Below are 57671 nucleotides of genomic sequence, written 5' to 3'. Positions count from 1 at the left end.
GTCAGGTGCCAGAAGATCGCAATCGGGCCGGCGCCATCCAGACGCGCCGCTTCTTTCTGCTCCTGATCCAGGGACTGCATGGCGGTCATCAGAATCAGGATCGCGAAGGGCAGCCACTGCCACGACACAATGATGATGATCGACAGCATCGGGTAATTGGCCAGCCAGTCCACCGGCTGGGCGCCGAACAGCTTCCAGACCCAGGCGAGGATGCCGGACACCGGGTGGAAAATCAGGTTCTTCCAGATCAGCGCGCTGACCGTCGGCATGATGAAGAACGGCGAAATCAGCAGCACGCGGACGATGCCGCGACCGAGGAATTCACTGGCCTCCAGCAGCGCCGAGATCAGTACGCCGAGGATCACGCTGATGGCCAGCACGCTGCCGACCAGCAACAGCGTGTTCATGGCGCCGGGCAGAAAGCCGGCGTCGGTGACGAAGAATTCGAAGTTCTCCAGCCCGACGAATTCGTTCTCGCCGGGATTGAGCAGGTTGTAGCGGATCAGCGAAAAGTAGATGGTCATGCCCAGCGGCACGATCATCCACACCAGCAGCAACAGCACCGAAGGGCTGACCAGAAACCAGCCGGGCTTGGTGACGCTGCCTTTGACGGACGACTTATCGTCGGCCGCAGCGGTGCGTGGGGTGAGGGTTGAGGTGTTCATGTCGACTCCGAACCGGGCAAACGCGTGAGCGTGAACGTGGGCGGCAGGCAATAGGCACCTGCCGCCTTAAAGCAGCGGGTGTCAGCCCTTTTTCGGGTAACCCGCGCGCTTCATTTCACGCTCGGCCACGCTTTGCGCGCTGGTCAATGCCTGATCCACGCTGGAGGTGCCCACCAATGCCGCCGAGAACTGTTGACCGACGGAGGTGCCGATCGACTGGAACTCGGGGATGGTCACCAACTGGATGCCCACGTACGGCACCGGCTTGAGGGTCGGCGCTTTCGGCGTGACGGCCTTGAGGGATTCCAGGGTGATATTGGCGAACGGCGCGGCTTGTTTGTAGGCATCGGTGTAGGTCGATGCGCGGGTGCCTGGCGGCACATTGGACACGCCGTCTTTCTCGGCGACCAGCGCGGCGTACTCTTTGGACGTGGCCCATTCGGTGAAGGCGCGCGCGTCCTTGTCGTTCTTCGCGCTGGTCGGGATCGCCAGTGCCCACGAGTACAGCCACGCCGAGCCCTTGTCGGTCACTTCGTGTGGCGCGTAGGTAAAGCCTACGCTGTCAGCCACTTTGCTCTGGGATTTGTCCGTGACGAACGAGCCGGCAACGCTGGCATCCACCCAGATTGCGCACTTGCCGCTGTTGAACAGCGCGAGGTTTTCGTTGAAACCGTTGCTGGAAGCGCCGGGCGGGCCGTCCTTCTTCATCACATTGGTGTAGAAGGTCAGCGCGTTCTTCCATTCAGGCTGGTCGAATTGCGGCTTCCATTGTTCGTCGAACCAGCGCGCGCCAAAGGAGTTGGCGATGGTGGTGATCAGCGCCATGTTCTCGCCCCAGCCGGCCTTGCCGCGCAGGCAGATGCCGTACTGTTCCTTGGACTTGTCGGTGAGCTTGTCGGCGAATTCGGAGATCTGCGTCCAGGTCGGACGCTCCGGCATGGTCAGGCCGGCGGCCTTGAACAGGTCTTTACGGTAGTAGGTGATCGAGCTTTCTGCGTAGAACGGCAGGGCGAAGAGTTTGCCATCAACCGACAAGCCATCGCGTACCGAAGGAAACACGTCGTCCAGCGCGTAGGACGCAGGCAGATCGTTCATTTCCTTGAGCCAGCCCTTGGCGCCCCAGAGTGAGGCTTCGTACATGCCGATGGTCAGCACGTCGAACTGGCCGCCCTTGGTGGCGATGTCGGTGGTCAGGCGCTGACGCAGCACGTTCTCTTCCAGCACGACCCACTTGAGCTTGATGTCCTTGTGCTGTTCTTCGAAGGTCTTCGACAGCCGCTGCATGCGGATCATGTCGCTGTTGTTGACGGTGGCGATGGTGACTTCACCGGCTGTGGCGGTGGTGCAGAGAGACAGGAGGGTCAGACAGGTACCGGCAAGGAGAACGTTTGCAGAGGTCTTCATTTATCACTCCTCTTCTGCGCCAAGGCTGACGTCAGAAGCTTGGTTATTGTTTTTGTTTCTTCCGGAGGCCAGGAAGAATGTCAGCTGATTACAGCCTTGTACGCGCTGGTTGACAAATCCTGCGGCGCACTTGAACTGATACTTTTTTGCACCGGGAATTCAGCCGGCCACGTCGTAGAACTACGCCCGCGCATGGTGCGGGGCAGTTCCAGCGTAGTTGAAGGGTGCGAAGGGGTAACGAATCAGTACAGGTTTTGTTCGGTCAGGCGTTGTACGGCGAGGCGGCGATAGTGGGAGGGGGTCATGCCTTTGAGCTTCTGGAAGCGCCGATTGAAGTTGGAGATGTTATTGAAACCCGACTCGAAGCAGACATCCGTCACCGGCCGGTCGCCGTCGGCGAGCAGTTCGCAGGACTTGCTGATGCGCAGGCGATTGACGAATTCGACAAAGCAGCGCCCGGTCGCCTGCTTGAACACCCGAGAAAAGTACGTCGGCTTCATGCCCAGGTACTCTGCCACTTCTTCCAGCGGCAACTCGCGGGCGTAGTGGGTGAAGATGTATTCCACGGCCTTGTTGGTGCGTTCCACGGCGTGATCGTCGGACAGCTGCGAGGCGGTGGTGCCCGACAACAGCTGGAAATCATCACTGGCCGCCAGCAATTCCAACAGAATGAAGAAATGCCCCAGGCGGGTCATGCCCGTGGTGTCGGCGATTTTCTGCATCAATTTGGTGGCCTGGCGGATGGTGCGCTTGCAGCGGAATTCGATGCCGTACCGGGCGCGCTCGAGCAGTGGCGCCAGGGTCTTGAGTTCGGCGAAGACCTGATTGCCGCTTTCGAGCAGCTCTTCGGTGAAATTCACCAGCATGTCGCGCTTGGGGACGACCTCGTCTTCCTCGATCTGGCTGATCCAGTTGTGCGGCAGATTGGGGCCGGTGAGGAACAGGGTCTCAGGGTAGAAATTGCCGATGTAATCACCGACGAAGACCTTGCCGGAGCTGGCAACGATCAGGTGCAGCTCGTATTCCTTGTGGAAATGCCAGCGCACCAGCGGGCAGGGGAAACCATGCTCACGGTAGATGATCGACAGGCCATTGTGGTCGTCCATCAGCTCGTAGGAAGGTTCGGTGACTCTTGTTGTTTTGGTCATGCGTGTGCCGGTCTGGAGAGTGGCGTGGGAATAATGTGCACTATTTATTGGGCGGAATACAGATGCGGGCGTTAAACGAAGACCACCTCAACCCGGCCTTCCTTCCGCGACGTCGGTGCAGGTTTGACCACGATCTGCACGTCACGGCCGAGGCGCGCCAGGCAATCAATCATTTTGGTCTCGCTGATGCCTCTGAACCTGCCGCGAAGCATCTCCGACACCTTGGGCTGCGGCATGCCGAGGATTTCCGCCGCTTGAATCTGGGTTAATTGACGGGTCTTCAGAATGCTGCCGATCTCTGAGGCCAGTTGAGCCTTGACCAGCATCTCCTCCGGGTTGGGGACGCCAATGTCTTTGTAGACATTGCCAGTGCCGCGTTCGATTTCAGTCATGTTTGTGTCCTGTCCAATGGGCTTCGGCAGCCATCAGCCTATTTTTAATGAGAGCAATGTCGGCTTGCGGCGTCTTGATATTTTTAGTGGATTTTTTCTGGAAACAATGCAGCACATACACCGCGTCGCCGAAACGCAATGTGTAAACCGCGCGATAGGTGTTGCCATGAAAATCCTCTACAACCTCAAGCACACCGGCGTGGCCAAAGCCCTTCAGCGGTTTGCAATGGGAATGCTTGCTTCCGGTCTGCGCGAGGTAAAGCGCATATCCCATGTCTTCTTGAACATCGGCAGGCATGGTCATAAGGTCCTTTCGACTGCTGGCCACCCAGAAAAGCGGCTTTTCAAATCCTTTTGTCATGGGGGAATCTATACCTATATGGGTATCAAGTCAAACCCCCATGCTGGCGACGAGGGTGCGGGCGGTCACTATCGCCAGCTACCCATCCAGGCGCCATTTGAGAACTGTAACCCCATGAAAAACCGTCGTTTCGGCGCGATTAATCCCGAACACGGCCGGCCGTGCCAGTTCACTGGCGGCGCGCAGGCCGGGCTTTAGCCGGGAAGAGGCCAGTCTGAACACCGTCAATTCTGCGGTGTGACACCCGACGCTTTCCCGGCTAAAGCCGGTCCCACTGGGTGACCGCGGTGTTCGGTAGGAGCGGCTTCAGCCGGGAAGAGGCCCTTTGAGCGCCATCAATCCTGCGGTGTGACGTCCGACGCCTTCCCGGCTAAAGCCAGTCCTACGAGGGGAGCGCGGTGTTTCAGTAGGACCGGCTTCAGCCGGGAATAGGCCAGTTTGAGCACCATCAATCCTGCGGTGTGACGTCCGATGCTTTCCCGGCTAAAAGCCTGCAGTGGGTCATTGGGAAGGTCTTCAGCCAGGGAGGGCGCGAGCAGGATCGCCTCGGGACCACGTTACATACCGTCGCTTAAAAAATTCTCCGCGAAGTGGCGCATGAAAGTTCGATGTGTACTATCCACATCAGTCAACAAAGGGATAGGCTGATGCGGAGCAGGGACATGATCAGAATGGTCGAGGACGATGGTTGGTATGTGGTCGAGGTCAAAGGCAGTCATCGCCAATACAAGCACCCGTTAAAAAAGGGACGCGTCACGGTTCCTCATCCCAAGGATGACCTGCCAAAAGGGACGGTTCACAGCATATTGAAACAGGCCGGCCTCAAATGAATGTCCCAACGCGAATGAGCTCGGAAGGATAAAGCATGAAATTACCCGTCGTTTTACACAAGGATCCCGACTCGGTGTACGGCGTCACCGTGCCTGATATCTCGGGATGTTTTTCCGCTGGCGCGACCATTGGCCAGGCGCTGGACAATGTGAAAGAAGCCCTGGCGCTGCACTTTGAAGGGCTGGTCGCTGATGGCGAGGCGCTGCCGCAGCCGATGGACATCGACGCGCATATCAATAACCCGGACTATCAAGGAGGCGTGTGGGCTGTGGTCGAATTTGACGTGACGCCGTATTTTGGCCGCTCGGTGCGGTTCAATGCGACGCTGCCGGAAGTGCTGCTGGAACGCATCGATGCCCGCGTCAGGAGCGATCAACGTTACCGATCGCGTTCGGGATTCCTGGCAACAGCGGCGTTGCGCGAGCTGCACGAATAAGTCCGCGCAATGCCGCTTAGCTGCGGCGTTGCGAGCACCTTCCGCGAACGCCTCCAGAGAACCGTCACCCCATGAAAAAAATCCTTGTGATTGGCATTGGCGCGGGCAATCCCGAGCACATCACCGTTCAGGCCATCAAGGCGCTGAATCGCACCCAGGTGTTTTTCATCCTCGACAAGGGCTACGCCAATGACGACCTGCTGGCGTTACGCCGGGACATTTGCGAGCGCTATATCGAGGGGCATGACTATCGTCTGGTGCAGGTGAGCGATCCAAAGCGCAGGGACGATTCTTCGTCTTACCGCAGCGGCATCGAGCATTGGCATGAACAGCGTGCGGTTCTGTTCGAGCAATTGATCGCCGATGAAGTAAAAGCCGGCCAGACCGGCGCGTTTCTGGTGTGGGGCGACCCGGCGCTGTACGACAGCACGATGCGGATTCTCAACCAGGTGCTCGCCCGGGGCCGCGAGTCATTTGACTATAAAGTCATCCCCGGCATCACCAGCGTGCAGGCACTGGCCGCCGGGCATCGCATCGGCCTGAACCGCATTGGCGAGCCAATTCACATTACCACCGGCCGGGAGCTAGCAGCGGAGCAGGGCGAGCAGATCAGCAACAGCGTGGTGATGCTCGACGCCCATTGCACCTTCGAGCGGTTTGTCGATGAAGACTTGCATATCTATTGGGGCGCTTACCTGGGCACCCTTGACGAGATGCTTATTTCAGGCCCGCTGCATGATGTCAGCGCGCAGATACGTCAGGCGCGTGAAACAGCGCGAGCGCAGAAGGGCTGGATCATGGACACCTACCTGCTGCGCCGCGCCGTCCGCTAGACACACTGCCTCAAGCGTTTCTGTTTTTGGCTTCGATCCACTGCGACATGTATTGCGTGCTCTTGTGCTGATGGTGGCGAAGCATGGCGCCGGTGAAGTTGGCCGTGCGATGGGCCTGGAGCGTGTCACGCAACGCGAGGATGCGTTCGATGAGCGCGGCGCAATGTCGATCATGGCCAAAGCGCGCCGGCAGCAATTGCCAGCCGTCCCGTTGCGCCTGTTGCCAGCGCGCCTGATCGGTGTAGAGGCTGACGGCCGCGTCGGCCAGCCCCCGCGCATCGCAGGCCACGGCTCCGGGAAACGCCAGCTCGCCGTGCATGGCTTCGGCACCGATGGGCGTGGTGACGGTCGGCGTGCCGCAGACCATGGCGTCGATGATCTTGCCCTTGATCCCCGCGCCGAATCGCAATGGTGCAAGGGAAATCCGCGCCGCGCCCATCACCTCCAGCGCGTCTTCGGCCCAGTTCATGATGTGAAACCCCTGGGCGCCGTTATGCAGCGCTGCGGCCTTGGGCGGCGTATACGCGCCGTACACATGAACCTGAGCTGCGGGCAGCTGCGCGCGAACCAGCGGCCAGACGGTGTTTTTCAGCCACAGCACCGCATCCCAGTTCGGCGCGTGGCGGAAGTTGCCGATGGTGATGAAATGCGCCCGCTCTTCAAAGGAGCGAGCGCCATCGGGCACCTCCCTCACAAGCAGCGGTACCCAATGCAATTGGGCGGCGGGCACTGAAAACCGCTCGGTCAGCAGGCCGATTTCGACATCCGACACCATCAGGCTCAGGTCACTGCGGTGGATGGCGGCGATCTCGCGTTGGGCCAGGTCAGTGGTTGCCATCCGGGTGAACAGCTGATCCCGTGACGACTGAAAATAGTCAGTCAGGTCAGCATCGGGCTTGCCGTCGAGCCGTTCCTTGACCGCCTGATGACGGGCATGGCGCAGGCTCTGCAGGTCGGAACTCTCCAGCAGACGGATCGCGTTCGGGCAGTGTTTTTCCACCCGCCAGCCGAATTGCTCTTCCATCAGGAACTGGTCGAACAACACCACGTCGGGCTGCAGCTCACTGATGAAGGCGTCGAAGCTGCTGTGATTGAGGGCGATGGCGACTTCGGTGATGCCCAATGCGGCGAGATCGGCCTTGTGCTCGCCTTCGGTGGCGGCGCTGGCGAAGGTGATCTGCCAGCCCTGTTCGAGAAAACAGTCGATCAGCTGCATGACATGGCCGCTGGCCGCTGACGATCGCGGCTCTGGCCAGACGTAGCCGATAATCAGCACATGGATCGAGGGGCGCTGCGTCAGATGCTCAGTTGCCAAGGATGCCCTTCACCTTGTCACGCAGCTGGTCGATGGAAAACGGCTTGCCGATATTGTGCATGCCCTCCGGCACATCAACAGAATCCGCGTAGCCACTGGCGAACAGCACCGGGATGTCGGGGCGAATCTCACGTGCCCGATTTGCGAGGTCTTTACCGTTCATGTCGGGCAGGCCCAGGTCGGTCATCATCAGATCGATGGTCTGGTCAGCGTTGTTCAGAAACGCAAGGGCCTCGGCGGCGTCGGCTGCTTCCAGCACGGTGTACTCAAGCTCCTCGAGGACGTCGACAATCAACATCCTGACGATGTTGTCATCTTCGACCACCAGAATCGTGCGGGGTGAATCGGACATGAAAAGTTCCTTAATTAGGCAGGGAGCGCATCGCACGGCATAGGGGGTATACAGCGTTTCGCTGCGGGCGCGATTGTGACAAGTTCCGCGACGCAACAACATCATTCAATTGAGTGTAGTGGCTTTTGGATTGCACTCAAATGTACAGTGCGAGCCCAATTGTTCTCCGTCTATTGTCAGAAAATTCAACCTTCTACGTCAGATGCTGGAGTTTTTGCCGCGATTTGCGGCAAACTCCGTCGTTTAGACGAATCCGCCTGAGCCCTTGCGATGATCACCCACTCTGCAGTCGATGAGCAACGTTTCCGCAAACTGTTAAGCCGCAACGTCAGTTTACCTTTGGCCGTCGGCGTACTGAGTGCGGCCTTCTTTGTCATTCTGATTTCCTACTTGTTGTCGGCGATCCAGTGGGTCGAACACACCGACCGGGTGATCAACAATATCAATCGCTCGCTCAAGCTCTCGGTGGACATGGAAACCGGGATGCGCGGCTTCCTGCTGACCGGGGATGAGCGTTTTCTTGACCCCTACGAAGTCGCCAAACCGGCCATCATGAGCGAGCTCCAAGGGCTTGAAGAGCTGGTCGCCGACAACCCGGATCAGGTCGACCGCTTCAAGCGCCTGGCCGCGCTGCAATCATCGTGGAACGAGTTTGCTCAGGAGATGATCACCCTGCGGCGCACCGGCGGCGACTACCAGACGCCGATCAAGGACCGTCGCGGCAAGCGCCTGGCGGACGAGATGCGTGAGCAATACGAACTGGCAGCCAACGTCGAGCATCAGCTGCGTCTGACACGCAACACCGACGTGACCCACACCACGGTGATGTCGGTCTCCCTGTACATCGCGTTCATTCTGATCGTCAGCGGGATCCTTGCCTGGGTCGGCCGTCGCGACATGACCACGCTGTCCAATACCTACGCCGCGAACCTCAAAGCCCAACAGCTGGACGCGGATCGCTTGTCCCACGTCGCCTGGCTGCGCAACGGTCAGAGCGAACTGGCCGAGCAGGTCATCGGCCAGCTCACGCTCAATTTGCTGGGCCGCAACGTCCTGCATTTCTTCGCCCAATACCTGGGCGCCGTGGTGGCCGCGGTGTACGTGCGCCAGGAGCACGGCGGTCTGGTGCGCGTCGCTTCCTATGGTTTCTCCCGGGAGCAGGAGCAGCACGAGCAGTCGATCTACAGCGGTGAAGGGGTGGTCGGCAAGGCGGCAGAGCAGGATCAGATCATCACCCTGGACAACGTTCCTCAGGACTACTTCAAAGTCACCTCCGGCCTGGGCGAAGGTTCGCCGCGCAGCGTCGTGGTGGTGCCGACCAGCAACGATGACCACGTCAACGGCGTGATCGAGCTGGGCTTCCTCCGTGAGCTAACGCCCCGTGACCTGGAGTTTCTCGAACTGGTCGCCGAGAACGTCGGCACATCCATCGAGGCCGCGCGCTATCGTCAGCGCTTGCAGGAAGTGCTCGCCGAAACCCAACAGCTCAACGAAGAGCTCCAGGTGCAGCAGGAAGAACTGCGCACCGCCAACGAAGAGCTGGAAGAGCAGTCGCGGATCCTCAAGGAATCCCAGGCCCACCTGGAAACCCAGCAGGCGGAGCTGGAGCAGACCAACGAGCAGTTGGCCGAGCAAGGCAAGGCACTCGCTGACCAGCGTGACGCCCTGGACCGCAATAACGAAGAATTGCACATCGCCCAGATTGAGCTGGAAGCCCGCGCCGACGAGTTGCAGCGCTCCAGCAAATACAAATCCGAATTCCTCGCCAACATGTCCCACGAGCTGCGCACGCCGCTCAACAGCTCGCTGATTCTGGCCAAGCTGCTGGCGGAAAACCCCCAGGACAACCTCTCCGAAGAGCAAGTCAAGTTCGCAGAATCGATCTACTCGGCTGGCAACGATTTACTCAACCTGATCAACGACATCTTGGATATTTCCAAGGTCGAAGCCGGCAAGCTGGACATGCGTCCGGAAAACAGCAGCGTCAGCCGTCTGGTTGACGGCCTGCGCATGACCTTCGAACCGCTGGCGGCCGAGAAGAAGCTGGAATTCTCGGTGGAGATTCAGTCGGGCACGCCGGTGTCGCTGTACACCGATCGCCAGCGCCTGGAGCAGATCCTCAAGAACCTGCTGTCCAACGCGATCAAGTTCACCGAAAGCGGCGCGGTCAGCCTGACCGTGTCGCGGCAGCCCGGCGAAGGCGTCGCCTTCACCGTTCGAGACTCCGGCATCGGTATCGCCGAGGAGCAGCAGGAAAGCATTTTCGAAGCGTTCCGTCAGGCCGATGGCACCACCAATCGCCGCTACGGCGGCACCGGCCTGGGGCTGTCCATTTCCCGGGATCTGGCGCGCCTGCTTGGCGGCTCGATCAGCGTGACCAGCGCGCCGGGGCAGGGCAGTATTTTCACCCTGGTGCTGCCGGAAGAGTACGTCGAGCAGGAGCCTTCGCAGTACGCCGAGGCGCCCGTAGTTGCCGTGCAGCCTGCGCCCGTTGTGGCGCGCGTCACCCCACCGACGCCAACTCCCGCCAGGTCTGCACCTCCCGCAGCGCCGATTCCGCGTTTTGCCGATGACCGTGAAAGAGCGCCCTTCACCAAGCGCTGCATTCTGGTGATCGAAGACGAAGTGCGCTTTGCGCAGATCCTCTATGACCTGGCCCATGAGCTGGGCTACAACTGCCTGGTGGCCCACGCCGCCGACGAAGGCTTCGATCTGGCGTCCTCTTTCGTGCCGGATGCGGTCCTGCTGGACATGCGCCTGCCGGACCATTCTGGCCTGACGGTGCTGCAACGCCTGAAGGAGCTGCCGAGCACCCGGCACATCCCGGTGCACGTGATTTCCGTCGAAGACCGTCAGGAAGCCGCGCTGCAAATGGGCGCTATTGGCTACGCCGTGAAGCCGACCACCCGCGAGGAACTCAAGGACGTCTTCGCCCGCCTCGAAGCCAAGCTGACGCAGAAGGTCAAACGCATTCTGCTGGTGGAAGACGATGCTTTGCAGCGTGACAGCATCGCGCGTCTGATCGGCGACGACGACATCGAGATCACCGCGGTCGGGTTCGCTCAGGATGCCCTCGACCTGCTGCGCGACAACGCCTACGACTGCATGATCATCGACCTGAAACTGCCGGACATGCTCGGCAATGAGCTGCTCAAGCGCATGTCCACCGACGAGATCTGCGCCTTCCCGCCGGTCATCGTCTACACCGGGCGCAACCTGACCCGGGATGAAGAAGCCGAGCTGCTGAAGTACTCGCGCACCATCATCATCAAGGGTGCGCGCTCGCCGGAGCGCCTGCTCGATGAGGTGACGCTGTTCCTGCACAAGGTCGAGTCGCAGCTGTCGAATGAGCGCCAGAAGATGCTCAAGACCGCGCGCAGTCGCGACCGCGTGTTCGAAGGGCGCAAGATTCTGGTGGTCGACGACGACGTGCGCAACATCTTCGCCCTGACCAGCGCGCTGGAGCACAAGGGCGCGATCGTCGAAGTCGGGCGCAATGGACTGGAAGCGATCGAGAAACTCAATACCGTCGATGACATCGACCTGGTGCTGATGGACGTGATGATGCCGGAAATGGACGGCTACGAAGCCACCATCGAGATCCGCAAGAACCCCCGCTGGCGCAAGCTGCCGATCATCGCCGTGACCGCCAAGGCCATGAAAGATGACCAGGATCGCTGCCTGCAGGCGGGTTCGAATGACTATCTGGCCAAGCCGATCGATCTGGACCGGCTGTTCTCGCTGATTCGCGTGTGGCTGCCGAAGATGGAACGTATCTGAATGGATCGGATCAATTGACCGCCCGTTGCCCGACCATGAGTGTTGCCGATGCCTGAACGAGACGCCGATATCGAGTTGCGCTTGCTGATTGAAGCGATCTACTTGAAGTACAGCTACGATTTCCGCGATTACTCGGGGGCGTCGGTGAAACGACGGGTCACCCACGCGTTGCGTCAGTTTGAACTGAAGACCATTTCCGCGTTGCAGGAGCGCGTGCTGCATGACCCTTCGGCGTTCATGCAGCTGCTGCAGTTCCTGACGATTCCGGTCAGCGAGATGTTCCGCGACCCGACGCACTTCCTGGCCATCCGCGAAGAAGTCGTGCCGTTGCTGAAGACCTACCCGTCGGTGAAAATCTGGATTGCCGGGTGCAGCACCGGGGAGGAGGTCTACTCGATGGCGATCCTGCTGCGCGAGGAAGGGCTGCTTGAACGCACGATCATCTACGCCACTGACATCAATCCCCATTCCCTGGAGAAGGCCAAGCAGGGCATCTTCTCCATGGAAAACATGCGCGGCTACAACGAGAACTATCTGAAGGCCGGCGGCAAGCGGCTGTTTTCCGAGTACTACACTGCGGCCTACGATTACGCGATCTTCGACAAGACCCTGCGTGAGAACGTGACCTTTGCCGACCACAGCCTGGCAACCGACAGCGTGTTCTCCGAGACCCAGTTGATTTCCTGCCGAAACGTGCTGATCTATTTCAACAAGAAGCTGCAGGACCGCGCGTTCGGGCTGTTCCATGAGTCCCTGTGCCACCGCGGCTTCCTCGTGCTGGGCAGCAAGGAGACCCTCGACTTTTCCGGGTACAAAAACCAGTTCGACCCTCTGGTCAAACACGAGCGGATCTACCGCAAATCATGAGAACGTCGTTTCCCGGCAACCCCCCGGAGCAGCCCGCGCTGCCGGCGGTGGACGCGATTGTGGTCGGCGCATCCGCCGGTGGTGTCGAAGCGCTGCTGAAGATTTTCCGTACGCTGCCCAGAGGCTTTCGCTTGCCGATCCTCGCGGTGCTCCACGTGCCGGACCAGCGTCGCAGTCAGTTGGCCGAGGTTTTTGCCGTGAACCTGGCGATCCCGGTCAAGGAAGCGGACGATAAAGAAACCATCAAGGCCGGCACGCTGTATTTCGCCGGGCCGAGTTATCACCTGTCGATCGAGAAAGATTTCAGTCTGTCCTTGAGTCAGGAGGAACGGGTGCATCATTCGCGCCCGAGCATCGACATCCTGTTCGAATCGGCTGCAGACGCCTATGGTGAACGGCTGGCAGGCGTGTTGCTGACCGGTGCAAACAGCGATGGCGCGCGCGGCACGGCACGAATCAAGGAGTACGGTGGTCTGACCGTGGTCCAGGACCCGGCCCAGGCGCTCGCGCGGGCCATGCCCGAAGCGGCGCTTGCCCTTCATACGCCGGATTTTCTATTGCCTTTGCCCGACATTGGGTCCTTGCTTGTCGAGCTGGAACGAATTGCATGCTGAGTGAAATCAAAGCCAAACTGCTGATCGTGGATGATCTGCCCGAGAACCTGCTCGCCCTCGAAGCGCTGATCAAGCGCGAGGACCGTCAGGTGTTCAAGGCGTTGTCCGCAGACGAGGCGTTGTCGTTGTTGCTCGAGCACGAGTTTGCGATGGCGATTCTCGACGTGCAGATGCCGGGGATGAACGGCTTCGAACTCGCCGAGCTGATGCGCAGCACCGAGAAGACCAAGAACATTCCCATCGTGTTCGTCAGTGCCGCCGGGCGCGAGCTGAATTACGCGTTCAAGGGCTATGAAAGCGGTGCCGTGGATTTCCTGCACAAGCCCCTCGACATTCATGCGGTGAAGAGCAAGGTCAACGTCTTCGTCGATTTGTATCGCCAGCGCAAGGCCCTGAAGCAGCAGCTCGAAGAGCTCGAACGCAGCCGCGCGGAGCAGGAAGCCCTGATGCGCGAGCTGAAATCGACGCAGAGCGAGCTGGAGCGTGCGATCCGCATGCGCGATGACTTTATGTCGATCGTCTCCCACGAGGTACGGACGCCGCTCAACGGCCTGATTCTCGAAACCCAGCTGCGCAAGTTGCACCTGGCCAAGGACAACGCGTCGGCGTTCACCATGGAGAAACTGCGGGCCATGGTGGATCGCGATGAGCGGCAGATCCAGAGTCTGATACGGCTGATCGAGGACATGCTCGATGTGTCGCGGATCCGTACGGGCAAGCTGTCGATTCGTACCAGTCCCTTTGATTTGTCGGAGTTGGTGGTCAATCTGGTGGAAAGCTATTCAGCGCAGATCGCCGCCGCCGGCAGTGTGGTGACGCTTCACGCTGACACGCCGGTGATTGGGGTCTGGGATGAGTTTCGCATCGAGCAGGTGGTGGCGAATCTGTTGACCAATGCGTTGCGCTACGGGGCGCACAAGCCGATCGAGTTGCGGGTCTACAGCGAGGCTGGCGAGGCGCGGGTGGAGGTGCGCGATCACGGGATCGGGATCAGCGCGGAAAACCAGAAGCGTATTTTTCAGCAGTTCGAGCGGGTCGCGGCCAGTCATGCGGTGGCGGGGCTTGGTCTTGGGTTGTTCATTTCCGACCAGATCGTCAGCGCTCATGGCGGGCGGATCAGTGTCGAGAGCGAGGAAGGGTCGGGGTCGATGTTTCGGGTATCGCTGCCGCTCTGATCAAGATCTTTAAGATCAAGATCACAAGCGTCTGCCTGGGGGCAGACGTTTCGCCTTCGGCGAGTTACTTGGAAAAGCACCCCAAGTAACCAAGGGTGCTTGCTCCTGGTTGGGCTCCTCCTTCGTCGGAGTACCTTCACTCCGGTCTCGCTCCGTGGGCCCGCGCCGAACGGACATCCATGTCCTGACGGCGCTCTCGCCGCATCCATGCGGCTCGGCCCACTCCGCGAAACCTGCGTTCAGCCTGCACCCAAGTCGCGATTGGTGTCGTCTGGGCTTCCTGCGTATGAAGATCAAAATCAACGGCAGCGGCAACGGCAACGGCTTCGCGGCTAAAGCCGGTCCCACTGAATGCACGCGTTGCTGTTAGCGGGACCGGCTTCAGCCGGGAAGAGGCCAGCCCAGGCGCCAACAATTTTGCTGATAGCACCCCCCTACCTGTGGGAGCGAGCTTGCTCGCGAAGCTGTTGCTGTTGCTGTTGCTGTGCTTTAGATCTTCATACACAAATATCCCAGACGACGACAATCGCGACTTGGGTGCAGGCTGAACGCAGACGACGCGGAGTGGGCCGAGCGGCATGGATGCCGCGAGAGCGCCGTCAGGACATGGATGTCCGTTCGGCGCGGGCCCACGGAGCGTCGTCGGAGTGAGGGTACTCCGACGGAGGAGGAGCCCAACCAGGAGCACAAGCCCTTGGTTACTTGGGGCTTTTCCAAGTAACTCGCCGAAGGCGAAACGGGAGGCCGTTAGGCCGACCATGTTCAACGCTAAAGCCCAACAATCAAATAACTGATCACTCTGCGCAACCTCCAGCGCGGGCCATGGTCGTAATGGCAGCTATCTATAAGATCAAAGGCGTTCAAATGAGCTCTGATGCAGAAAATGTCGTACTCATCGTCGAAGACGAGCCGCTCATTCTGATGCTGCTGTCCGACTACCTGTCGGGCGAAGGCTATCGGGTGTTGCAGGCGGAGAACGGGGAGCAGGCATTCGAAATTCTTGCCACCAAACCCCACCTCGATTTGATGATCACCGATTACCGCCTGCCCGGCGGGGTGTCTGGCGTGATGATTGCCGAGCCCGCCGTCAAGCTGCGACCGGAACTCAAGGTGATCTTCATCAGCGGCTATCCGGCAGAGATCGTCGATTGCGGCAGCCCGATCACCAAAAAGGCCCCGATCCTGGCCAAGCCGTTCACCATGGAAACCCTGCATTCGCAGATCCAGACCCTGCTCAACTGATCCTGCCGCCCCTCGGATACAAACAACAAAGCCGGCAATCGCCGGCTTTTCTGTCTGCACCTGTCTCGCGTCAGCCCTCGATCATCTCCCGCACCTTGGCCGTCAATTGGTCAAAGGCGAACGGCTTGGTGATCATCTGCATCCCTTCTTCAAGGAACCCCGAGCGGGCGCTGGCGTTCTCCGCGTAGCCGGTGATGAACAGCACTTTCAGGTCCGCGCGCAGCTGGCGGCCAATGTCGGCCAGCTGCCGGCCATTCATGCCCGGCAGGCCAACATCGCTGATCATCAGATCAATACGCTGGCCGGATTCCAGAATAGGAATCGCCCCGACCGCATCACCGGCCTCGACGTACGCATAACCCAACTCGCTCAACACCTGACTGACCAGCGCGCGCACCGCTGGATCATCTTCGACCAGCAGGATGGTCTCGCCCTCACGGGCCTGCGCCGTGTCGTTGGGGAGGGCGGGAGCATCTTGCTGCGACACCCCGTGATAACGCGGCAGGAACAGCTGAACCGTGGTGCCGTGACCAACCTGGCTCTCGATCGCTACGTGTCCGTGGGACTGCTTGCTGAAGCCGTAGATCATCGACAACCCCAGGCCGGTGCCCTGGCCGATCGGCTTGGTGGTGAAAAAGGGATCGAATGCCCGGCTGATGACGTTCTCCGGCATGCCGCAGCCCGTGTCGCGCACGCTGAGCACCACGTAGTCGCCGGGCAGCAGGTTTTCGTAGGCGTTGGTGAAGTCGCGATCGAGGCGGCGGTTGAAGGTCTCGATCATCAGCATGCCGCCATCGGGCATGGCGTCGCGGGCGTTGAGCACCAGGTTGAGCAGGGCGCTTTCGAGCTGATTCGGGTCAGCCTCGGCGGTCCACAATTCCGGGTCCAGGCACATGTCGAGGCGGATGCTCTCGTTGACGCTGCGGTTCAGCAGTTCGCCCATGGAATTGACCAGATCGTTCATCAAGACCGGCTTGGGGTCCAGCGACTGACGGCGCGAGAACGCCAGCAGGCGGTGGGTCAGGGCGGCGGCTCGATTGGCCGAGGTCACGCCCAGGTCGATCAGGCCATCGAGATCGTCGGTGCGACCCCGCGCCAGACGACGCCTCAGCAGTTCGAGACTGCCGATGATGCCGGTCAGCATGTTGTTGAAGTCGTGGGCGATACCGCCGGTGAGCTGGCCCACCGCTTCCATCTTCTGCGACTGGCGCAGGACTTCTTCGTTATGGCGCAGCTGGGAGGTGCGTTCCTCGACCTGCTGCTCCAGGGTTTCGTTGAGCTGTCGCAGCTGCTGTTCGGCCAGCTTGCGCTCGGTGATGTCGGAGGTCACGCCGGACAGCAGGCTGACGCGGCCATTGCGCGCACGGATCGCCCGGGCCCGGATGTCGATCCAGTGCACCGAGCCGTCCGGCCAGACATTGCGAAACTCGATGATGAAATCGGCGCCGCTGTCCAGCGTGTGCTGCAACACGGATTGCATGCGCGGCTGGTCTTCGGGGTGCACCGAGCTCAGCCACTCGTGATAGGAGAGCGGATCGCGCTCATCCCGGCCGAAGTGCGCCTTGGTGATGTCCGAGCAATCCAGATCGAGGAACTCGGTGTCCAGCTGCCACGACCCCAGCCGTCCGGCTTTCAGCGCATGTTGCAGGCGCTGCTCGCTTTCCAGCAGTTCTTCCAGTCGAGTCCGTGCTTCGTATTGTCGTCGACGCCCGCGCACGGCGGTGCTCACCAGACTGATGAGCGTGGCAGGATGAAAAGGCCGCTCCAGAAACGTGACGTTGCCGAGCATCTTGCCCAGGTGCGCCGAGGGGTTCTGTTTCGGGCCGCCGTGATGAGTCAGCAACACGATGGGGAAGTCAGACCAGGCCGGTTGGTTGGCCAGCAGGCTGAGCAGCGGGTTGATGTCCGCGCCGCGCAACGCTTCATCAGCGATGATCGCAAGTCCCGCGCCGGACATCAGTTCACTGCACAGCTGCGGCAGATCGTGGGTGATGATCGCCGGGTAGCCGGCTTCCTGCAGCATGGTCAGCGCGAGCTGACTGTCGCGTCCGAGGGGGGCGAGGATAATCGCCCGCTCCGATAACTGTCCCGGAGTGCTCACGCGTCGGTGTCCGGTAGTAGCGGATTGTTATCGCCGTTGTACTGAGGGATGCCACGCAATACGCCCTGAAAGGCTTCCAGCGGTTCGCCGATGGTCATGCCGGACCCACTGATGCGGTATTCACGAATGGTTGACTCATGGGTGCCTGTGCGTTTTTTGATGACGGAAATGGCCCGACGGACCTGACCCATTGCTTCGAAGTACCGCAGCAGAATGACCGAATCCGCGAGGTAGGTGATGTCCACCGGCGTCTGCATGTCGCCGACCAGACCGTGCTGGGCGACGGTCATGAACGTCGAGGCGCCATGACGATTGAGGTAGAGCAACAATTCGTGCACGTGCAGGACCAGCGCGTTCTCTTCAGGCATCGCCGCCTGATAGCCGTTGAGGCTGTCGATCACCACGGTCTGGATGCCCAGGTCGTCGACACAGCGGCGAACGCGGTGAGCGAATTCACCCGGGGACAATTCTGCCGCATCGACCTGCTCGATGAGCAGATTGCCGGTCGCTTCAAGTGAACGGAGGTCAATGCCGAGTTTGCTCATGCGCGTGTACAGCAGGCCAAGCTCTTCATCGAAGATAAACAGCGCGGCCTTCTCGCCACGCTCTACCGCTGCAGCGGCGAACATCAGCGAAATCAGCGATTTACCGGTCCCGGCTGGCCCCAGAATCACGGTGCTCGAACCGCTGTCCAGCCCGCCGCCGAGCAGGGCGTCGATTTCCTTGATGCCGCTGCTCATCTGGCGGCTGACATACCCGGTGCGGTGCTCGGCCGCCACCAGACGCGGAAACACCTGGATCCCGTCGTCCATGATGTTGAAGTCGTGGTAGCCGCCGCGGTACTTCTGGCCGCGGTATTTCACCACCCGCAGGCGTCGACGCTCGGCGCCATAGGTCGGCGTCAGGCCTTCGAGACGGATGACGCCGTGGGCAACGCTGTGCACGGTTTTATCCAGGGACTCGGTGGTGAGGTCGTCGAGCAGTACCACCGTGGTGTCGTAGCGCGCGAAGTAATGCTTGATTGCCAGGATCTGCCGGCGATAACGCAAGGAACTCTGCGCCAGCAGGCGGATTTCCGAAAGACTGTCGATGATCACCCGCGAAGGTTTGACCTGCTCGACAATTTCGAAAATCTGCTTGGTCGCCTCGCCCAGTTCAAGGTCCGAGGAATACAGCAGACTCTGCTGATGGGCAGCGTCCAGCAAATTTTCAGGGGGAGTCAGTTCGAACACCGAGATGTTCTCGTCCAGCTCCCAGCCGTGGGAGCGTGCGCCGTCGCGCAATTCGCGTTCGGTTTCAGACAGCGTGATATACAGACCACGTTCGCCCGCCGCCGAGCCAGCCAGCAGAAACTGCAGCGCGACGGTGGTTTTGCCGGTGCCGGGCTCTCCTTCGAGGAGAAACACGTGGCTGCGCGAAAGACCACCCGCAAGGATGTCATCCAGGCCCACGATACCGGTTGCCGCTTTTGATGTAGTCAAGAATCGCCCTCTTGCGACCTGAGAAAGGGTCGGGCGCCGAAACGGGTTCGACTGCCCAGGCCGTCATGGTCGTGAAGTCCGATTCCATGCAGCCATCACTCTGGACCGTGACGGGCTGAGACCGTTCAGTTTATTGCCGGCCGACCGATGGCATTCCCGTGGATTTCTGCGGGTTCGCTGTCCGGCAAATGGCGCAACCGTGGCCTGCGGGCGCACATAGTGACTTGCTATGATCCGGCGTCAAGCAATTACCCTCGTCTGGCCCCCTACAAGGATCCCAAGCCGTGTCTGACTACAGTGCGTTCAAGGTCGAACTGGCCGACCACATTGCCCATGTCCAGATCAATCGTCCGGAAAAAATCAACGCGATGAACACAGCGTTCTGGCTGGAGATCATCGAGATTTTCCGCTGGGTCGAGGACACCGACGACGTCCGCGTGGTGGTGCTCAGCGGCGCAGGCAAGCACTTCTCTTCCGGTATCGACCTGACACTGCTCGCGTCGGTGGCCAGTGAACTGGGCAAGGACGTGGGCCGCAACGCGCGCCTGCTGCGGCGCAAGATCCTGCAGATGCAGGAATCGTTCAGCGTGGTCGACCGCTGCAGCAAACCGGTGCTCGCTGCCATTCAGGGCTATTGCATTGGCGGCGCCATCGACCTGATCAGCGCCTGTGACATGCGCTACGCGGCGGACGATGCGCTGTTCTCCATTCGCGAAATCGACATGGGCATGGCGGCGGACGTCGGCACTTTGCAGCGCCTGCCGCGACTGATCGGCGACGGCATGATGCGCGAAATGGCCTACACCGGTCGCAACGTTGGCGCCGAAGAAGCGCTGCGCATTGGCCTGGTCAATCGCACCTTCGCCGACCTGTCGCAGTTGCTCGAAGGCGTGTTCGCCATCGCCCGGGACATCGCCGGTAAATCACCCATCGCCATCAGCGGCAGCAAGCGCATGATCGGCTACATGCGCGATCACAGCGTGGACGACGGCCTCGAATACGTTGCCACCTGGAACGCTGCCATGTTGCAATCGGCCGACCTGAAGCTGGCGATGGTGGCTCACATGAGCAAACAGAAGCCGGTCTTCGACAATTGACTGACCTATTTGAATCCGTAGCCACCTGCCGTTTCTGAGCCTCTCTACCGGGCCGCAGACGGCCAGGCCGGTGAGCAGAGGAGTTGAGGCATGACGCGCCCGAAGCGTTGGACCACCGCCGTGCTAGATGTTCAGGCCCCCGGCGGTTGGGCTTTGGTTCAGAGTGACCAGGGCTTTTTGAAAGACAGCAACGGCGTGCTGTTCCCCCGCGAATGGTTGAAGCGGCAGGACCTGCCCTTGATGCATGAACACGGCATTGGCCATTTCGATGGCGAGCCGGTGTACGTGCAGACCCTTCGCGATGCTCAGGCGTTGGCGCTGGAGGGCACGCAGTGGCAGACCCTGCGCCAGTTCATGCTCGCCGATGACGCCGATGTGTTCCAGATGCTCGGCTACGCGGCGCAGATCAGCACCTGGGCCCGTGAACACCGTTTTTGTGGCAGTTGCGGCCAGCCGGCCCGGCAGGTGCCGGGGGAGCGGGCGATGTATTGCCCGCCCTGCGATCTGCGTGCCTATCCGCGGATCTCGCCGAGCATGATCGTGCTGATCACCCGCGGCGATGAGGTGCTGCTGGCGCGCTCGCCGCGTTTTGTGACCGGGGTCTACAGCACCCTGGCCGGGTTCGCCGAGCCGGGTGAGTCGGCCGAGGACTGTGTGCGGCGGGAGGTGATGGAGGAAGTGCAGGTCACGGTCAAGAACATCCAGTACAAGGGCAGCCAGTGCTGGCCGTTTCCGCACTCGATGATGCTGGGCTTTCACGCCGAATACGACAGCGGCGACATCGTGCCCCAGGCGGACGAAATCGAAGACGCACAGTGGTTCAGCATCCACGATCTGCCGCCGTTGCCGGCCAGTCGCTCGATTGCGCGCTACCTGATCGACCTGTATCTGGCCCAGCGCTCAGGCTCAGTTGAACCAGTGCTGCCAGGCCAGGCGGACGGTTAACCCCAGCACCACGGTGATGAACACAGGGCGGATGAACTTGGCGCCGCCCTTGATCGCTGTTTTAGCGCCCATAAAGGCGCCGGCCATCACCGCCACGCCCATCGTCAACCCGATGACCCAGTCCACCGAGCCGTTGATGGCGAAGATCATCAGCGCGGCGGCGTTGCTGACGAAGTTCATGCTGCGGGCGACGCCGCTGGCTTTCACCAGATCGACCGGGTAGATCAGCAGCGTGCTGACAGTCCAGAACGCTCCGGTGCCGGGACCGGCCACGCCGTCGTAAAAGCCCAGCCCCAGGCCTTGGGGCAGTTGCCATTTGGTCTTGATCGGCGCGTTGCTGTCCAGCGGCGCCTTGGGCGTGCCGCCGAAAAGCAGGTACAGCCCGCAGCCGAACACGATCACCGGAAGCATCTGGTTCAGCAGTTCGGCGGGGAGATAATGCGCGACCACCGCACCGATCAGCGCGCCCACTGCGGTACCGATCAGCGCGGGTTTCCACTGCGCCGGATGAAACAGCTTGCGGCGGTAAAAGGTGTAGCCGGCGGTGGCGGAGCCGAAGGTCGAGCTGAGCTTGTTGGTGCCCAGCACCAGGTGCGGCGGCAGACCGGCAGTGAGCAGGGCAGGCGTGGTCAACAGACCGCCGCCGCCGGCAATGGCATCGATGAAACCGGCGACAAAGGCAACGACAGCCAGCACCAGCAGGGTGGTGGGTTCAACGGTGAGTTCGAACGGCATGGGAAGGCGCTTATCGGGCAGATGGGCAGAAGGGCTGCCCGGAAGCGCAGCATTCTACCTGCAAGGCGTGGCAGCGGTGAATGGTTGATTGGGACTTGGGGCACTCGGTGTAGGACGGCTTTAGCCGGGAAGAGGCCGGCGTGAACACCCTTAATTTCCGGTCTGACAATTGACTCAAATATCCGAAACATTCACCCAGCGCATCTCCTTCGCCGCAATGCGAATCGCTGTGGCCAGGCGCTCGACCTCCATGGCCTCGGCGAAGTCCGTCCCGTTCGAACCCTGCCCACCCAGCGCCTGAATCAGTTCAAAAACCTCCAGCGTCTTTAGCTCGTTGTAGCCCAACTGATGCCCCGGCGCCGGGCAAAAAGACGCATAGCCCGGTTGCGCAGGTCCCGCCAGAATCCCCTGGAAGCCGTCCCGCCCCGGGGCGCCGGCCTGGTACAGCCGCAGCTCGTTCAAGCGTTCCTGATCAAACGACAACGTGCCTTCGGTGCCACCGATCTCGAAGCTCAGGTGATTCTTGTACCCGTGCTTGAGCCAACTGCTGCCGAACGTACCCCGCGCGCCGTTGGCAAAGCGCAGCAGGGCGTAGGTCTGGTCATCGATGCTGATCGCCCGTTGCGCTTCGCTGCCGTGGGTGGCCGGGCGTTGTCGGTGCACCGTTTGCGAGTCCGCGCACACCGACTCTACGTCGCCGAGCAGGTACCGCGCCATTGCCAGTAAATGGCTGCCGAGGTCGGCCAGGGCGCCGCCGGCATGGGCCTCTTCACAGCGCCAGGACCAGGGCGACAGCCCATCGCCCATGAAGTCCTCGCTGAATTCCCCCTGGAAACTGACGATCCGCCCCAGCTCGCCGCTTTCGATCATCTGCTTCGCCAGCCCGATGATCGGATTGTGCTGATAGTTGTAGCCCACCCTCGTCACGACGCCTGCTTTAAGCGCCGCCGCCTGCATCTCCCGCGCCTGTTCCAGACTCACCGCCAGCGGCTTCTCGCAGTACACCGCTTTGCCCGCTTCAAGAGCGGCCATCGCCATGGGGAAATGCAGCAGGTTCGGCGTGGTGATCGCCACCAGACTGACCGCCGGATCGCTGATCAACTGTTGCCAGTTGCCATGACTGCGTTGGAACCCCCAACTGCCTGCGCACTGCTCCGCGCGCGCAACATCCGCATCGGCCAGCGCGACGAGCTTGAGGTTGAAGGGAAGATCGAAGGTGGTGCGTGCGTTGTGGAACGCCAGGGCATGAGCCCGACCCATGAAGCCCGTGCCGATCAGGCCGACGCCCAGTTCTGGAAGAGAATTCCCGCGCATGACAGCGTGTCCTTTAAGACCTGTTGTTGTGCGGAAAATGTAGGCGGTTGGGGGTTCCCGATGGAATCTTTATTCCATCAGGAACGCCTCAGGTTTACCTCAGCGGCTCAAGTGTGCTCAAGAGGCTCAGGACAGGAACCCTCCGTCCACATTCAACGCCACGCCGGTGGTGTAGCTCGAGGCATCGCTGGCCAGGTACAACACCGTCCCCGCCATTTCGCTCGGCGCCGCCACCCGCTTCAGGGGAATCTGCGCCAACGCGGTGTTGAGGATCTTCTCGTTGCTCACCAGCGCCGAGGCGAATTTGGTGTCGGTCAGGCCGGGCAGCAGGGCGTTGCAGCGGATGCCGAACTGCGCGCACTCCTTGGCGAACACCTTGGTCATGTTGATTACTGCCGCCTTGGTCACCGAATAGATGCCTTGATACACGCCCGGCGAGACGCCGTTGATCGACGCGACGTTGATGATGCTGCCGCCGCCGTGTTCGCGCATCAGCTTGCCGGCCTCCACGGACATGAAGAAATAGCCGCGGATGTTCACGTCGACGGTCTTCTGGAACGCGCCGAGGTCGGTGTCCAGCACGTTGCAGAACTGCGGGTTGGTCGCCGCGTTGTTCACCAGAATGTCCAGCCGACCGAACTGTTCGCGGATCTGCGCAAACACTGCTGTGATCTGTTCCATTTCACCGATGTGGCAGGCAATGGCCGTGGCCTGGCCGCCGTCGGCGATGATCGCGTCCGCCACTTGCTGGCAGCCGTCGATCCTGCGGCTCGAGACGATGACATGGGCGCCTTGCTGGGCCAGCAGCTTGGCAATCGCCTCGCCGATGCCACGGCTGGCGCCGGAGACGAAAGCGATCTTGCCATCGAGGTCGAACAGTTGAGTCTTGGACATTGTTGTTTTCCTTGTCGTGTCGCAATCAGAGGCTGGAACGCTCAATCACTTGCAGGGCCATGCGCTCGAGCAGCGCGTTCATGTGAATGAACTGAGCGAAGCGCTTGTCCCGGGTCTGGCCGTGGAAGAAGCGGTAGTAGATTTGCTGGACGATGCCGGCCAGACGGAACAGCCCGTAGGTGTAGTAAAAGTCGAAATTGTCGATGGCAATGCCTGAGCGCTCGGCGTAGTACGTCACGAACTGCTCGCGGGTGAGCATGCCGGGCGCATGGCTGGGCTGACGCCGCATCAGTTGCACCGGCGCCGGGTCGTCCGCCTGAATCCAGTACGCCAGGCTGTTGCCCAGGTCCATCAGCGGATCCCCCAGGGTGGTCAGCTCCCAGTCGAGCACGCCGATGATCTGCATCGGGTTAGCGGGGTCGAGGATCACATTGTCGAAGCGGTAATCGTTGTGCACCAGGCTTGAAACGGGATGGTCCGCGGGCTTTTTCTCGTCCAGCCAGCGCGCGACCTTTTCCCAGCTGGGCGCGTCGTCGGTGCGTGCCTTCTCGTAGCGATCGGTCCAGCCGCGAATCTGCCGCTCAACGTAACCTTCGGGCTTGCCCAGATCGCCGAGCCCGCAGGCGGTGTAATCCACTTGATGCAGCTCGACCAGCCGATCAATGAAACTCTTGCACAGGGTTTCGGTTTGCGCGGCGTCGAGGTTCAGCTCGGCGGGCAATTCGGCGCGCAGGATGATGCCCTTGACCCGCTCCATTACGTAAAACTCGGCACCGATCACCGTCTCGTCGGTGCAGTGCACATAGGCCTTGGGGCAATAAGGAAAGGCATCGCGCAACTGGTTGAGAATGCGGAATTCGCGGCCCATGTCATGGGCGCTTTTCGCCTTGTGACCGAACGGCGGGCGGCGCAGAACGAATTCCTGCTCGGGGTACTTCAGCAGGTACGTCAGGTTCGACGCGCCACCGGGAAACTGGCTGATCTGCGCGCTGCCGCTCAGGCCGGGGATATGGGCTTTCAGGTAAGGGTCGATCAACCCGGCGTCGAGTTCTTCGCCGGATCGAACCTGGGTGGACTGGTCGGTGAGAGCCATGCGTATCCCTGCAGATTATTTTGGTGGGCCAGGATCATTGGCTAATCTAATGCGCCCCGGCACTGGCGAACAAGGGCTATTGGCGTGGGTGTTACGGGGCAATCAGCCGCCCTGATTCACGGACGGGGGCGTTGTCTTGCGCACAGTCCGGACGAAAAAAAACCGAAGCCGGGCGGCTTCGGTTCTTTCGAAAGGCAAGGCGTTCTCAGGAAGGGAACAGCTCGCTCAGTTTCATCGCCAGCATCATGTCGCCTTCAGCGCGCAGTTTGCCGCCCATGAACGCCTGCATGCCGTCGGTCTCGCCGCTGACGATGCCTTCCAGGGTTTCGCCGTCCATCACCAGGGTGACCTGCGCGTCCGGGTTTTCGCCTTCCTGCAATTCGCAGGTGCTGTCCTTGACGATCAGGGAGAAGTTCTTGGTTTCGTCGATGCGGAAACCGAACACCAGGTCCAGGCCCGCAGCAGCGGCTGGGTTGAACTTGGCTTTCATGGCTTGGACGGCGTTTTCTACGGAGCTCATGGTGTGATCCTTTTATATGAGTGATGACGAGCACTTTGCGAGTGCGATTGGCCGGGCTCAGCGGTAGGTGATGAGCTCCGGCGCCTTCATCAGTTGCAGGTGCGCATAACTGTTGAAGGAAGCCAGGGTCACCTCGCGCTCACGAAACTTCAGGAGATTGAGCGAGGTGTTGACGATGTGCCAGTTGAGTTCGAAGGCCTGGGTGGCCGGCATTTGCGTGATCAGGTGGAGCAGGGCAGTGATGGTGCCGCCCGAGGTGAACACAGCAATGCGATCACTCGGCCCGGCGCTGTCGAGAATGCCGCTCAGGCCCGCTTCAACCTGCTCGACGAAGGCCTGCCAGCTCTGCAGCGAGGCGGCGTCGTGGTCGCCCACCAGCCAGCGGCGAATGATCGCGGCAAACAGGCGCTGGAACTCGGCGCGGTTGTTGGCGGCGTCACGCATGATCTCGAAAGCTTCGGGCTCTTCATCCAGCATTGCAGGGAGCAGCGCGCGGATCACGCCTTCGGCGTTGAATTCATTGAAGGCGATGTCGGTTTCGAGTTCGGGTGTAGCGAGGCTGGCGGCATTGAGCTGGGCGATCACGGTTTCGGCCGTGTGGCGCTGGCGGAACAGGGCGCCGCTGATGCAGCGATCGAAGGTCAGGCCCAGCTGCGCCAGGTGCGCGCCGAGGATTTCCGACTGACGAAAACCGGTGGGCGACAGGACGTCGTAATCGTCCGCACCAAACGAGGCCTGGCCATGTCGTATGAGATAGATGCTGCCCACGACCGCGTCACCCTGGCACGTTGAAAGTGCTGGGAGGTTATGAGGACGGCCCGCGGTCTGTCAATGAAAAAACATACGCTCGTTTGAATTGGCCGATCTGTCCCGTATTCACCCGTCTCGTCACTGGCCCGGCCACCGGCGCGCCGGTATGCTTGGCCCCACTCGCGATCCTCTGCCGAGGATCTGCTGTACCGGTAAGGAGTTTCTGTGGAGTTCATTTTCGATTACGCCAGTTTCCTGGCAAAGACCGTCACCATCGTGATCGCGATCATTGTGGTGCTGGTGGTCATCGGTTCGATGCGCGGTCGCGGGCGTCGCAGCGCAGGAGGCCAGCTGCATGTCACCAAGCTCAATGATTTCTACAAAGGGCTGCGTGATCGCCTCGAAGGCTCGCTGCTGGACAAGGCCCGGCTCAAGGCGCTGCGCAAGGCTCAGGCCAAGGAGCTGAAGAAGGACAAGAAGTCCACCGAGGTCAAGTCTCGGGTCTACGTGCTGGACTTCGATGGCGACATCAAGGCTTCCGCCACCGAGAACATGCGCAACGAGATCACCGCGTTGCTGACCCTCGCCACGCCCAAGGATGAAGTGGTGCTGCGCCTCGAAAGCGGCGGCGGCATGGTCCACAGCTACGGCCTGGCGTCGTCGCAACTGGCGCGGATTCGTCAAGCGGGGATTCCGCTGACCATCTGCATCGACAAGGTCGCGGCCAGCGGCGGCTACATGATGGCGTGCATCGGCACCCGGATCATCAGTGCGCCGTTCGCGATTCTGGGGTCGATTGGTGTGGTTGCCCAGCTGCCCAACGTCAATCGCCTGCTGAAGAAGCACGACATCGATTTCGAAGTGCTGACCGCCGGCGAGTACAAGCGCACGCTGACGGTGTTTGGCGAAAACACCGAGAAGGGCCGTGAGAAGTTTCAGGAGGACCTGGACATCACCCACGAGCTGTTCAAGAACTTCGTCGCCAGCTACCGCCCGCAGTTGCAGATCGACGAAGTCGCCACCGGCGAGATCTGGCTGGGCATTGCGGCCAAGGACAAACTGCTGGTGGATGAGCTGAAGACCAGCGATGAATACCTGTCGGAGAAGGCCAAGACCGCCGAGGTGTTCCACCTGCACTACGCCGAGCGCAAAAGCCTGCAGCAGCGTGTAGGCATCGCCGCTAGCACGTCGGTTGACCGGTTGGTGACAGGGTGGTGGGGCAAGCTGACGCAGCAGCGATTCTGGTGACTGATCCTTTGAACTCATTGCGGGACGGCAGCAGGAAACCAATGTAGGACCGGCTTTAGCCGGGAAGGGGCCGTAACAGGCGCGACATTGATAGCGCTCACACTGACCTCTTCCCGGCTGAAGCCGGTCCCACTAAATGAAGCGCTAGCAGAAATAAAAAAGCCCCGGCTTCTCGCGAAACCGGGGCTTTTTGTTGCCTGTCGATCCGTGTGGGATCAACGCCGCCGGAACAGCGGCAGCGGCTCATCAGTGGCAGCCTGATACGTCACGGAAAAGTCCTTCAACCCTTCCAGCGCTTCGTACGGGTCTTTGTCGGCACGAATCGCGAACGCATCGAACCCGCAGCGGTGCAGGTAAAACAACTGATCGCGCAACACATCTCCAATCGCCCGCAGCTCGCCCTTGTAACCGTAGCGATCACGCAACAGGCGGGCGTTGGAGTAGCTGCGGCCGTCGGTGAAGGCCGGGAAGTTCAGGGCGATGACCTGGAACTGATCCGCGTCGTCACCGATTTCCTCGGCTTCCTCGTCGCTGTCCAGCCAGACACCCAGACCGCCGTCGCGGGCCTTCAACGCATGGGCATGCTCGCGCCACAGGTTCAGCGGCACGATCAGGTCGTCGCAGTTGGACAGGCTGTCGAACGTCGTGTCTTTGGGCAGCAGGTGCCAGGTCTCGTCGATGACCGCGTTGTTCTTAATGATTCGCTGCATAGACGCGCTCCTTGAAAGGGTCGATGCCAATACGCTGGTAGGTGTCGATGAAGCGCTCGTCTTCATTGCGTTTCTCAACGTAGACGTCGATCAGCTTCTCGATCACATCCGGCATGACGTCCTGAGCGAACGACGGGCCAAGGATCTTGCCCAGGCTGGCGTCACGGCTGGCGCTGCCACCCAGGGACACCTGGTAGAACTCTTCGCCTTTCTTGTCCACGCCCAGGATGCCGATGTGGCCAACATGGTGGTGGCCACAGGCGTTCATGCAGCCGGAGATGTTCAGGTCCAGCTCGCCGATGTCGAACAGGTAATCAAGGTCGTCGAAACGGCGCTGGATCGACTCGGCAATCGGGATCGACTTGGCGTTGGCCAGGGAGCAGAAGTCGCCGCCCGGGCAGCAGATGATGTCCGTCAGCAGACCAATGTTCGGCGTCGCGAAGCCCTGCTCGCGCAGTTCGCCCCACATCGTGAACAGCTGGCTCTGCTCGACGTCGGCCAGGATGATGTTCTGCTCGTGGGACGTGCGCAGCTGACCGAAGCTGTAGGTGTCGGCGAGGTCGGCGATGCCGTCCAGTTGCTTGTCGGTGAGATCGCCCGGCGCGACGCCAGTAGGTTTCAACGACAGGGTCACTGCTGCATAGCCCGGCTTTTTATGGGCCAGGACGTTGCGCGAGCGCCAGCGGGCAAAACCGGGGTGCTGTTGATCCAGCTGAGCCAGTTCGGCGCTGTAATCGGTCAGCGCCTTGTAGTCCGGGTCGACGAAGTGCTTGGCGACGCGATGCACTTCGGCCTCGGTCAGGGTGGTCTGGCCGCCGCGCAGGTGGGCCATCTCGGCCTCGACCTTCTCGGCGAACACTTCAGGCGTCAGCGCCTTGACCAGAATCTTGATGCGCGCCTTGTACTTGTTGTCACGACGGCCGTAGCGGTTGTACACACGCAGGATGGCGTCGAGGTAGCTCAACAGGTCCTGCCACGGCAGAAACTCGTTGATGAACGCACCCACCACCGGCGTACGGCCGAGGCCGCCGCCGACCAGCACGCGGAAGCCCAGCTCGCCGGCAGCATTCTTGACCGGCTCCAGGCCGATGTCGTGCACTTCGATGGCGGCGCGGTCGGACGTCGAGCCGTTGATCGCGATCTTGAACTTGCGCGGCAGGTAGGCGAATTCCGGGTGGAAGGTGGTCCACTGACGGACGATTTCACACCAGGGGCGCGGGTCTACCAGTTCGTCGGCGGCGACGCCGGCGAACTGGTCCGTGGTGACGTTGCGCAGGCAGTTGCCGCTGGTCTGGATCGCGTGCATCTGCACGGTGGCCAGCTCGGCGAGAATGTCGGGGATGTCTTCGAGTGCCGGCCAGTTGAACTGCACGTTCTGGCGGGTACTGATGTGCGCGTAGCCCTTGTCGTAATCGCGGGCGATTTTCGCCAGCATGCGGGCCTGGCGTGAAGTCAGCTGGCCGTAAGGCACAGCGACGCGCAGCATCGGGGCGAAGCGTTGAATGTAGAGGCCGTTTTGCAGGCGAAGCGGGCGGAACTCTTCTTCGCTGAGCTCGCCGGCCAGATAGCGGCGGGTCTGGTCGCGGAACTGCTTGACGCGGTCCTCGACGATCCGCTGATCGTACTCGTCGTATACGTACATGGTGGTCCTGTTCTCAGGCGGTTCACTGCTGCTGGGCCAGCCCGAAAGGCGATGCGTTGTCGTCTGCTTTCGGGCTACCGAACAAATCTGCGCGCACGGCCGCGCACTCCTTGCGGAGCCGGGGGAGGTTACCAGTTTGCAGATATGCGCAAAAGTGATGTTTGAGTATATGCACAGAACCAAAAGTGCTAAGCAGCACGTCGGACCGGCATAACCTCACTTGTGATAAGGGCATGGCTCGACTTTACTCTGGGAATGGCCAACGACGCTCGTCGCTGGTCCGCGAGTTTTGCGATCACCCATAAAACAGACAAAAGGCGATGCAATGCGAAATCACCCGAAAGTTGCCAAATCCGAGAGCCATGTGGATGCATGGGCCATTCTGTTCATCATTGTGCTGGTGGTGGGGGCGGCGGTGTTCTGGGTGACTCACCAGTAGCCAGGACCTCCAGCCAGTGGGAGCGAGCTTGCTCGCGATATTGGGCGGCAATCCACCCAATATTTCGGCGTCTGGAATGTCGGACTCGCGGGCAAGCTCCCCACAGGTTCTGTAATGCCTGAACGATCAAGTCGGCCAATAACACATCTGCCGCACTTACTCGTCATACCCCAGGTTCGGCGCCAGCCAGCGTTCGGTCACGCTCAGATCCTGCTGCTTGCGCGCCGTGTAGCTTTCCACCTGATCCTTGTCCACTTTCCCCACGGCAAAATACTGCGCCTGCGGGTGGGCGAAGTACCAGCCGCTCACCGCCGCCGCCGGGAACATCGCGTAATGCTCGGTGAGGAACACGCCGCTGACCCCGGGTTTGCCGTCGCCCTGGGCCGGGTCGAGGAGGTCGAACAGCACGCCTTTCTCGGTATGGTCCGGGCAGGCCGGATAGCCGGGGGCAGGGCGGATGCCGGTGTATTGCTCCTTGATCAGCTCGTCGTTGCCCAACTGCTCGTCGCGGGCATAACCCCAATACTCTTTGCGCACCTGCTGGTGCAGCCATTCTGCGCAGGCCTCGGCCAGCCGGTCCGCCAGCGCCTTGACCATGATCGCGTTGTAGTCGTCGCCTCTGTCCTGGTACGCCTTCGACACCTCTTCCGCGCCAATGCCGGCGGTGGTAATGAAGCCACCGACGTAATCGGTCACGCCGCTGCCCTGGGGCGCCACGAAGTCGGCCAGGGAGAAGTTCGGCTTGCCGTCGGTCTTGATGATCTGCTGGCGCAGGTGATGCAGCTTGGCCAGTGGCGCGCCGTTATCGTCGAGCAATTGAATGTCGTCGTGGTCAACCTGATTGGCCGGCCAGAAGCCGAACACGGCGCGGCTGCGGATCAACTTCTCGTCGATCAGTTTGCGCAGCAGCTCCTGGGCGTCCTTGAACAGCGAGGTGGCTGCTTCGCCCACCACTTCGTCGGTCAGAATGCGCGGGTACTTGCCGGCCAGGTCCCATGAAATGAAGAACGGCGTCCAGTCGATGTAATCCACCAGCACGTTCAGGTCGATGTCTTCCAGCACCTTGACCCCGGTGAACGTCGGCTTCACCGGCTGGTAGCTGGCCCAGTCGAACTGCGGCTTCTTGGCGATGGCCGCGCCGTAGCTCAGGCGCTCGGTGCGGGCGCTGCGGGCGGACGTGCGCTCGCGCACTTCAACGTATTCGGAGCGGGTCTTCTCGATGAAGCCGGCTTTCAGCTCCTTGGATAGCAACTGCGTCGCCACGCCCACGGCGCGTGAAGCGTCGGTGACGTAGATCACCGCGTCGTTGCTGTACTTGGGCTCGATCTTCACCGCCGTGTGCGCCTTGGAGGTGGTCGCGCCGCCAATCATCAGCGGCAGGTGGAAGTCCTGACGCTGCATCTCGCGGGCGACGTGAACCATTTCGTCCAGGGAAGGCGTGATCAAGCCGGACAGCCCGATGATGTCGCACTTCTGCTCACGGGCCACCTGCAGGATTTTCTCGGCCGGCACCATCACGCCGAGGTCGACGATGTCGTAACCGTTGCAGCCCAGCACCACGCCGACGATGTTCTTGCCGATGTCATGGACGTCGCCCTTGACCGTCGCCATGAGGATCTTGCCCTTGGCTTCGGGCTTGTCGCCTTTCTCCTCTTCAATGAAAGGAATCAGGTGCGCCACGGCCTGCTTCATCACGCGGGCGGATTTAACCACTTGGGGCAGGAACATCTTGCCCGATCCGAACAGGTCGCCGACCACGTTCATGCCAGCCATCAGCGGGCCCTCGATGACCTCGATGGGGCGCTTGAACGATTGCCGCGACAGCTCGGTGTCTTCAACGATGTGCGTGGTGATGCCCTTGACCAGCGCGTGCTTGAGGCGCTCGTTGACCTCCCAGCCGCGCCACTCTTCGGTTTCCGCTTCCTTGACCGAGCCGTCGCCTTTGTACTGGTCGGCGAGGGCCAGCAGTGCGTCGGTGCCTTCCGGGGTGCGGTTGAGCACCACGTCTTCCACCGCGTCGCGCAGCTGGGCCGGGATCTGGTCGTAGATCTCCAGCTGGCCGGCGTTGACGATGCCCATGGTCAGGCCGTTGCGGATCGCGTGCAGCAGGAACACCGAGTGAATCGCTTCGCGCACGGGGTTGTTGCCGCGGAACGAGAACGACACGTTGGACACGCCGCCCGATGTCAACGCGTACGGCAGCTCGTCGCGGATGTACGCGCAGGCGTTGATGAAGTCGACGGCGTAGTTGTTGTGCTCCTCGATGCCGGTGGCGATGGCGAAGATGTTCGGGTCGAAAATGATGTCTTCCGGCGGGAAGCCGACTTCGTTGACCAGAATGTCGTAGGAGCGCTTGCAGATTTCCTTCTTGCGCGCCTCGGTGTCGGCCTGGCCGGCTTCGTCGAAGGCCATCACCACCACCGCCGCGCCGTAGCGCTTGCACAGCTTGGCGTGATGAATGAACTGCTCGACGCCTTCTTTCATGCTGATCGAGTTGACGATGCCCTTGCCCTGAATGCACTTGAGGCCGGCTTCGATGACTTCCCATTTCGACGAGTCGATCATGATCGGCACGCGGGAAATATCAGGCTCGCCGGCAATCAGGTTGAGGAAGGTCACCATGGCCTTCTTCGAATCCAGCATGCCTTCGTCCATGTTGATGTCGATCACCTGGGCGCCGGCTTCGACCTGCTGCAGGGCGACTTCCAGCGCTTCGGTGTAGTTGTCTTCGCGGATCAGGCGGGCAAAACGGGCAGAGCCGGTGATGTTGGTGCGCTCGCCGACGTTGACGAACAGCGAACTGCGATCGATGGTGAACGGCTCCAGACCCGAGAGGCGGCAGGCCTTCGCGATGTCAGGAATCGGGCGCGGCGCGTACGGGGCGACGGCGTTGGCGATGGCCTTGATGTGCGCCGGGGTGGTGCCGCAGCAACCGCCGACGATGTTCAGGAAGCCGCTCTGGGCGAACTCCTCCACGACTTTGGCCATCTCTGCCGGGGCTTCGTCGTATTCACCGAATTCGTTAGGCAGGCCGGCGTTCGGGTGCGCCGACACGTGGGTTTCGGCTTTATTGGATAGCTCTTCCAGATACGGGCGCAGCTCGCTGGCGCCCAGCGCGCAGTTGAGGCCCACGGAGATCGGCTTGGCGTGACGTACCGAGTTCCAGAACGCTTCGGTGGTCTGGCCGGAGAGGGTGCGGCCGGAGGCGTCGGTGATGGTGCCGGAAATCATGATCGGCAGCTCGAACCCCAGCTCGTCGAACACGCCCTGAACGGCAAAGATCGCTGCCTTGGCGTTCAACGTGTCAAAGATGGTTTCGATGAGGATCATGTCTGCACCGCCTTCGATCAGGCCTTTTGTGGCCTCGGTGTAGTTCTCCACCAGTTCGTCGAAGGTCACGTTGCGGTAGCCGGGGTTGTTGACGTCCGGCGACAGCGAGCAGGTGCGGCTGGTCGGGCCGAGCACGCCGGCGACGAAACGCGGCTTGTCGGGGGTTTCCAGAGTCTTGGCGTCGGCGACCTGTCGGGCCAGGCGCGCGCCTTCCACGTTCAGTTCATAGACCAGCGCTTCCATGCCGTAGTCGGCCTGGGACACCTGGGTGGCGTTGAAAGTGTTGGTTTCGAGAATGTCGGCGCCGGCGTCGAGGTATTCCTTCTCGATCGCGCCAATCACATCGGGCCGGGTCAGGATCAACAGGTCGTTGTTCCCCTTGACGTCGCTCGGCCAGTCGGCGAAACGCTTGCCGCGGTAGTCTTCTTCCTCCAGCCGATAGCTCTGGATCATCGTGCCCATGCCGCCATCGAGGATCAGGATTCGCTGTTGAAGAGCCTGCTGGAGTGCTTGAAGACGCGCGCTGCGATCTGACATGAGGTTACCCGGACGAAGAAGTACGAAATAAGGTGATGCTGAAAAGTGCGAAATAATAGCAAACCTGCGCGGATTTAAATCATTCCGGGATTTACATGAATTCTGTTCATGTTGCAGGCCATTAGCCACAGGTAGAATTCGGCCGAATCATTTTCAGGACGCCCGTTCCATGCTGCATCGCGTGCTCGCCAGTTCCCTGGCCTTGTTGTTTTGCGGTGCAGCGTTCGCGCAGTCACCCCTTCAGTCTCCGGCTATTTCCTACAGCCGTGATATCCAGCCGATCTTCACCGAGAAGTGCGTTGCCTGCCATGCGTGCAATGACGCTGCCTGCCAGCTGAACCTGGGCAGCGGCGAAGGTGTGCTGCGCGGTGCATCGAAGGTGCCGGTTTACGAAGGCGACCGCAGCAACGCGGTCGCACCTACCCGGATTTTCGTCGACGCGCAGGGCCCTGACGCCTGGCGTAAAAAAGGCTTTTATTCAGTGCTGGACGGGCAGAGCAATCAGGCGGCGCTGATGGCAAAGATGCTCGAGTTCGGGCACGGCGCGCCGTTGGTGCCCAACGCGCGGCTGCCGGACGACATCGTGCTGGGCTTGAATCGCCAGAACATGTGCCCGTTGCCCAACGAGTTTGCCGCCTATGCCAAGGCGCGTCCGGGGCAGGGCATGCCCCTGGCGGTGACCGGCCTCACCGACGCTCAATACAGCACGCTGCAACGCTGGCTGGCAGCCGGGGCGCCGGTGGAACAGACGCCGCTGCAACCGAGTGCGCGGGAAACGATGCAGATCAACGAATGGGAAAGCCTGCTCAATCGTCCCGGATCGAGCGAAGCGCTAGTCGGCCGCTGGCTGTACGAACATCTGTTTCTCGCCCACGTGTATTTCAGCGACGGCGAGCCGGGGCATTTCTTCCAGTGGGTGCGCTCGCGCACGCCAAGCGGCCAACCCGTCGACCTGATCGCCACGCGCCGCCCCGACGATGATCCTGGCACCACCTTCTATTACCGCCTGATGCCGGTGCAGGGCGTTATCGTCCACAAGACCCACATCACCTACCCGATGGGCCCGCAGAAGCTGGCCCGGGTCAAGCAACTGTTCTACAGCGGGACCTGGCATGCCACCGAGCTGCCCGGCTATGGTCCGCAGCATCGGGCCAACCCGTTTGAAACGTTCCAGCAGATCCCCGCCGTCGCGCGTTACCAGTTCATGCTGGATAACGCCGAATACTTCGTGCGCACCTTCATTCGCGGCCCGGTGTGTCGCGGCGAGATCGCCACGGACGTGATTCGCGATCATTTCTGGGCGTTGTTCCAGGAGCCCGGCCACGACCGTTACATCACCGATGCGGCCTATCGGGCCAAGGCCACGCCGTTGCTGGCGATGCCGGGGCAGGACGATGACATCGGCAGCGTTCTGACCCTGTGGCACGACTACCGCGACAAGCGCAATCAATACGAAGACCTGCGCAGCGATGCCTACGCGCACATGCCGCCGCCGGGATGGGCGACCCTGTGGGCGGGGAACGACAATGCGCTGCTGACCATCTTCCGCCACTTCGACAGCGCCTCGGTAAACAAAGGCCTGATCGGCGCGCTGCCCAACAGCGTCTGGCTGTTCGACTACCCCTTGCTGGAGCGCACCTATTACCAGCTGGCGGTGAATTTCGACGTCTACGGCAACGTTTCCCATCAGGTGCAGACGCGTCTGTATTTCGACCTGATCCGCAACGGCGCCGAGGTCAATTTCCTGCGCCTGATGCCGGCGGACAAGCGTGACGACATCCTCGGTGACTGGTACCAGAACGGCGGCAAAGTGAAGATGTGGCTGGATTATCAGGCCATCGACGATCACACCCCGACCGGCCTGAACCTCGATGAGCACAACCCCAAACGTGACTTCGAGCGCAAGTTGATCGAGCGTGCGGGCACCTTGAACGTGACGCCGGACCCGATCAATCGCTGCGACGGCGCCTATTGTTCGCGTGAGGGACTGGACCCGGTGTTCAGCGGAGTGGAGCAGGCACTGAGCCGGCTGACGTCGCGGCCGGCGGCTGGGCTGAAGGTCATTCACCAGTTGCCGGAGGCGACGATGCTGCGAATCCAGGACGGCAGCGGCAAACGCATCATTTACAGCATGCTGCGCAACCGCGCCCACAGTAACGTCGCCTTTCTGATGGGTGAGGATTACCGCTACCAGCCGGGCCTGGACACGCTGACGATCTACCCGGGAGTGCTGAGCAGCTACCCGAATTTCATGTTCAATATCCCGGCCAGCGAAGTCGGCGCGTTTGTTGGCGCGATGGAGCAGGCCCATGATCACAAGCAGGCGTTTGACGCCATCGTCCAGCGCTGGGGCGTGCGCCGCAGCCATCCATTATTCTGGACCTACTTCCACGACCTGGACCGCTACCTTCAGGAAACCGAACCCCGCGAGGCAGGGGTGCTGGACATGAATCGGTACGAGAATCTGTGAGTCGCAGGGGCGCTGTCATTTAAGGAATCTTCACATTCGGCGTCGGCCCGGCTGACGCTGCTTCAAACGGGGAAACCCTTATTGGACATGGCGTGCAGCCATTATGCAGCCCGTCAGTGGCGCCGAACCTTTTTGCAATTTTCGAAGTCGGACCCTGTGAGTCGCTCTCCGACGCCGTGCCTTTGCCGGTATAGCGCCAGGGGTCAATCCAGACGAAGCAAGAGGTTGCAGATGTTGATTTCGGTTCAGGCCCTGCGGGCACTCGCCGCGTGGGCCGTTGTGTGTCACCACTTCATGCAGATTTTTTTCGACTTCCAACCGAGTGGGCCAGTCGGCCGCTTTTTCACTGAAAAAGGCGCGGTCGGCGTCGACATTTTTTTCGTCATCAGCGGTCTGGTCATCTATCTGTCAACCGTGGACAAGGACATCCCCGCCGGCCGTTTCATGCTCAACCGCGTTATTCGTATCGTCCCGGCGTACTGGCTGTACACCTTGGTGATGGGCGTATTGGTCGTGGTCGCCCAACCGCTGCTGCCCCACCAGGTGGTCGACTGGCAGAGCTTTGTGCTGTCGCTGCTGTTCATCCCTTCGGAAAACCCCGGCGGTTACGGCCTCTATCCCACCCTCAACGTGGGCTGGACGCTGAACTACGAGATGCTGTTCTACGTGCTGTTCTCGATGGTCTTTCTCTTTCAGCAGCGTCTGCGCCCGTTGATCCTCGCGGCGGCGCTGTTCGCCATTACTGACGTGCTGGGTCGGTCGGGCCTGGTCAGCCGGTTCTACGCCAATGACATCGTTTACGAATTCCTCCTCGGCATCTTCGTCGGCGTGATGTATCGCCGGGGCTGGATCAGCGAACGGTTGTGGTTGCCATTGATCGCGATCGGCGCCGCGCTGTTCACCATCGACCACCTGCAACCGGCGCCTCGCATCATCAATTGGGGCCTGCCAAGCGCTGTGATTGTGGTGGCCTGCATCTCCCTCGAACCCTATCTGCGCAACTACCGCCTTCTCAAAGTCATGGGCGACTGCTCGTATTCGGTGTATTTGCTCCACGTGCTGGTGCTGTATGCGGGCTGGCTGGTGAGCGAACGTTATGGCGTTAACCCGTATGTGGTGTTTGCCGTGTGTGTGCCGGTCATCGCTCTGGGGGCGTGGCTCAGTTATGAGTGGATCGAGAAGGGCCTGTACCGACGCATGAAGGGCTGGCTGGATCAGAGAAGGGCGAGCAAGGAAGCAGCTCTGTCGTGACGGGTTTTTAGTCGAGGCGAACCGCTTACCTGACTAAAACACTAGGGCTTTGTCAGGCGCAGTTGATTGGCGTAAACTGCGCCCCACGTCTGCGAGGAATTTTCATGACCGCTATTACGATTACTGATGCCGCCCACGATTACCTGGCCGATCTGCTGGAAAAGCAGAACACCCCCGGCATCGGCATCCGCGTGTTTATTACCCAGCCTGGCACCCAATACGCTGAAACCTGCATTGCCTACTGCAAGCCGGGCGAAGAGAAACCTGAAGACACGGCCATCGGCCTGAAAAGTTTCACCGCCTGGATCGACGCGTTCAGCGAAGCGTTTCTGGACGACGCCGTTGTCGATTACGCGACTGACCGCATGGGTGGTCAACTGACCATCAAGGCGCCAAACGCCAAAGTGCCGATGGTCAACGCCGACAGCCCGATCAACGAGCGTATCAATTACTACCTGCAGACCGAGATCAACCCGGGTCTCGCCAGTCACGGCGGCCAGGTGACCTTGATCGAGGTGGTGGAAGAAGATGAGGCAAATGTCGCCATTCTGCAGTTCGGCGGTGGTTGCCAGGGTTGCGGTCAGGCAGATGTGACGCTCAAGGAAGGCATCGAGCGCACATTGCTGGAGCGCATCCCCGAGCTGACCGGTGTGCGTGACGTGACCGACCACACCCAGAAAGAAAACGCGTACTACTGAGTCAACGTGTGATTCCAGGAAGTATGGTGTTGCAGGCAAGCCCCGACGAGTTCGGGGCTTTTTTGTGGGCGCTCGCCAAGGTCTAGAGGCGCACGCTAGGGCCTGAACACATGGGCATGGCCCGCGCGATACAGCGATGACTCGCTGAACACGTCGTTGCCCAGTACCCGACCCACCAGGATCAGCGCGGTGCGACGAAATCCCTTGATCCGCACCTTCTCCTCGATGTCTGCCAGTGTGCCGGTGACCCAATCCTGATCGGGCCAGCTGGCGCGATGCACCACGGCAATGGGACAGTCGGCGCCATAGTGCGGCGTCAGCTCGGCAACGATCTTGCCGAGGTTATTGACCCCCAGATGGATCGCCATGGTTGCCCGGTGCCGTGCCAGATCGCCCAGGCTTTCGCCTTCGGGCATGTCGGTTTTGTCGGCGTAGCGGGTCAGGATCACGCTCTGAGAGATGTCCGGCAGCGTCAGCTCTGTCCCGAGCAACGCGGCGCAGGCGGCGGTGGCGGTGACGCCGGGGATGATTTCGAAGGGGATCTGCAGATCGCGCAGGCAGCGGATTTGTTCGCCGATCGCGCCATACAGGCTCGGATCGCCGGAATGCACACGCGCCACGTCCTGGCCCTGTGCATGAGCGGATTTCATCAGCTCGATGATCTGCTGAAGGTGCAATGGAGCGCTGTTGGTGACCTGGATCGCCTGATGACCTTCCAGCACTGCTTCAGGCACCAGGGAACCGGCGTAAATGATCACCGGGCAGGAGCGGATCAGCCGCTGGCCTTTGACAGTGATCAGGTCCGGATCGCCGGGGCCGGCGCCGATGAAAAAAACAGTCATGGGGTTTCCTGATTGGGGTTCATTTGAGCAGTGGCTCGTCGGATGCATTCTCCCTGAGCGCACTCGGTCTGACTTTTCAGTACTGGCTTTAGCCGGGAAGGGGCCCTCGGGCACACCATCAAAATCTGCGGTGTGACTACTGACGTCTTCCCGGCTAAAGCCGGTCCTACAGTTCTAGCCGGTCCTACAAGATTGAGCCGGCCTATGAGATTGCTCCAGCCCTAACGTTTGCGGTTGCCAGAGCAAAGGTCGCGTGGGGGCTTTTTCGGCGGGGGATGACCAAGGTCGCGGGCGCGCCGGTCAACCGTGTCACCATCGCCAGCGCCGCGCTTTCTGCCACGCCGTAGCAGCCGGTGCGTTCGAAGGCGATGTCCGAAAGGTAAGTCAGCTGTGCCTCGTAAGCCGCCAGATCACCCGCGCTGAAAAACCCGATCGTCAGCCCCAGCTCATGACCCAGTGCCAGCAGCCCCACCTCGGCCGACTTGCCGTCAATGGAGGCGAGGGCGGCAACGTCTGTCAGCTGAAGACGACCCTCCCGCAACCCATGCTCCATCAACTGCCGAAGCTCCAGCGCCGAACAGCCGCGCTGGCAGCCCAGACCGACCACCCACAGCGGCCGATCGCGCACTTCATTCACAGAGCAGGCTTCAAACCGACGTGCGTCTCGGTCGCTTCATTGCGCCGAAACAACCAGGCGCTGATCCAGCCCAGGGCAATCCAGAAAACCGCATTGGTCAGCAGCGACGCGATCTTGAATTGCGCTTCAAGGGCTTCCGGCGCCAGTGCCGAATGCACCGCCGGTTGCGGCGCGCCGACGATATGCGGCACCACCAGGATCACCGCGCCCAAGGCCTTCAACACCCAGTGCCGTGCAAACACTATCAATGCCAGGCCTGAAGCCGTGGAGGCGGCGGTGCCGACCCACCAGATCTGCCGTTGGGTCAGATCCGCCGCGACAGTGCCGGGCAGCTCGGGCGGCAAACCAAGAGTGGGCGCCAGCACGAACACCGCATAACCGGCCAACCCCCACAGCACGCCTTCGCGGGCACTGGTCGGCGTACGCAGGGTGTACAGCGCCGCCAGCATCAGGGCGAAGCCGACCGCGACCACCAGATTGCCGCCGGTGGTGGACAGCACGCGCTGCCAGCCGTCTTCCGGCTCCCAGGCTTCGGCGTCATGGACGTGGCCGGCCATCGCACCCTCGGCGTGCTCGTGCATCTCGGCAGCCGGGGCCTTTTCGTAGGTCTCCGCCTGCAGGATCAGTGGCGCCACCGAGAAGCTTTGGAGCAGTGTCAACAGCAGGGCGGCGAGCAGTCCGCTGAACCCGGCCGTTTGCGCAATTCGCTTGAACATGGCGGCGGGTCTCAATGGCACGGGAAGGCGGAGCTGTGACGGGTGTCGTGTGCCGCGTTGTGCACCGCATCGATGTGGGAGAAACCGGCGAAGTACACCAGAAACGCACCGAGAAACATCGCGCTGACGGCGGCGACAAGGCGCTGGTTTTGGGTGGCGGTCACGGCTGTTGTGGTGTTTGTGCTGGTGCCGGTGCCGGACGTCTGGCGGGGTGTGCTGATGGACATGGCGCTTCCCTCTGAAGTGGATTCAGCGGACGGAAAGACGCGAAGACACCGCAGGCGAAGGCCGGCAGTGATCAACAGCGCCCGCCCACCGCGGGTTGTGTTATGTAGCGTTATCGGGCCGGTCTCCGGGCTCGCGAGGGGCACATGCATCAGCCGTTACAGCCGTCGTGCCTTCAAGAATCGCCTTCCCATATCGATGCCGACACAGTGGATCTGACTCTTCACTCGCTTACCGTTGCGGGGGCAGCACCGGACTGATACACACCCGAAGGTCTGTACGCACCGGTTTCCCGTTTCACCCTGTGAAGGGCACCCGTAACAAGGTGTGTAGCAGACCACGGGCTGTTTGGCTCGTCAATCGGCCCTTCAGCCGATGCGTCAATCAATGCAGCGATCGGTGCGTCAATTGGTGCGGCGATCATTGCAAAGCGCGATTGACCGGCCTCCAGTCACTGCGTAGCCTTGCGCACTTGAGGTTCGCCGGGCGCCTTTATCAACTACCAAGGCCACCGGCGCTAAGAAGGGAATGCGGTATCAAGCCGCAGCTGCCCCCGCAACTGTAAACGGACAGCTTCATTGCACAGCCACTGCGCGAGCGGGAAGGCGCGATGAATACCAGTCGCCTGATGATGCCTGTCAGCGACCGGCCGCCGTGAGCCAGGAGACCTGCCTCGAATCGGACCGCCTGCAAGCGGCCGAGGAATTCCACTACAACCGGGCGGGGTGATCCGGTGGCGAATCGAACCGCGCGCCTGCTTCCACCGGCCTGCGCTGTTTTCGTCCTCGTTGCCCCGCCGCACGCCTGAGGGCAACCGATGAAAACACTGGCCAAACTCCCCGTCACCATCGTCACCGGCTTTCTCGGCTCGGGCAAAACCACCTTGCTGCGGCACATGCTCGACAACGCCGAAGGCCGACGCATCGCCGTCATCGTCAACGAATTCGGCGAACTGGGCATCGACGGCGACATCCTCAAGCAATGCACCATCGGCTGCACCGAAGAAGAAGCCGTCGGTCGCGTGTACGAACTGGCCAACGGCTGCCTGTGCTGCACCGTTCAGGAAGAGTTTTTCCCGGTGATGCAGGAACTGGTCGCCCGTCGCGGCGACCTCGATCACATCCTCATCGAAACCTCGGGCCTGGCCCTGCCGAAACCCCTCGTCCAAGCCTTCCAGTGGCCGGAAATCCGCAACGCCTGCACCGTCGACGCCGTGATCACCGTGGTCGACAGCCCGGCCGTGCTCGCCGGCACCTTCGCCGCGTTCCCGGACCAAGTCGACGCCCAGCGCAAGCTCGATCCGAACCTGGATCACGAATCGCCGCTGCACGAACTGTTCGCCGACCAACTGGCCAGCGCCGATCTCGTCGTGCTGAACAAGGCCGACATGCTCGACGCTGATGCTCTCGCCGCCGTGCGTGCCGAAGTCGCCGAAGAACTGCCGCCGGCGGTGAAGATCGTCGAAGCGAACCGGGGCCAGCTGCCGATCAGCGTATTGCTGGGCCTGGGCGCCGAATCCGAGCTGCACATCGACGGGCGCAAGACCCACCACGATCACCACGAAGGCGACGATCATGATGACCACGACCATGACGCCTTCGATTCCATCTCCATCACGCTGCCCCAGGCCGACGAATCGCTGTTGCTCGACGCGCTGACCCAGGCCGTCGTCCAGCACGGCATCCTGCGTGTCAAAGGCTTCGCCGCCATTCCCGGCAAACCCATGCGCCTGCTGGTGCAAGGCGTCGGCACGCGTTTCGACAAGCATTTCGACCGCGCCTGGAAAGCAGACGAAGCCCGGGAAACCCACCTGGTGCTGATCGGCCAGGAACTGGACGCCGGCGTCCTCGAAGCGCAATTGCGCGACGCAGTCTCAGGCATAAAAGGCTAACCATGCACCTGCTGCGTACACAGCCCGGCGGCTTCGTCCCCGACGACAGCATCGCTGACCTGGGCCAGACGCCCGCCGAGCTGGTGATCCTGTGCAGCGCCGACTCAAATCTGGCGCTGCTGGCTGAAACCGCGCGGCAATTGCCGGATAGCTACCCGAGCCTGCGCCTGGCCAACCCGATGCAGGTGCAAAACCATGCGTCGGTGGATCTGTACGTGGACGAGGTGCTGCGCCACGCCAAAGTCATCCTGATTTCCCTGCACGGCGGCATCGGCTACTGGCGTTATGGCGTCGAGCGGCTGGTGGAGCTGGCCGCGAAAGGCGTGAAGCTGATTCTGGTCCCGGGCTGTGATCGGCCAGACCCCGAGCTGAGCGGCCTGAGCACGGAATCCGTCGAAGACCGCGAGCGTCTCTGGCATTACCTGCGTCAGGGCGGCAAGCACAACGCGCTGGCGCTGTTCAATTTCATCGCCACCCGCTGGCTGGGTGGCGACTACCCCTGGGCCGAGCCGCAGACCCTGCCGCGCACCGTGATTTATCACCCGCACCACGCCAACGCCGACCTGGCCCGCTGGCAGGCCGACTGGCGCGCCGATCAGCCGGTCGCGGCCGTGCTGTTCTATCGCTCCCACCTGCAGGCAGCCAACACCGGTTTCATCGATGTGTTCTGCGAGCGCTTGTCGGCCCAGGGCCTGAACCCGTTGCCGATTGCCGTCGCCAGCCTGAAGGAAGCCGGCTGCATGAGCGCGATACAGGACTGGCTCGACGAGGTGGATTGCGAGGTCATTCTCAACACCACCGGCTTCGCCCAATCCAGCCCGGAAGCGCCGGATGTTCGGCCGTTTCGCCGAGACATCCCGGTCATTCAGGCCATTTGCGCCCAGGACAACGAACCCGCCTGGCAGGCAAGCGCCCAAGGGCTGGGCCCCCGAGACCTGGCGATGCACATCGCGCTGCCGGAACTGGACGGGCGCATCATCAGCCGGCCAATCAGCTTCAAGGACCTGGCCTGGCACAGCGAGCGCAGTCAGTCCGACGTGGTTTGCTACCGCGCCCAGCCGGAACGCATGGATTTCGTCGCCGAACTGGCCCGGCGCTGGGTGCTGCTTGCCCGCACCGCCAACACCGACAAGCGCGTAGCGCTGATTCTGGCGAACTACCCCACCCGCGACGGGCGCATTGGCAACGGCGTCGGCCTCGACACCCCGGCGGCCGCGCTGAACATCCTGAAGGCCATGCAGGCCGAGGGTTACCCGGTTGAGGGCCTGCCCGAGACCGGTACTGCGCTGATTCACGCCTTGCTCGGCGGCGTCACCAACGATCCGGACAGCCTCGATCAACGGCCGTGCCACCAGAGCATGGCCATGGACGAGTACAGGGCGGCGTTTCAAGCGCTGCCGCAAGCCAATCGCGATGCAGTCATCGCGCGATGGGGCGCCCCTGACACCGACCCCATGTGTCGGGACGGGCGGATGATGATCGCCGGCCTGCGTTTCGGCATGACCTTCGTCGGCATTCAACCGGCGCGGGGCTACAACGTGGACCACAGCGCGGTGTATCACGACCCTGATCTGGTCCCGCCCCACGGCTATCTGGCGTTTTACTTCTGGCTGCGCAAACGCTATGGCGCTCACGCTGTCATCCACGTCGGCAAGCACGGCAATCTGGAATGGCTGCCGGGCAAAGGCGTCGGTCTGTCCGAGTATTGCTGGCCGGACGCGATCCTTGGCCCGATGCCGAATATCTACCCGTTCATCGTCAACGATCCGGGCGAGGGCGCCCAGGCCAAGCGCCGCACCCAGGCGGTGATCATCGACCACTTGATGCCACCGCTGACCCGCGCCGAAACCTACGGTCCGTTGCGCGACCTTGAACTGCTGGCGGACGAATATTACGAAGCGCAGCTGCTTGATCCGCGCCGCGCCAGGGAGCTGCAAAAAGACATTCTCAGGCTGGTGCGCGAGACCCACATCGACCGCGAGCTGGCGATGGACGGGGACGCCAACAGCGAGGCCGACGCCGCCGTGTGGCTGCCGCGCCTGGACACCTACCTGTGTGACCTGAAGGAATCGCAGATCCGCGACGGCTTGCACGTATTCGGCGAGTCGCCCATCGGCCGGCTGCGCATCGACACGCTGCTGGCCATGGTGCGCGTGCCTCGCGGCGATGGTCGCGGCGGTCAGGCCAGTCTGCTGCGGGCATTGAGTCAGGCGCTGGCGCTGGATTTCGACCCGCTGGACTGTGATCTCGGTGCGCCATGGACCGGCGACAAACCTCACGCATTACATGAAGTCAGCGCTGAACCATGGCGCACGACGGGTGATACCCGCGAGCGGCTGGAGCTGTTGGCCGCGCAGATGATTGAGCAGATTGCCAGCGGCGTGCCTATCAGTAATACCTTTGCAAACAACAGCTTGTCCGATGTTGTTCAGTCTCTGCATGAAGTGGTTATCCCTCGCCTAGACGCCTGCGGTCCAGCCGAAATGTCGAACCTGCTCAGCGCGCTAAGTGGGCGTTTCGTCCCGGCCGGCCCGAGCGGCGCCCCCAGCCGAGGACGGCTGGACGTGCTACCGACCGGGCGCAACTTCTTCTCCGTGGACGTGCGCAATCTGCCGACCATGACCGCGTGGCGCATTGGTTTCCAGTCGGCAAATCTGTTGCTGGAGAGGCACTTACAGGATCATGGTGATTATCTCCGTCAACTGGGGCTTTCGGTCTGGGGCACGGCGACCATGCGCACCGGCGGCGACGACATCGCCCAGGCCATGGCGCTGATGGGCGTGCGTCCGGTGTGGGCGACGGGCAGTCAGCGCGTCGATGACTTTGAGATCCTGCCCCTGAGCCTGCTCGACCGGCCGCGGGTCGATGTCACCCTGCGGGTTTCCGGTTTCTTCCGCGACGCGTTCGCCAACCTGATCCGCCTGTTCGACGCCGCGGTGCAGGCCGTCGCGGCGCTGGACGAGCCCGACGACATGAACCCGCTGGCCGCCCGCGTGCGCCAGGAGCGCGAGCAATTGCAGCGCGACGGTCTGGATGTCGAGCAAGCGGCGAAGCAGGCTGGCTGGCGCATCTTCGGCGCCAAGCCAGGCGCGTATGGCGCAGGGGTACAGAACGCCATCGACGGGCGCTTGTGGCAGAGCCGCGAAGACCTCGCCGAGGTCTACCTGACCTGGGGCGGCTACGCCTACGGCGGCAGCGACGAAGGCACGCCGGCCCGTGACGGTTTTGCCAAGCGGCTGAGCCAGGTTCAGGCGGTGCTGCAGAACCAGGACAACCGCGAACACGATGTGCTGGATTCAAACGATTACTACCAGTTCCAGGGCGGCATGCTGGCGGCAGTGGAAAGCCTGTCCGGCGAGAAAGTCGCCAGTTATCACGGCGACCACAGCCAGCCTGATCTGCCGAAGATCCGTACGCTGAAGGAAGAGCTCAACCGGGTGGTGCGCTCCCGGGCGGCCAACCCGAAGTGGATCGAAGGGGTCAAGCGCCACGGCTACAAGGGTGCGTTCGAGATGGCGGCGACGGTGGATTTCCTGTTCGCCTTCGACGCTACCACCGAGCTGATCGACGATCACCAATACGCGCTGCTGGCCGATGCCTATCTGCTGGACGCCTCGACCCGTGATTTCATCCAGCAGCACAACCCGGATGCGCTGCGGGACATGACCGAGCGCATGCTCGAGGCGCAGCAGCGCGGCCTGTGGCAGGAACCGGGCGAGTACCGCGAGGCGCTGGAGAATCTGTTGCTGGACATCGAAGAGTCATGAGCGTGAATGAGGGCCTGCACAGCAGCCTGTGCAAACGCCTGACTGGATTGAACACTGTGATTGACCCGCGGCTTTACGAGAACCGACCATGACCGACACCCCACATTTTCCCCTCGCTGCCGTCGTCGGTGCCGATGACCTGAAGCTCGCCCTGTGCCTGACCGCCATCGACCCGAAAATCGGTGGCGTGCTGATCGAGGGCCCGCGGGGCATGGCCAAATCGACCCTGGCCCGAGGGCTGGCGGATCTGCTGGCCAGCGGTCAGTTCGTCACGCTGCCACTGGGTGCAACCGAAGAGCGCCTGGTCGGCACGCTGGACCTCGACGCGGCGCTGGGCGAGGGCCGCGCGGCATTCTCGCCGGGGGTTCTGGCCAAGGCGGACGGCGGCGTGTTGTACGTCGACGAGGTCAATCTGCTGCCGGACCATCTGGTCGACCTGCTGCTGGACGTGGCCGCCAGCGGGGTCAATCTGGTGGAGCGCGACGGCATTTCCCATCGCCATGCCGCGCGCTTTGTGCTGATCGGCACCATGAACCCGGAAGAAGGCGAACTGCGCCCGCAGTTGCTCGACCGTTTCGGCCTGAACGTGGCGTTGAGCGGGCAGACATTGCCGGAACAGCGCGGGCAGATCATTCGCCGCCGTCTGGATTTCGACGCCGCGCCTGAGGCGTTCTGTCAGCACTGGGCCCCGCAGCAGCAGGCGTTAAAGGCGCGGTGTGAAACCGCCCGGAGCCTGTTGCCGACCATCGAGCTGGATGACGTCAGTCTGGGCCTGATCACCGAGCGTTGCTTTGCGGCCGGGGTCGACGGTTTGCGTGCGGATCTGGTCTGGTTGCGCGCGGCCCGTGCCCATGCCGCCTGGCGCGGCGGTGCTCAGATCACCGAAACCGACATCGACGCCGTGGCCGATTTCGCTCTGCGCCATCGTCGTCGGGAGCCGCAACCGCCGCATCAGTCTCAATCCCCGCCGCCTGCGTCATCAGAGCAAAGCCCGCCGAGACCCGACAACGGCGCTCAGCCGCAGCATGACGCGCCAGAAACCGGCGAGGGCAGTTGGGGTGAGTTACCCGCCCGCAGCGTGCAGACGGGCAGTCGTAAAGAAGTACCCCACTGGCCAAAAAAGCCCTAGGCATTCGCCCCCGCCTGTCAAAGGGGGCGAATGCCAGCCCTCGACCGGGCGCACTGGTCGGCGGTAGAAACGGCGCTGCCCGCCCCGGTGCGGAGGGCGCCATTGCCTGGCTGCCGACCTTGCTGCGCGGCCGCCCTCGGGTTCGTGACGATCTGGTACGTCAGCCCCGCAGTCGCCGGCCGGAGCAGCTCTGGCTGGTGATCGTCGACGCGTCGGCATCGACCCGGCGCAATCAGGCGTTGAGTCAGGCGAAGGGTTTATTGGCGGAATTGTTCGATGATGCGTATCGGCAGCGTGCCAGGCTGGCGTTGCTCACCGCCAGCGGCAAGGGCGCGCGCTGGCAGCATCAGGGCTTGAAAGCCAGCGCCGCGTTGCAACCTTGGCTGGATGCATTGGGTGCTGGGGGCGGCACGCCGCTGTTTGACGCGATCAATCAGGCGGCGGACTGGTCAGCAAAACGGCAGAAGCGCTGCCCGGCGGAACAGCAACGGGTGCTGATTCTCACGGACGGGCGCGTCAAGGACATGCCGGCGCTATCAACACGACCGGCGCAGCCGCTTCCCTTGTTCGGCGGCCCCGTGTTGCTGATCGATATCGAGCGCGGGCCCATTCGACTGGGCCGCGCCCGGGACATCGCCGCGCAGCTGGACGCCGACTACCGCCACATCGACGAGTGCTGAGCGTCCGTCGTCGGCAGGGGTTAGATCAGCAGGTCTTCAGGCGGGCATGGTCCACGGCTCAAGGCTGTAGCCTTCGCCGCTGATCTCGGCACGGGCCTGTTCCAGGAACTGCGCCAGTTGTTTCGGATCGGAGTAGGCGCTGCTGGGAATCTGTTTGCGGCCAATGCGGGTGCTGGTGCGGTCGACGACGGTCAGGCTCAGTTCGCCATTGCCGTCCTGCGGGGCCCAAGCCACACACTGGAAGGGTTCAAAGGCGTGACCGGCAATCAGCAAAGCATCGTTGAAGCGCAAGGGGGCGTTCATGGACTGTCCTCAAAGTGCCCGTATCCGTTGGCACCGGCGGCGGGCGTTTCGCTCGGTGGTTACGCGTATTGCTACTTGTGTTGCTACTTGTACTGATGACCGTCCCCCACGGCTGAGTCACACCCATTTCTGAAATTTCTTGATTTATTTTAAGCGTCGGTTCGGTCGCGCTTCCTCCCCGCGTTTGGGCCAAACTCCTGCGATGCCTTGGCAGCGCACGCCCGATCGCCGTCTATCTCAGGCCACGCTGCTAAGCACGTTTCGATCTTAGGCTTATAGATAATCGATCCAAGGACGCGTCAAAAATCTTGCTATGGTGTCAATCGGCCTTCACAAGCTACTGTTTAAAAAACGTTTTCCCACGATCACTATGCGACCCCGGCGCCAAGGAAACTCACATGCATGATCTGGCCTCCATCCGCCGCTTGCTGATCGTCGAACCGTGCGAGGAATGCCTGCAGTTGGTCCCCGGCTTGCGCATCGCGGGTTGGGATGTCGACAGCTGCACCCTTGAAGAGGCAGCGCTGCGTCCCTGTGACGTGGGCCTTATCCGCCTGCTGCCCGAGCATTTCCAACACCCCGAAGTGGTCAAATCCCTTATCTCCCGAAGCAATACAGAATGGATCGCAGTCCTGACCAGCGAGGACCTGCGCCGCGAGCACATCGGTGATTTGGTCTGTGAGTGGTTTTTCGATTTCCATACCTTGCCCTTCGATGTAGCCCGGGTGCAGGTGACATTAGGCCGCGCCTACGGCATGGCACGGCTGCGTGCCAAAGGTGCCAGTTATGCCAAAGGCGCCCCGTACGGAGATAGCCCGGGTCCGCAACTGCTGGGGGAAAGCCGGCCCATGCGCGAATTGCGGCGATTGCTGAGCAAACTGGCGCCCACTGAATCGCCGGTGCTGATCCGTGGCGAAGGCGGGACGGGAAAGGAGCTGATCGCGCGCACGCTGCACGCGCAGTCCCAGCGCCGCGAGCAGCCATTCACCTCGATCAACTGCGGGGCGACGCCGGAGCATTTGCTGCAGGAAGAACTCTTCGGCGAGGCAGGGGAGGACGTCGACGCATCACGTCAGCGCAGGACGGGGCGCATCGAAGAAGCCAATGGCGGCACGCTGTTTCTCGACGAGATTGGCGATCTGCCCCTGGAGGTCCAGGCCAATCTGTTGCGGTTCCTGCAGGATCGGCACATCGAGGCGGCAGGCGAGCGGATCCCGGTCGATGTGCGGGTGCTGGCGGCGACCAATGTCGACCTGGAAGCGGCCATTCGCATGAAGCGTTTTCGCGAAGACCTGTATTACCGGCTCAACGTCTTGCAGGTGGGCACCGCGCCGCTGCGCGAGCGGCACGGCGATCTGGCCTTGCTGGCCAATCACTTCGCCCAGTTCTACAGCCGGGAGACCGGCCGGCGGGTGCGTAATTTCAGTCAGGACGCGCTGGTCGCCATGGGCAAGCACGACTGGCCCGGCAACGTGCGGGAGCTGGAAAACCGGGTACGTCGCGGGCTGGTGCTGGCCGAAGGACGGCAGATCGAAGCATTCGACCTCGGGCTGCTGGGCGAAGAGGAGATCAGCTCCAGCATGGCCACTCTCGATGAGTACAAGTCTCGGGCGGAACGACAGGCGCTGTGCGATGTGTTGACCCGTCACAGTGACAACCTCAGCGTGGCGGCCAAAGTGCTGGGCATCTCTCGCCCGACGTTTTATCGCCTGCTGCACAAACACCAGATTCGCTGATCGAGCGTCGGGCGAGTTGTCCGGTGCCGCTTACGTCCGGCTGGTAGGCATTCAGTCGGTAATCAGCTGGGCAACCCGTTGCAACACTCGCTCACTGCGGTAGCTCCAGCTCCCGCCAATCACTTCGAAGTTCTGCCCATGGGCCACCAGCCAGTTCCGGCTGGCTTCGAAGAATGCCTGGCGTTCGCTCAGGTCTGGCTGGCAACGCTGGCCGTCGCCGATCCATTCGACGCCTTCCGGCGAGAGCAACAGGTGCAGATCGTAATGGCGCTCGGCTAGTGCGGCTTCGAGCCACGCCGGGCAGTCGTTGAACAACGCGCGACTCCAGAGGATGTTGCTCAGCAGGTGAGTGTCAAGAATCAGCAGCACCGGTTTCAGCGAACGGGCGGCGTCTTCCCAGGCCAACTGCTCATGGGCGATGACATCGATGTCTGCGTAAACGGTGTCCCGCTGCACCTCATCGATGAACTGGCGCACGTATTCGCCCACCAGCACGCCACCGAACTGCCGTTGAATCTCTTCCGCCAGCCAGCTCTTGCCGCTGGACTCTGGCCCTGTCAGTACCAGCACTTTCATCCCGGTCAACGCGCCAGCGCGGGGTCGGCGCGCCAGTCACGCCAGCCTTGCACGGCGAGCAGGGTGAACAGCGCGTACAGGCCGGCGGTGAGGTACAGCGCTTTGTAGAGAAACAGGCCGACGAAGATCACGTCGAGAAGGATCCACAGCGGCCAGCACTGCACGCGCTTCTGCGCCATCCACACCTGCGCCACCAGGCTGTAGCCGGTCAGTGTGGCGTCGAGCCAGGGTTGAGCGGCGTCGGTGAAGTGGGCCATGGCCGCGCCGAGGACAAGGCTGACCAGCGCGCCGGCCACCAGACTGAGCAGCAGGCTGCCACTGCCCAGCGAGGTGACGATGCGGCCGTTGTCCGCCGCGCCCCGGCGGGTCCATTGCCACCAGCCATACACCTGGAGCCCGGCGTACACCACCTGCAGGAGCATGTCGGAGTAGAGCTTCACGTCAAAGAAGATCCAGGTGTAGAGCAACACCATGACCAGGCCGATCGGCCAGCACCACGGGTTTTGTTTGACTGTCAGCCAGACGGCAATGACACCGAGTGCGGCGGCGAACAGTTCAAGCCCTGACATGGCGACTCCTGAGGAAACGATGAAAAAACGGGTCGGCGATTGTAGGCGCTTTATCGCCCGAGGTGGGGCGCGATGATGCGTCGGATGCGTCTGAAAAGGCACTGGAAAAACAGCCCGGGCAACCTGCGTGATTCATAGAGGAAATGTAACGACGATGAGACAAACGTCAAAGCCTTCGCGCCAGTATTCATGCTAGCGCGTTCGTCAAAAAGGTCTGCTAGCATCGCCGCGCTCATGCCCGAGCCAGACAGCCTGCGTTCATGCTTTTTTTACGCTCGACCGTTTATCGTTCGCGCAACAGTTTGTAATACAAATCAAGAGAGCCTTGCCATGAGCGGGCTCCAGCCGGGGGAATGATGGATCTTTGGACCGCCGCACAGGCACTGATACTTGGAGTTGTAGAAGGGCTCACGGAGTTTTTGCCGATTTCCAGTACGGGCCATCAGATCATCGTTGCTGATCTAATCGGTTTTGGCGGCGAGCGCGCGATGGCGTTCAATATCATTATTCAGTTGGGGGCGATCCTGGCGGTGATGTGGGAGTTTCGTCGCAAGATCCTCGACGTGGTCACCGGGCTGCCGACCCGGCCCGAAGCGCGGCGGTTCACCGCCAACCTCATCGTCGGCGTGCTGCCCGCCATGGTCCTCGGGGTGCTGTTTTCCGATCTGATCCACGAATACCTGTTCAACCCGATCACTGTCGCCGTTGCGTTGGTGCTGGGCGGTTTCATCATGCTCTGGGCCGAGCGCCGCGAGCATGTGATTCACGCCGAGACCGTGGATGAGATGACCTGGGTGGATGCGCTGAAGGTCGGCTTCGCGCAATGCCTGGCGATGATTCCGGGAACTTCGCGGTCGGGCTCGACCATCATCGGCGGGCTGCTGTTCGGTCTGTCACGCAGGACCGCCACCGAGTTTTCGTTCTTTCTGGCGATGCCGACCATGATCGCGGCTTCGGTGTATTCGGGGTACAAATACCGTCACCTGTTCCAGCCCGACGACCTGCCGGTGTTCGCCATCGGCTTCATCGCCGCGTTCATCTTCGCGATGATCGCCGTGCGCGGTTTGCTCAAGTTCATCGCGACCCACAGCTATGACGTGTTCGCTTGGTACCGCATCGCGTTTGGCTTGCTGATCCTGGCGACCTGGCAATTCGGCTGGGTCGACTGGTCCAGCGTGCAGGGCTGATCTTCCGATGACTCAACGCTTCGAACCGCAAAACCCGGGTCGCCCGGCCACTGCTAAACCCGTCGCCGTGCGCTTTCTGAAACTCAAGCTGCTGGCGCTGCTGTTGCTGTGCGGCCTGCCGGTTTACGGGGTCGTCACGTATTGGACGAGCGGCGTCAGCTGGCTGCCCGCGGCGATCTACGCACTGATGAGCGTCGTCGCATTTGCCCTGTATGGCTACGACAAGAAGCAGGCCCGGCACAGCGGACAGCGCACGCCGGAAAAGCTGCTGCACGGGATCGAACTGCTCGGTGGCTGGCCCGGCGCGCTGCTGGCTCAGCAGGTGTTTCGCCACAAGACCCGCAAGTTTTCCTACCAGTTGGTGTTCTGGCTGATTGTCCTGCTGCACGAGTTGTTCTGGATGGACCGTCTGCTGTTCGGCGGTCGCCTGATCTCGCGGCATCTGTTCTGAGCCGTTTTTAAGCAGACGCGGCGACGGTTATAGCTTCAACGCCACCTGCCTGCGCTTCGACAGTTTGCCGACCACCAATTGATGGGAGCGGGTCAGCAAGTCCTTCAGCTCGTCTTCGCCCATGGCGAACGGGTAGGTGAGGGTGATCCAGTGGGCGCGGGCCAGGTAGGGCGCGGGCCGTACGCCCGGACGGTCGACGTAGCCGAGAAACAACTCGGCGCCGACCTTGAACGACAGGTCGTTGCCCGCCAGGCCCATCACCGCAAACATCTTGGTGTCCGCGATGGAGAACACCCTGACGCCGCCCCATTTGTAATCCTCCCGCGCGCCCGGAAGATTCAGGCAGAACGCGGCGACGTCTTCAATCTGCATGGGAGTGTTCCTGAATGCGGGTGAGGGGTGACCGGCAGCCTGCGTTAACCATTTGAACGACCGCCATTCGAGGCCAGGTCCGCCAGAATCGGGCAGTCCGGGCGGCGGTCGCCCTGGCAGTGGCTGACCAGGTTCTGCAGGGTGTCACGCAGGCCGGCCAGTTCCTCAATCTTCTGGTTGAGCTCGACGATGTGCTTGTGGGCCAGCGCCTTGACGTCGGCGCTGGCGCGCCCGCGGTCCTGCCAGAGGGTCAGCAGTTTGCCGACTTCTTCCAGGGAAAACCCCAGGTCTCGCGAGCGTTTGATGAACGCCAGGGTGTGCAGCTCGTTCGGGCCATACAGGCGATAGCCGCTGTCGGTGCGGGTGGCGGCCGGAAGCAGGCCGATGGATTCGTAATAGCGAATCATCTTGGCGCTGAGGCCGCTGCGTTTGGCGGCTTGTCCGATGTTCATGAGGCGTCTCCCGTGTCGTTGGGCGTGTCTTTGGGGTCGTCTTTGGATTCGTTGTTGGGTGTCCAGGTTTTCAACAGCAGGGCGTTGCTCACCACGCTGACGCTGGACAAGGCCATGGCTGCGCCCGCCAGCACCGGGTTGAGCAGGCCGAACGCGGCCAGCGGAATGCCGATCAGGTTATAAACGAAGGCCCAGAACAGGTTCTGGCGGATCTTCGCGTAGGTCTTGCGGCTGATGTCGAGGGCGGCGGGGATCAGCCGCGGGTCGCCACGCATCAGGGTGATGCCGGCGGCGTGCATGGCCACGTCCGTGCCGCCGCCCATGGCGATGCCGATGTCGGCGGCGGCCAGGGCAGGGGCGTCGTTGATGCCGTCACCAACCATCGCCACCACGCCGGTTTTCTTCAGCGCCATGACTGTCGCGGCTTTGTCGGCAGGCAACACTTCGGCGTGCACGTCGCGGATGCCCAGCGCCTCGGCCACCACCCTGGCGCTGCCGGGATTGTCACCCGTCAGCAAGTGGCTGCTGATGTGCCGGGCGTTCAGTTGCGCGATGGCCTCAACAGCGCCGGTCTTGAGCGTGTCGCCGAAAGCAAACAGGCCAATCACCCGACGCTGCGGGCTCAGTTCGATCAGCCAGGACAGCGTACGGCCTTCGGCTTCCCATGCCTGAGCGCGCTCGTTCAGAACGTCCCCGGCCAAGCCGCCTTCGTCCAGCAAGCCGCTTTCCTGCAGCAAGCGGTGATTACCCAGCGCCAACTCGCGGCCTCGAAGGGTGCCGGCGATACCGCGTCCGGCCAGCGCGCGGCTATTGCCGACGTTATCCAGGCTCAGCCCGCGTTCGGCGGTCACGTCCAGCACTGCTTTGGCCAATGGGTGCTCGCTGCCACGCTGCAGCGCACCGGCCAGTTGCAGCAAGGTGTTTTCATCACCGTCGAGCGCGGCCATGTGGGCAATGCGCGGCCTGCCGGAAGTCAGCGTGCCGGTCTTGTCGAAGACCACCGTGGTGACTTCATGGGCGCGTTCCAGGGCTTCGGCGTCCTTGATCAAAATGCCGTGGCGTGCGGCCACGCCGGTGCCGGCCATGATCGCAGTCGGCGTCGCCAGCCCGAGGGCACAGGGGCAGGCGATGACCAGCACGGTGACGGCGTTGATCAGCGCAGCTTCCAGTGACGCGCCAGCCATCAGCCACCCTGCCAGCGTTGCGACGGCAATCAACAGGACCACGGGCACGAACACCTGACTGACCTTGTCGACCAGTTTCTGGATCGGCGCCTTGGCAGACTGTGCGTCTTCCACCAGGCGGATGATGCGGGCCAGCACGGTTTCCGCGCCCAGCGCCCGGGTGCTGATCAGCAGCCGGCCCTCGCCATTGATCGCGCCGCCGGTGACCCTGTCGCCGGGCTGTTTCGGCACCGGCAGGCTCTCGCCGCTGATCAGGGCTTCGTCGGCGTGGCTCTGGCCTTCGATCACCTCGCCATCGACAGGAAAGCGCTCGCCGGGTTTTACCACCACCTGATTGCCGACGCTCAGTGCGCTGATGGCGACGTCCTGTTCCTGTCCGTCTACCAGCTTGATCGCGCGTTCAGGGCGCAAGGCCTCCAGCGCCCGGATCGCACTGGCGGTCTGGCGCTTGGCGCTGCTCTCCAGGTATTTGCCGAGCAGGACCAGCGCGATGACCACCGCCGACGCCTCGAAATACAGGTGCGGCATCCTGCCGGGCGCAGCGCTCAGCCATTGGTAAACGCTCAGACCATATCCGGCGCTGGTGCCCAGCGCGACGAGCAAATCCATGTTGCCGGCACCGGCGCGCAGGGCTTTCCAGGCGGCGACGTAAAAGCGCGCGCCGAGGAGGAATTGCACCGGCGTTGCCAGGGCGAACTGCAACCACCCCGGCAGCATCCCGTGGACGCCGAACGGCTGCAGCAGCATTGGCAAGACCAGCGGCAGTGCGAGAACAATGGCCACGATCAACTGCCAGCGCTCGGTGTCGTGGCGTTTGCGCTGGTCGGCTTGCTGGGTGGCTGGGTCCTGTTCGAGACTGGCGCCGTAGCCGGCCTTGTCGACGGCGGCCACCAGCACAGCCGGGTCGATCTGCCCGCTGACCTCGACGTGGGCGCGTTCGTTGGCGAGGTTGACCGTGGCGACTTGAACGCCGGGCACTTTGCGCAGTGCGCGCTCGACGCGGCCGGCGCAACTGGCGCAGGTCATGCCGGTAATGGGCAGATCAAATGTGTGGGCACTGGGCATCGCGGGCACTCCGGCAAGTCGATTGCCAGTAAGGATCAACCTTGCCCTTCTGGCAAGGTCAAGAGGTGCACGGCGTTGAATGTGTTGACTGGATCGTTTGCACGCTCCGACGCAGGACAGCCCATTGGCAACCTGCGACAATCTCAGCCCCTTTCGGCCAGGCGAGCGGCATACCGTGTACGACTTCAACGATTTGTACTATTTCGTGCAGGTGGTCGAGAACAAGGGATTCGCGGCCGCCGCGCGCAAGATCGAGGTGCCGAAGACCAAGCTCAGCCGGCGCATCGCTCAGTTGGAGGATCGTCTGGGGGTGCGGCTGATCCAGCGCACCACGCGCAAATTCACGGTGACCGAGGTGGGGCTGGATTATTACCGGCACTGTGTGGCGATGCTGGTGGAGGCCGATGCCGCCGAGAAGGTGGTCGAGCAGTCGAGGTCCGAGCCCCAGGGCATCGTGCGCATTAGTTGCCCGCCGGCGCTGGGTTCGATGGGGGTGAGCGATACGATCGCGAAGTTTCTGGTGCTGCACCCGAAAGTGCAGGTTCAGGTGGAGAGCACTAACCGTCGGGTGGATGTGTTGGGGGAGGGGTATGACATCGCGCTGAGGGTGCGTTTTCCGCCGCTGGACGATGAGAATCTGGTGATGAAGGTGTTGGGCGAGAGCCATCAGCGGTTGGTGGTTCGGCCGTCGTTGCTGGAGGGCAGGACGATTCGAACGCCGCAGGAGTTGGTGGGGCTGCCGAGTATGGATCTGGCGCCGGCGAACCGTGAGCACCGTTGGGCGTTGATCGGTCCGGGGGGTGAGCGGATCGAGGTTGCTCATCAGCCGCGCTTTGTGACGTCGGATCTGGATGCGTTGCACCGGGCGGCGGTGGAGGGTGTGGGGGTGGTGCAGATGCCGGAGATTATGGTTCGGCATTCGTTGCATGAGGGGCGGCTGGTTGAGTTGCTGCCGGGGTTTCGTCCGCCGAGTGGGTTGATTCATGCGGTGTTTCCTTCTCGGCGGGGGTTGTTGCCGTCGGTGCGGGGGTTGGTGGATTTGCTGGCGGAGGATTTTGGGGCGAATGAGAAGGCGGATCGGGAGGCGTGTGAGTTGGCGGGGCATCTGTAGGCTTTTTCAAGATCTAGATCAAGGTCTTTAAGATCAAGAGCGTCTGCCTGGGGGCAGACTGTTTCGCCTTCGGCGACTTACTTTTGAAAAGCACCAAAAGTAAGCAAA

General features: G+C 61.8%; 49 protein-coding genes, 1 pseudogene and 2 riboswitches (1 of these 52 running past the window's edge). Of the genes and pseudogenes, 22 read left to right on the top strand and 28 right to left on the bottom strand.

Annotated features, from left to right (window positions below):
- The 5 genes from AC07RO_RS26215 to AC07RO_RS26195 all read right to left on the bottom strand — a co-directional run.
- On the bottom strand, positions 1 to 665 hold the 5' portion of the coding sequence (locus AC07RO_RS26215) for a carbohydrate ABC transporter permease (protein WP_192172101.1). It extends 268 nt beyond the left edge of the window; only the first 665 of its 933 coding nucleotides appear in the window; it begins with the start codon at positions 663 to 665; its stop codon lies beyond the left edge, outside the window.
- An 81-nt stretch (positions 666 to 746) separates the two neighbouring features.
- Positions 747 to 2069, bottom strand: a complete 1323-nt coding sequence (locus tag AC07RO_RS26210) for an ABC transporter substrate-binding protein (protein ID WP_192172100.1) — start codon at positions 2067 to 2069, stop codon at positions 747 to 749.
- A gap of 242 nt (positions 2070 to 2311) precedes the next feature.
- Positions 2312 to 3217: an AraC family transcriptional regulator gene (locus AC07RO_RS26205; RefSeq protein ID WP_463582338.1), complete on the bottom strand. Its 906-nt coding sequence runs from the start codon at positions 3215 to 3217 to the stop codon at positions 2312 to 2314.
- 71 nt (positions 3218 to 3288) lie between these two features.
- On the bottom strand, positions 3289 to 3609 hold the full coding sequence (locus AC07RO_RS26200) for a helix-turn-helix domain-containing protein (RefSeq protein ID WP_282372596.1): 321 nt from the start codon (positions 3607 to 3609) through the stop codon (positions 3289 to 3291).
- Positions 3602 to 3913, bottom strand: a complete 312-nt coding sequence (locus tag AC07RO_RS26195) for a type II toxin-antitoxin system RelE/ParE family toxin (protein ID WP_282372603.1) — start codon at positions 3911 to 3913, stop codon at positions 3602 to 3604. The genes AC07RO_RS26200 and AC07RO_RS26195 overlap by 8 nt, the downstream gene beginning before the upstream one ends.
- Before the next feature lie 704 nt (positions 3914 to 4617).
- Between AC07RO_RS26195 and AC07RO_RS26190 the strand changes: the two genes are divergently transcribed.
- From AC07RO_RS26190 to cobF, 3 genes are all read left to right on the top strand, one after another.
- Positions 4618 to 4800: a type II toxin-antitoxin system HicA family toxin gene (locus AC07RO_RS26190; RefSeq protein ID WP_122534807.1), complete on the top strand. Its 183-nt coding sequence runs from the start codon at positions 4618 to 4620 to the stop codon at positions 4798 to 4800.
- Between the two features lie 35 nt (positions 4801 to 4835).
- The gene (locus AC07RO_RS26185; RefSeq protein ID WP_192172097.1) at positions 4836 to 5237 is read left to right on the top strand and encodes a type II toxin-antitoxin system HicB family antitoxin; all 402 of its coding nucleotides are present in this window, start codon (positions 4836 to 4838) and stop codon (positions 5235 to 5237) included.
- A gap of 71 nt (positions 5238 to 5308) precedes the next feature.
- Positions 5309 to 6070: a precorrin-6A synthase (deacetylating) gene (gene cobF / locus AC07RO_RS26180; protein WP_495087482.1), complete on the top strand. Its 762-nt coding sequence runs from the start codon at positions 5309 to 5311 to the stop codon at positions 6068 to 6070.
- 10 nt (positions 6071 to 6080) lie between these two features.
- Here cobF and AC07RO_RS26175 read toward each other — a convergent pair whose 3' ends face one another.
- Positions 6081 to 7346 (bottom strand): glycosyltransferase, encoded by a 1266-nt coding sequence (locus AC07RO_RS26175; RefSeq protein ID WP_495087491.1) that lies wholly within the window; start codon positions 7344 to 7346, stop codon positions 6081 to 6083.
- 28 nt (positions 7347 to 7374) lie between these two features.
- Positions 7375 to 7737: a response regulator gene (locus AC07RO_RS26170; RefSeq protein ID WP_192172095.1), complete on the bottom strand. Its 363-nt coding sequence runs from the start codon at positions 7735 to 7737 to the stop codon at positions 7375 to 7377.
- 270 nt (positions 7738 to 8007) lie between these two features.
- Here AC07RO_RS26170 and AC07RO_RS26165 point away from each other — a divergent pair, with 270 nt between their 5' ends.
- From AC07RO_RS26165 to AC07RO_RS26145, 5 genes are all read left to right on the top strand, one after another.
- A complete protein-coding gene (locus tag AC07RO_RS26165; protein ID WP_495087481.1) occupies positions 8008 to 11517 on the top strand; it encodes a response regulator in 3510 nt (1169 codons plus the stop codon).
- A gap of 48 nt (positions 11518 to 11565) precedes the next feature.
- Complete coding sequence (locus tag AC07RO_RS26160) at positions 11566 to 12384, top strand: CheR family methyltransferase (RefSeq protein WP_192172093.1); 819 nt, start codon at positions 11566 to 11568, stop codon at positions 12382 to 12384.
- The gene (locus tag AC07RO_RS26155; RefSeq protein WP_346629810.1) at positions 12381 to 12998 is read left to right on the top strand and encodes a chemotaxis protein CheB; all 618 of its coding nucleotides are present in this window, start codon (positions 12381 to 12383) and stop codon (positions 12996 to 12998) included. The genes AC07RO_RS26160 and AC07RO_RS26155 overlap by 4 nt, the downstream gene beginning before the upstream one ends.
- A complete protein-coding gene (locus tag AC07RO_RS26150; protein WP_282372602.1) occupies positions 12992 to 14173 on the top strand; it encodes a hybrid sensor histidine kinase/response regulator in 1182 nt (393 codons plus the stop codon). Before AC07RO_RS26155 ends, AC07RO_RS26150 begins: the two co-directional genes overlap by 7 nt.
- An 864-nt stretch (positions 14174 to 15037) precedes the next feature.
- Positions 15038 to 15415, top strand: coding sequence for a response regulator (locus AC07RO_RS26145; protein WP_074885442.1), 378 nt, complete (start codon positions 15038 to 15040; stop codon positions 15413 to 15415).
- Between the two features lie 70 nt (positions 15416 to 15485).
- Here the strand turns inward: AC07RO_RS26145 and AC07RO_RS26140 are convergent, their stop codons facing one another.
- Entirely contained in the window at positions 15486 to 17516 is a 2031-nt protein-coding gene (locus tag AC07RO_RS26140; RefSeq protein ID WP_495087480.1) for a response regulator, read from the bottom strand.
- A complete protein-coding gene (locus AC07RO_RS26135) occupies positions 17513 to 18997 on the bottom strand; it encodes an ATPase domain-containing protein (RefSeq protein ID WP_495087479.1) in 1485 nt (494 codons plus the stop codon). The genes AC07RO_RS26140 and AC07RO_RS26135 overlap by 4 nt, the downstream gene beginning before the upstream one ends.
- Positions 18998 to 19281: 284 nt before the next feature.
- Here AC07RO_RS26135 and AC07RO_RS26130 point away from each other — a divergent pair, with 284 nt between their 5' ends.
- Complete coding sequence (locus AC07RO_RS26130) at positions 19282 to 20094, top strand: crotonase/enoyl-CoA hydratase family protein (protein ID WP_495087478.1); 813 nt, start codon at positions 19282 to 19284, stop codon at positions 20092 to 20094.
- Between the two features lie 90 nt (positions 20095 to 20184).
- The gene (nudC, locus tag AC07RO_RS26125; protein ID WP_423574758.1) at positions 20185 to 21039 is read left to right on the top strand and encodes an NAD(+) diphosphatase; all 855 of its coding nucleotides are present in this window, start codon (positions 20185 to 20187) and stop codon (positions 21037 to 21039) included.
- Here the strand turns inward: nudC and AC07RO_RS26120 are convergent.
- The 6 genes from AC07RO_RS26120 to AC07RO_RS26095 all read right to left on the bottom strand — a co-directional run bounded on the left by AC07RO_RS26120 (position 21001) and on the right by AC07RO_RS26095 (position 26363).
- Complete coding sequence (locus AC07RO_RS26120) at positions 21001 to 21774, bottom strand: TSUP family transporter (RefSeq protein ID WP_282373336.1); 774 nt, start codon at positions 21772 to 21774, stop codon at positions 21001 to 21003. The two genes, nudC and AC07RO_RS26120, sit on opposite strands and share 39 nt — an antisense overlap.
- A gap of 174 nt (positions 21775 to 21948) precedes the next feature.
- Positions 21949 to 23088, bottom strand: a complete 1140-nt coding sequence (locus AC07RO_RS26115) for a Gfo/Idh/MocA family protein (protein WP_495087477.1) — start codon at positions 23086 to 23088, stop codon at positions 21949 to 21951.
- Positions 23089 to 23214: 126 nt separating this feature from the next.
- Positions 23215 to 23982: an SDR family oxidoreductase gene (locus AC07RO_RS26110; protein ID WP_122538346.1), complete on the bottom strand. Its 768-nt coding sequence runs from the start codon at positions 23980 to 23982 to the stop codon at positions 23215 to 23217.
- A gap of 25 nt (positions 23983 to 24007) precedes the next feature.
- Entirely contained in the window at positions 24008 to 25075 is a 1068-nt protein-coding gene (locus AC07RO_RS26105; protein WP_495087476.1) for a phosphotransferase family protein, read from the bottom strand.
- 205 nt (positions 25076 to 25280) lie between these two features.
- Positions 25281 to 25595: an SCP2 sterol-binding domain-containing protein gene (locus AC07RO_RS26100; protein ID WP_074887795.1), complete on the bottom strand. Its 315-nt coding sequence runs from the start codon at positions 25593 to 25595 to the stop codon at positions 25281 to 25283.
- A 57-nt stretch (positions 25596 to 25652) separates the two neighbouring features.
- Entirely contained in the window at positions 25653 to 26363 is a 711-nt protein-coding gene (locus AC07RO_RS26095) for a histidine phosphatase family protein (RefSeq protein WP_423574756.1), read from the bottom strand.
- A gap of 207 nt (positions 26364 to 26570) precedes the next feature.
- Between AC07RO_RS26095 and sohB the strand changes: the two genes are divergently transcribed.
- The gene (sohB, locus tag AC07RO_RS26090; RefSeq protein ID WP_346626282.1) at positions 26571 to 27593 is read left to right on the top strand and encodes a protease SohB; all 1023 of its coding nucleotides are present in this window, start codon (positions 26571 to 26573) and stop codon (positions 27591 to 27593) included.
- A gap of 215 nt (positions 27594 to 27808) precedes the next feature.
- Here the strand turns inward: sohB and AC07RO_RS26085 are convergent, their stop codons facing one another.
- From AC07RO_RS26085 to metH, 3 genes are all read right to left on the bottom strand, one after another.
- Complete coding sequence (locus AC07RO_RS26085) at positions 27809 to 28303, bottom strand: DUF934 domain-containing protein (RefSeq protein ID WP_133771327.1); 495 nt, start codon at positions 28301 to 28303, stop codon at positions 27809 to 27811.
- Positions 28287 to 29945 (bottom strand): nitrite/sulfite reductase, encoded by a 1659-nt coding sequence (locus AC07RO_RS26080; RefSeq protein WP_282372309.1) that lies wholly within the window; start codon positions 29943 to 29945, stop codon positions 28287 to 28289. The genes AC07RO_RS26085 and AC07RO_RS26080 overlap by 17 nt, the downstream gene beginning before the upstream one ends.
- A gap of 595 nt (positions 29946 to 30540) precedes the next feature.
- Positions 30541 to 34251 carry a methionine synthase gene (metH, locus tag AC07RO_RS26075; RefSeq protein ID WP_495087475.1) on the bottom strand — a complete coding sequence of 1237 codons (3711 nt, stop codon included), beginning with the start codon at positions 34249 to 34251 and terminating at the stop codon, positions 30541 to 30543.
- Positions 34252 to 34420: 169 nt separating this feature from the next.
- Here metH and AC07RO_RS26070 point away from each other — a divergent pair, with 169 nt between their 5' ends.
- The 3 genes from AC07RO_RS26070 to nfuA all read left to right on the top strand — a co-directional run bounded on the left by AC07RO_RS26070 (position 34421) and on the right by nfuA (position 38670).
- Complete coding sequence (locus tag AC07RO_RS26070; RefSeq protein WP_495087474.1) at positions 34421 to 36721, top strand: fatty acid cis/trans isomerase; 2301 nt, start codon at positions 34421 to 34423, stop codon at positions 36719 to 36721.
- Positions 36722 to 36952: 231 nt separating this feature from the next.
- Positions 36953 to 37972 (top strand): acyltransferase family protein, encoded by a 1020-nt coding sequence (locus AC07RO_RS26065; protein ID WP_423574751.1) that lies wholly within the window; start codon positions 36953 to 36955, stop codon positions 37970 to 37972.
- Between the two features lie 104 nt (positions 37973 to 38076).
- Entirely contained in the window at positions 38077 to 38670 is a 594-nt protein-coding gene (nfuA, locus tag AC07RO_RS26060) for a Fe-S biogenesis protein NfuA (protein ID WP_133771305.1), read from the top strand.
- A 95-nt stretch (positions 38671 to 38765) separates the two neighbouring features.
- Here the strand turns inward: nfuA and cobM are convergent, their stop codons facing one another.
- From cobM to AC07RO_RS26040, 4 genes are all read right to left on the bottom strand, one after another.
- The gene (gene cobM / locus AC07RO_RS26055; protein WP_346626279.1) at positions 38766 to 39512 is read right to left on the bottom strand and encodes a precorrin-4 C(11)-methyltransferase; all 747 of its coding nucleotides are present in this window, start codon (positions 39510 to 39512) and stop codon (positions 38766 to 38768) included.
- A gap of 202 nt (positions 39513 to 39714) precedes the next feature.
- Positions 39715 to 40149: a cobalamin biosynthesis protein gene (locus tag AC07RO_RS26050; protein ID WP_346629820.1), complete on the bottom strand. Its 435-nt coding sequence runs from the start codon at positions 40147 to 40149 to the stop codon at positions 39715 to 39717.
- The gene (locus AC07RO_RS26045) at positions 40146 to 40865 is read right to left on the bottom strand and encodes a CbtA family protein (RefSeq protein WP_346629821.1); all 720 of its coding nucleotides are present in this window, start codon (positions 40863 to 40865) and stop codon (positions 40146 to 40148) included. The genes AC07RO_RS26050 and AC07RO_RS26045 overlap by 4 nt, the downstream gene beginning before the upstream one ends.
- An 11-nt stretch (positions 40866 to 40876) precedes the next feature.
- Positions 40877 to 41092, bottom strand: coding sequence for a CbtB domain-containing protein (locus AC07RO_RS26040; protein ID WP_346629822.1), 216 nt, complete (start codon positions 41090 to 41092; stop codon positions 40877 to 40879).
- A 99-nt stretch (positions 41093 to 41191) separates the two neighbouring features.
- Positions 41192 to 41424, bottom strand: a riboswitch (cobalamin riboswitch).
- A gap of 124 nt (positions 41425 to 41548) precedes the next feature.
- A riboswitch (cobalamin riboswitch) is annotated at positions 41549 to 41780 on the top strand.
- 127 nt (positions 41781 to 41907) lie between these two features.
- On the opposite strand from AC07RO_RS26040, the gene cobW reads away from it, so the two are divergent.
- The 4 genes from cobW to AC07RO_RS26020 all read left to right on the top strand — a co-directional run bounded on the left by cobW (position 41908) and on the right by AC07RO_RS26020 (position 48557).
- Entirely contained in the window at positions 41908 to 42981 is a 1074-nt protein-coding gene (cobW, locus tag AC07RO_RS26035) for a cobalamin biosynthesis protein CobW (protein ID WP_282372317.1), read from the top strand.
- Positions 42982 to 42983: 2 nt separating this feature from the next.
- Positions 42984 to 46748, top strand: a complete 3765-nt coding sequence (gene cobN / locus AC07RO_RS26030) for a cobaltochelatase subunit CobN (RefSeq protein ID WP_495087473.1) — start codon at positions 42984 to 42986, stop codon at positions 46746 to 46748.
- Between the two features lie 88 nt (positions 46749 to 46836).
- Positions 46837 to 47877 (top strand): magnesium chelatase ATPase subunit I, encoded by a 1041-nt coding sequence (locus AC07RO_RS26025; protein WP_495008053.1) that lies wholly within the window; start codon positions 46837 to 46839, stop codon positions 47875 to 47877.
- 53 nt (positions 47878 to 47930) lie between these two features.
- Entirely contained in the window at positions 47931 to 48557 is a 627-nt protein-coding gene (locus AC07RO_RS26020) for a vWA domain-containing protein (RefSeq protein WP_495087490.1), read from the top strand.
- Between the two features lie 36 nt (positions 48558 to 48593).
- On the opposite strand, the gene AC07RO_RS26015 is transcribed toward AC07RO_RS26020, so the two are convergent.
- Positions 48594 to 48860: a hypothetical protein gene (locus AC07RO_RS26015; RefSeq protein WP_062381945.1), complete on the bottom strand. Its 267-nt coding sequence runs from the start codon at positions 48858 to 48860 to the stop codon at positions 48594 to 48596.
- Positions 48861 to 49258: 398 nt separating this feature from the next.
- Between AC07RO_RS26015 and AC07RO_RS26010 the strand changes: the two genes are divergently transcribed.
- Positions 49259 to 50596, top strand: a complete 1338-nt coding sequence (locus AC07RO_RS26010; RefSeq protein ID WP_495087472.1) for a sigma-54 dependent transcriptional regulator — start codon at positions 49259 to 49261, stop codon at positions 50594 to 50596.
- A 51-nt stretch (positions 50597 to 50647) separates the two neighbouring features.
- Here AC07RO_RS26010 and AC07RO_RS26005 read toward each other — a convergent pair whose 3' ends face one another.
- A complete protein-coding gene (locus AC07RO_RS26005; RefSeq protein WP_495087471.1) occupies positions 50648 to 51172 on the bottom strand; it encodes an AAA family ATPase in 525 nt (174 codons plus the stop codon).
- Between the two features lie 5 nt (positions 51173 to 51177).
- Positions 51178 to 51741, bottom strand: a complete 564-nt coding sequence (pnuC, locus tag AC07RO_RS26000; RefSeq protein ID WP_192172067.1) for a nicotinamide riboside transporter PnuC — start codon at positions 51739 to 51741, stop codon at positions 51178 to 51180.
- Between the two features lie 356 nt (positions 51742 to 52097).
- Between pnuC and AC07RO_RS25995 the strand changes: the two genes are divergently transcribed.
- Positions 52098 to 52928, top strand: a complete 831-nt coding sequence (locus AC07RO_RS25995; protein WP_495087470.1) for an undecaprenyl-diphosphate phosphatase — start codon at positions 52098 to 52100, stop codon at positions 52926 to 52928.
- A gap of 7 nt (positions 52929 to 52935) precedes the next feature.
- Positions 52936 to 53379, top strand: coding sequence for a DUF1294 domain-containing protein (locus tag AC07RO_RS25990; protein ID WP_495087469.1), 444 nt, complete (start codon positions 52936 to 52938; stop codon positions 53377 to 53379).
- Between the two features lie 27 nt (positions 53380 to 53406).
- Here AC07RO_RS25990 and AC07RO_RS25985 read toward each other — a convergent pair whose 3' ends face one another.
- The 3 genes and pseudogenes from AC07RO_RS25985 to AC07RO_RS25975 all read right to left on the bottom strand — a co-directional run.
- Complete coding sequence (locus AC07RO_RS25985; RefSeq protein WP_346629827.1) at positions 53407 to 53751, bottom strand: MmcQ/YjbR family DNA-binding protein; 345 nt, start codon at positions 53749 to 53751, stop codon at positions 53407 to 53409.
- A 44-nt stretch (positions 53752 to 53795) separates the two neighbouring features.
- A complete protein-coding gene (gene cueR / locus AC07RO_RS25980) occupies positions 53796 to 54203 on the bottom strand; it encodes a Cu(I)-responsive transcriptional regulator (RefSeq protein WP_282372326.1) in 408 nt (135 codons plus the stop codon).
- A pseudogene (locus tag AC07RO_RS25975) lies at positions 54200 to 56431 on the bottom strand (heavy metal translocating P-type ATPase); the annotation flags it as partial. The gene cueR and the pseudogene AC07RO_RS25975, both read right to left, overlap by 4 nt.
- Before the next feature lie 196 nt (positions 56432 to 56627).
- Between AC07RO_RS25975 and AC07RO_RS25970 the strand changes: the two are divergent.
- Positions 56628 to 57563: a LysR substrate-binding domain-containing protein gene (locus AC07RO_RS25970; protein ID WP_495087468.1), complete on the top strand. Its 936-nt coding sequence runs from the start codon at positions 56628 to 56630 to the stop codon at positions 57561 to 57563.
- Positions 57564 to 57671 lie beyond the last annotated feature (108 nt).

The sequence above is a fragment of the Pseudomonas sp. GW821-FHT07F05 genome, assembly GCF_059418765.1.
Note: the sequence above shows the minus strand (reverse complement) of the source record. Positions and strands in the feature narration are given on the sequence as shown.

Bases quoted from the DNA above. Each gene is read 5' to 3' on its own strand.
- AC07RO_RS26210 (WP_192172100.1), bottom strand. From the start codon at position 2,069: ATGAAGACCTCTGCAAACGTTCTCCTTGCCGGTACCTGTCTGACCCTC.
- AC07RO_RS26205 (WP_463582338.1), bottom strand. From the start codon at position 3,217: ATGACCAAAACAACAAGAGTCACCGAACCTTCCTACGAGCTGATGGAC.
- AC07RO_RS26200 (WP_282372596.1), bottom strand. From the start codon at position 3,609: ATGACTGAAATCGAACGCGGCACTGGCAATGTCTACAAAGACATTGGC.
- AC07RO_RS26195 (WP_282372603.1), bottom strand. From the start codon at position 3,913: ATGACCATGCCTGCCGATGTTCAAGAAGACATGGGATATGCGCTTTAC.
- AC07RO_RS26190 (WP_122534807.1), top strand. From the start codon at position 4,618: ATGCGGAGCAGGGACATGATCAGAATGGTCGAGGACGATGGTTGGTAT.
- AC07RO_RS26185 (WP_192172097.1), top strand. From the start codon at position 4,836: ATGAAATTACCCGTCGTTTTACACAAGGATCCCGACTCGGTGTACGGC.
- cobF (WP_495087482.1), top strand. From the start codon at position 5,309: ATGAAAAAAATCCTTGTGATTGGCATTGGCGCGGGCAATCCCGAGCAC.
- AC07RO_RS26170 (WP_192172095.1), bottom strand. From the start codon at position 7,737: ATGTCCGATTCACCCCGCACGATTCTGGTGGTCGAAGATGACAACATC.
- AC07RO_RS26165 (WP_495087481.1), top strand. From the start codon at position 8,008: ATGATCACCCACTCTGCAGTCGATGAGCAACGTTTCCGCAAACTGTTA.
- AC07RO_RS26160 (WP_192172093.1), top strand. From the start codon at position 11,566: ATGCCTGAACGAGACGCCGATATCGAGTTGCGCTTGCTGATTGAAGCG.
- AC07RO_RS26155 (WP_346629810.1), top strand. From the start codon at position 12,381: ATGAGAACGTCGTTTCCCGGCAACCCCCCGGAGCAGCCCGCGCTGCCG.
- AC07RO_RS26150 (WP_282372602.1), top strand. From the start codon at position 12,992: ATGCTGAGTGAAATCAAAGCCAAACTGCTGATCGTGGATGATCTGCCC.
- AC07RO_RS26145 (WP_074885442.1), top strand. From the start codon at position 15,038: ATGAGCTCTGATGCAGAAAATGTCGTACTCATCGTCGAAGACGAGCCG.
- nudC (WP_423574758.1), top strand. From the start codon at position 20,185: ATGACGCGCCCGAAGCGTTGGACCACCGCCGTGCTAGATGTTCAGGCC.
- AC07RO_RS26120 (WP_282373336.1), bottom strand. From the start codon at position 21,774: ATGCCGTTCGAACTCACCGTTGAACCCACCACCCTGCTGGTGCTGGCT.
- AC07RO_RS26115 (WP_495087477.1), bottom strand. From the start codon at position 23,088: ATGCGCGGGAATTCTCTTCCAGAACTGGGCGTCGGCCTGATCGGCACG.
- AC07RO_RS26110 (WP_122538346.1), bottom strand. From the start codon at position 23,982: ATGTCCAAGACTCAACTGTTCGACCTCGATGGCAAGATCGCTTTCGTC.
- AC07RO_RS26105 (WP_495087476.1), bottom strand. From the start codon at position 25,075: ATGGCTCTCACCGACCAGTCCACCCAGGTTCGATCCGGCGAAGAACTC.
- AC07RO_RS26100 (WP_074887795.1), bottom strand. From the start codon at position 25,595: ATGAGCTCCGTAGAAAACGCCGTCCAAGCCATGAAAGCCAAGTTCAAC.
- AC07RO_RS26085 (WP_133771327.1), bottom strand. From the start codon at position 28,303: ATGCAGCGAATCATTAAGAACAACGCGGTCATCGACGAGACCTGGCAC.
- AC07RO_RS26080 (WP_282372309.1), bottom strand. From the start codon at position 29,945: ATGTACGTATACGACGAGTACGATCAGCGGATCGTCGAGGACCGCGTC.
- metH (WP_495087475.1), bottom strand. From the start codon at position 34,251: ATGTCAGATCGCAGCGCGCGTCTTCAAGCACTCCAGCAGGCTCTTCAA.
- AC07RO_RS26070 (WP_495087474.1), top strand. From the start codon at position 34,421: ATGCTGCATCGCGTGCTCGCCAGTTCCCTGGCCTTGTTGTTTTGCGGT.
- AC07RO_RS26065 (WP_423574751.1), top strand. From the start codon at position 36,953: ATGTTGATTTCGGTTCAGGCCCTGCGGGCACTCGCCGCGTGGGCCGTT.
- nfuA (WP_133771305.1), top strand. From the start codon at position 38,077: ATGACCGCTATTACGATTACTGATGCCGCCCACGATTACCTGGCCGAT.
- cobM (WP_346626279.1), bottom strand. From the start codon at position 39,512: ATGACTGTTTTTTTCATCGGCGCCGGCCCCGGCGATCCGGACCTGATC.
- AC07RO_RS26045 (WP_346629821.1), bottom strand. From the start codon at position 40,865: ATGTTCAAGCGAATTGCGCAAACGGCCGGGTTCAGCGGACTGCTCGCC.
- AC07RO_RS26040 (WP_346629822.1), bottom strand. From the start codon at position 41,092: ATGTCCATCAGCACACCCCGCCAGACGTCCGGCACCGGCACCAGCACA.
- cobW (WP_282372317.1), top strand. From the start codon at position 41,908: ATGAAAACACTGGCCAAACTCCCCGTCACCATCGTCACCGGCTTTCTC.
- cobN (WP_495087473.1), top strand. From the start codon at position 42,984: ATGCACCTGCTGCGTACACAGCCCGGCGGCTTCGTCCCCGACGACAGC.
- AC07RO_RS26025 (WP_495008053.1), top strand. From the start codon at position 46,837: ATGACCGACACCCCACATTTTCCCCTCGCTGCCGTCGTCGGTGCCGAT.
- AC07RO_RS26015 (WP_062381945.1), bottom strand. From the start codon at position 48,860: ATGAACGCCCCCTTGCGCTTCAACGATGCTTTGCTGATTGCCGGTCAC.
- AC07RO_RS26010 (WP_495087472.1), top strand. From the start codon at position 49,259: ATGCATGATCTGGCCTCCATCCGCCGCTTGCTGATCGTCGAACCGTGC.
- AC07RO_RS26005 (WP_495087471.1), bottom strand. From the start codon at position 51,172: ATGAAAGTGCTGGTACTGACAGGGCCAGAGTCCAGCGGCAAGAGCTGG.
- pnuC (WP_192172067.1), bottom strand. From the start codon at position 51,741: ATGTCAGGGCTTGAACTGTTCGCCGCCGCACTCGGTGTCATTGCCGTC.
- AC07RO_RS25995 (WP_495087470.1), top strand. From the start codon at position 52,098: ATGGATCTTTGGACCGCCGCACAGGCACTGATACTTGGAGTTGTAGAA.
- AC07RO_RS25990 (WP_495087469.1), top strand. From the start codon at position 52,936: ATGACTCAACGCTTCGAACCGCAAAACCCGGGTCGCCCGGCCACTGCT.
- AC07RO_RS25985 (WP_346629827.1), bottom strand. From the start codon at position 53,751: ATGCAGATTGAAGACGTCGCCGCGTTCTGCCTGAATCTTCCGGGCGCG.
- cueR (WP_282372326.1), bottom strand. From the start codon at position 54,203: ATGAACATCGGACAAGCCGCCAAACGCAGCGGCCTCAGCGCCAAGATG.